The organism is Clostridium sp. UBA1652, assembly GCF_002320975.1.
Classification (GTDB): domain Bacteria; phylum Bacillota; class Clostridia; order Clostridiales; family Clostridiaceae; genus Clostridium_T; species Clostridium_T intestinale.
The window spans coordinates 57,672-115,342 of sequence record NZ_DCLI01000066.1; the positions used below are offsets into that span (position 1 = coordinate 57,672).

Here is a 57,671-nt window from a genome sequence, read left to right on the forward strand (position 1 = left end):
TGATGATTTCATAAATCTAGCATTACTTGCTATAGCCCCTAAACTCAGAGCTAACGAAGGAAGTATGGTGTATTTAAACCCTTGAAAAAAACTTTGAGTTGAGTTATACCATCCTACTGTCGGCAAACCACCCTTTCCTCCAAAATATAAAAGTAAAAGCAAACCCGCTACTAAACCAGGTATTGATATTAGTAATGTTGAGAAGAACATTATCACATGGTCTTGCCATTTATTTCTCTTAAATGCTGCTATTATACCAAAGATTATACCAATTATAGTCGATATGATCATAGATTGTATTCCTAATCTTAAAGATGCTGGAAATTGTTCTTTAATTATTTGAGTAACTTCTTTACCTTTGTATTGTATAGATATGCCCATATCTCCTGTAACAAGACCTGTTATATATTTTTGATACCTAACCATTACAGGTTGATCAAGTCCATATTTCTTTTCAAAAGTTGCTTGTACTTCTGGTGGCAAAGCTTTAGCTGCATTAGCCAATGGTTTACCAGGTATAGCATTAATTAAGAAAAATGTTAATGTTGCTATTATAAAAAGAGTCAAAATCATCATTCCGATTCTTTTTACTATATATTTAGTCAATTCTTGGAACCCTCCTCTTTAAAGCAAACTACAACAGGTGTGCTATACCTGTTGTAGAATTTTTAACAATTAATTATTTCCCTGATATATATACTGGTTTTAAATCATAGTATCCATTAAAGTGAGGTACATAATATCCTTTAAGATACTTTTGAGTGAATGAGTTAACATCCTGATAATAAAGTGGTGCTAAAGCTGGATCTTCTACTACAGCAATTTTTTCTGCTGCTTTGTATAAATCTGTTCTCTTAGCTTGATCCATTTCTCTATCGGCTTGTTTAACTAATTCATCATATTTAGCGTTACTATAGTTACCAGTATTATTACCGCTTCCAGTAGTATATATTCCAAAGAAACTTGAAACATCATCATAGTCTGAACTCCATCCACCAATTACCAAGTCATATTTTCCAGCATTTCTGTCTTTGAAGTATGATGGTCCATCTACTGAGAAATTAAGTTGAACATCTAAACCTAACTTATCTTTCCAATTCTTTTGTAAGTACTCACCAATAAGCTGAGATCTTGCTGTTTTAGGTCCAAATAAAATTTTAACACTTGCTTTTGATGGATCCACATTTATTTCTTTTAAACCTTCTTCATATAAAGCCTTAGGATCTTTAGTTGAATCTGCTAAAGCTTTTAGAGGTTCATCTACTTGATCTCTATATTCCTTGTCATTTATACTTACAGCTTTTGCTACAAGACCTTCAGCTGGTACAAATCTTTTGTAAACAACATCTAAGAATTCTTTTCTGTTTATAGTAAGTGACATTGCTCTTCTTACCTTAGCATTTTTTAATATTTCATTTTTTACATTAAATTGTGTATAGAATACTGATGGTGAATATCCATTTATAACATCAATTTTTCCAGATTTAGCATCTGCGTTTAATTTAACCAAATCATCTCCAGATGCTCCAACTACATCTATTTCTTTGTTCTCAAACATTTTTGTTCCAACAGAAGGTTCTTGATATATTATACCATTAGCTTGTGTTAATTTAACATTATCTTTATCCCAATATTGGTCATTTTTAGTATAAACTATTTTTGAACCTTTTTGATATTCGCTTACTACGAATGGTCCATTATATACCATTGTCTTGTAGTCAGTACCAAATTGATCTCCTTGAGCCTCAACTAGGTCTTTTCTTACTGGTGCTAAGTTAGAGAATGACAATACTTTTTCAAAGTATCCACTTGGCTCGCTTAAAGTAACTTCAAAAGTATATTCATCAACTGCTTTAACTCCTACTCCATCACCAGTCTTATCTGCACCAGTTCTGTACTCTTTAGCACCTTTTACCATATCTATAAAGTCAGAATATGGTGATGCAACCTTAGGATCTAATAATCTTTTCCAAGAATAAACGAATTGATCTGCTGTAACAGGTTTTCCATCTGACCACTTAGCATCTTTTCTTAAATGGAAAGTATACACTGTCCCATCTGCATTCTTATCCATAGACTCTGCAACTGCAGGAACAGATTTTTGAACCCCATTTTCCTCTACTTCTCTATAAAGTCCTTCATAAACGTTTTTTGCCGTTGTAGCACTTTCTGAATCAGTTCCTATGTTTGGGTCAAGTGATGAATAGTCATATCCTATAAGATTAAGGATTTGTGTTGCATCAGCCTTTGCTGATGAGTCATCTGTAGTCTTTTTTGTACCACATGCAGTTAGTAAAACAGTAGCTGCGACTACAGTACTTAAAATTGAAACTAGTCTTTTTTTCATTATTATACCCCCTCAAATTTTTTTCTTGCACCAGTTTATATGAAAGCACTTATTATTCTATATGTAGTTTATTAAGATAAATGAATTTCGTTAAAATTTACTTAAATATAATGAAATATCAATTCTACTATCATCACCCCACAACTAATAGACACATACATATAAATAGGTTAACCAAAAACATTATATACATAATATCTTTGATTAGCCTACATTAAAACATATTTAATCAGTATCTCTCTAATATCATTAATAATTTACTAATTTTAATACAAGCTTTTAAATAATTTAATAAGTATTTTTTTAATTATATTTATTATATTACACAAAACCAAAATGTCAATACACTATCTTAATATTAATTTATAAATATTAATATATTATCAAATTAACAAATGGTTTTTTAACTATTTAATATGTATTTCAAAGGCGTTTGTAATCGTTACACTGATTGTATATGCATGCTTTTCAAACACTTTATCTTATTTTTAGTTTCATATTTTTCAATGGGTAATTTCAATCCATTTGATGATAATTTAATAATAATCAATATAAAATTACTAAGTTTTAATATTTTAGAATAAATATTAAAACTTTCAATGAGAAAATATGATTTATTAGTAACTTTTTATAATTACATATCTAGTATTCCTCATAATTCTATATAAAATACACATAATAATCATTATTTAATTATCATAATCCTTAAGCTACCTTTGCTATTTTTCAAACTAAATACTAATTTTCACATATTAATCAAAAAAAATCTTAAAGCAAAGCTTTAAGATTTTAATTCTAAAATAAAATCTTCTATTATATCCAAAGCTTTAGATAAATTTTCTTTTGAATAGCAATAGCTAATCCTAAAATATTTATCGCCACCTTTGCCGAAAGCATTTCCAGGAACACACGCAACTTTTCTTTCAAAAAGCAACCTTCTACAAAATTCTTGTGAAGATATGTTTAAGCTTTCAATAGATGGGAATATGTAAAAAGCTCCCTTTGGAAGAATAACATCTATATTCATCTCAACAAATCTATTATACACAAAATCTCTTCTCTCAACAAATGTTTTTTTCATAATTTCTAAATTTTTTAAAGCTTCTCTAAAACCATTAAAAACCCCCCATTGAATTATAGAAGGTGCACAAGATACATTATACTGATGAACCTTCATAATCTCTTTCATGAAATTATTAGTTGTACATATATATCCTAGTCTTAATCCCGTCATAGAAAACATCTTTGAGAATCCACTTACATAAATTATATTTTCTTTTATATCTTCTATTTGTGCTATAGAATAATATTCATCATAACTTAATGACCCATATATCTCATCAGTAATAACCACTATGTTGTATTTTCTTATTATATCAGCTAATCTATCTCTGTCTTCTTTAGATAATAATGCTCCAGTGGGATTAGATGGATATGAAAGTACCATTATTTTTATATCATGTTTTATTATTTTATCTTCAATATCAAAAAAATCTAGTGTAAAGTCCTCATTGAGATTATAATTTATAACTTCACCCTCTATTACTGTTACTATACTTTCATAAGCAGGATAGCCTATTGATGGAACTAATACCTTATCCCCCTTATCTACAACAGCAGATAGAACTGAATATAGCCCTTCACTTCCTCCAATAGTTATACATACTTCATCGCTATTATAATTTATTCCTAAAGTCTCTAGATACCTTGTTATTTCTTCTCTTAAAGGTAATATTCCTGCATTAGATGTGTATTCTGTTTTATCTTCCTTTATGGCTTGTATAACTCCATTTTTTATACTTTCTGGAGTTTTAAAATCAGGTTGTCCCAAAGTTAAAGATATTGCATCTGGTACTTCATTTACTAAATTAAAAAACTTTCTTATACCTGATATCTCTATTTTACTTACATTTCTATTCATTAATACTCTATCCCCCTTCTTGCATTTACCCCTTTTGAAAAATAATGTTTAACTTCTTTCATCTCTGTTATTAAATCTGCATAACCCGCAATTTTTTCTGGTACATTTCTTCCCGTTAATATTATTTCAACATGATTTTGTTTTGATTTAATAAGTTCTAAAACATCATCTTCACTTAAAAAATTATTTTTAAGTACTCCCATAACTTCATCCAGGATTAATACATCACATGAATCATTAGCTAATACTTCTTTTGCATAATTATACTCCTCAATTACCTCTTTTTTCAACTCTTCTATCTCATCAGTTTTAAGAGTCCATACAAAACCTCTCTTTGTTTCTAATCTTACAAGTTTGAAATTGTCTCCAAGATTTTTTAATACATTTAACTCTCCAGTTTCATTGCTTTTAAGAAATTGAATCATAACTACCCTTAGCCCGTTACCATAAGCTCTAATACCTTGCCCTATAGCTGCAGTGGTTTTTCCTTTTCCATCACCTGTATATACTTGTATCATTCCTTTATCTAATTTCATATTATTTCTCCTTTATTCTTTAATATTTTAATAAAATCAAATTAAATCCACTTTACCCCTTTAAAGTATGGCTTTTTTTGTTTATAATTATTTATTATACCATGCAAAACATGGTAATATTTTTGAAAGGGTGATAAAATGAGCTATAATTTTACTGATCCATACGAAATAGCTAGATTCATAAAGGAATCTAAGAAGTCTACTCCTGTTAAGGTTTATGTTAATGGAGACCTTAATGGTTGCGATATGGGAAGCATTGAATGGTATGGCACTGGTGAATTCTTTATACTTTTTGGAGAAAGTGATGAGATAACCAAGCTTATTTTAGACAACAAACATAAGATTAAACATTTTAGAGTTGAAAATGATAGAAGAAATTCTGCTATTCCTATGTTAAATCTTTTAGATGTAGATGCTAGAATTGAGCCAGGTGCAATAATAAGAGATAAGGTTACAATAGCTAAAAATGCTGTAATTATGATGGGTGCCGTAATTAATATCGGAGCTGAAATAGGCGAAGGTACTATGGTAGACATGAATGCAGTTGTTGGTGCTAGAGGACAACTTGGTAAAAGAGTACATCTAGGCGCTGGCGCAGTTGTTGCAGGTGTTTTAGAACCGCCTTCAAAAGAGCCATGTGTAATTGAGGATGATGTATTAATAGGGGCTAATGCTGTAATTCTTGAAGGAATTAAAATCGGTAAAGGTTCAGTTGTAGCTGCTGGTTCAGTAGTTGTTGATGATGTTCCTTCTGGTGTTGTTGTAGCAGGTACTCCAGCAAAAATAATAAAATATGTTGATGATAAAACAAAAAATAAGACTCAGTTACTTGATGATCTTAGAAAATAATCTACATAAAAGAAAGGCTAGAAAATCTAGCCTTTTTTTACGCACCAAAAGATGCATCTTTATTTTCTTCTTGTGAGTCATAGGATTCTTCTTTATCAACTTTCTCCATTTTTGATATAGAAACCTCATATGCAACTTTTCTCACGATTTCATTTTCAGATATCTTTTTCTGATATTCTCTGCTTTGAAGCCTTCCCCATATTCTTATGTTATCTCCTACCTCTAAGCTTTGGCAGAATCTCGAATTTCTTCCCCAGGCTATAGTTGGTATATAGTCTGATTTATTATATGCTCTATTAACAGCTAACAACACATCCGCAATTTCTCTACCAAAAGGTGTTGTCCTATAAACTGGTTCCTTACATACATAACCATCTAAAAATATTTCGTTAGGGTTTTTGCTTTTTTCTTCACAAGGAACTATATTTCTTGCAAATACCGTTAATATTAATCTATTAGATCCATCTACAAATTTATTATAACTTCTTAGTTGTCCCTCAACCACTATATCTGCTCCTAGGTTTAACTCTAGGTCTGTTAATAATCTTTCAGAAACTGTTATACTTAAAATATCCACTGAATCAGAAAGTCTTTGAACTTCTAGGTCAAAGCTGTAAAAACCCTCCCCATACATTTCATGAGAAAAATCTAGATTTGAAGCAACCCTGCCTTCTAAACAAATCTTATTATTTAACATTAAATTGTCCATCTTTACCCCTCTCTCCATTAGTTTTTAATATATTTCATCAATAGCCAATAATAGGAAGAAATTATATATATCAATTATAATACAATAGTTTTCAATTTTTCAATAAACAATTGTTAAATTTTATAAATTATTTTTTTGTATACCTTCTCCATTAATGAAATAATCTTTCTCAAACAAAATTTCTTCAATTTTCTTAAATTCATATCCCTGATTTTTTAGATTTTTTATTATTTTATCTAAATTTGCCGGTGTATATTTACCATTATTATGAAATAGAACTATTGAGCCATTTTTTACATTGTTAATTACTCTACTATATTCATATTCTTCTCCAGTTTCTTTCCAATCGAGTGAATCAACATCCCATTGAACTACTTTGTAGCCCATCTCATCAGCAACCTTCAATGTTTCCTCATTATAAGATCCTGAAGGACATCTAAACATCTTCTTATTTTCTATACCATACTTCTTAAATATCTCTTCTGTCTTGTTTATTTCCGACTTCATTCTCTCTTTAGTTATCTTTTGAAAATCAGGATGCTCATAACTGTGATTTTCTATTTCGTGTCCTCCTTCTTTAATTGCAAGAAGTTTATCCGATTTATCCTCAGGATATATAACCCACTTCCCCATAACAAAAAACGTAGCTTTAACATCATTTTTCTTTAATACACTTAATATCTCCTCTAGGTAATCTCTTTCAGCCCAGTTTACATCAAAAGTTAGTGCAACCCATTTCTCCTCCCTATCAACCCTATAAATAGGCATACTATTTACATTTGCTGAAGCTGAGTTACTATTTCTAGAAATTAATATACTAATTAACATCAAGGATAAAAGTATCGTGACTAACAATGTACTTTTTATAATTAATCTTTTCAAATACTCACCACCTATTTATGGATTTTATAAATTATATTACATTTCTTAACCAATCATTACTTACTTCTCCCAATATTTTGTGTTATAATTGAATAAAATCACAATATATCGGAGGGACTAATATGCAGGAAAATTCTTTGGAATTAGCTGAAAACAAGCTTATCCTATTATATATAGTAAAAAATATTAAATATCCAGTAACTAAAACTCAATTAACAGATTTAGTTTTAGAAACAAGCTTTATAAATTATTTTACTCTCCAGCAATATATTGATGATTTAGACACGTCTGGTTTTATAGAATATCAATATATAAATGAAAAACATTTTATCCAATTAACTGATAAAGGGGACAATGTTTTAACCTTTTTTGGAGACAGAATTTCTAAATCAAAAATAGCAATTTTAGATAGTTATATAGTTGAAAAAAGGGAGTCAATAAAAAAGGAGCTAACCATTCATAGTGATTACACACCTGATGATAATAACTCCTTTATAGTAACTCTAAAAGCATTAGAAAATAACTCCTTATTAATTGATCTAAAACTAAGCGTAGGTTCAAAAAAACAGGCCATTGACTTATGCTCTAAATGGAAAGAAAATTCTTCTGAAATTTATACTAAAATAATTAATTCATTAATACAATAGATTATAATAAACCATAGCATTAGGTTCATTTCCTAAAGTTATGGTTTTTTCTAATTTCTTTGTAATACAATCAACAACTATTAGTTTATTTTTGAAATTGTCTGCTATATATAATTTATCTCCATTTAAAAGTATACCTCTTGGCATTCCTCCTAAGCTAATCTTCTCTAATTTTTCAAGCTTTAAATCCACTATACTAACGCTTCCTTCTTCAAAATTAGAAACATATATCTTATCTTCAATTGTAAAAAAATCTACTGGTCCATATCCTACTTTATATTTGTATCCTATACTCTCATTTTCTATATCGTACTTAGTTATACTTCCTGGAACATGCATACCTAAACAACTTTCACAGACAACTATACCTTTTGAATCATCCGTAATTCTACACTTTGTTGGAAATTCGCCAACTGAGATGTCTTTTATCTTTATATCCTTATTACAATCTACTATACTTATTTTATTAGATTGCATGTTTACTATAGCAGCCATGCCACACTTATTTATATCTATACTGTGAGGATATAAATCTAAAGCTATTTCTTTTATTATTTTCTCTTCATTTAAGTCATAAATAGCTAGGCTATTACTTTCTCCGCATACAACATATATTTTGTTTAAATACACTTTTACATCACTAGGATGAGCACCTACATAAATATTCTTTTGTTCTTTCTTATCTCTTATCGAAACAAAAGAAATAGAATTACTGTAGCTATTAGCCGTTACTATAAATTTACTCCATAGACATATTCCATGAGGACCTGAAGGGCATTCTCCTAAAGTAATCGGGCAGGTTCCCACTTTATAATCATTTATGTCTATAAAGGAAAGTGAATTAGATGCAATGTTACAAACACATATACCTTCCAACTTTACACCTCCTACTTATAACCTTTAATATAATATATGAAACGATTATAAAAATGGATAAAAAAATCCTCCTAAAAAGGAGGATAAATTGATAATTATAATAATAACTTAGAAAAATAGTTTTGTATTACTGAAGCCAATAAATTAAATGCTAAAATAAGAGCTCCAGATGATGTAATATTAACAACTAGTTTTCTGTTAACATTAATATTTGATTTTATAGCTTGTATGCTTTTATTTACAAAAAATAAAGCAATCAACCAAGGAATAATATCTTCTCTTGATAGTATAGGGAATATTAATGGTACTATTGATAAAATATATATTTTTTTGTTCATATCATTCACCTAATCCTTATAGTAATTAGCTCTTATAAGCATATCACTTAAATCTATGGCTTTGAGCATCTCTTCCTTCTCTTTCTCATCACCTATAAATTCTCTTGTTGATAACACTACAAAATCCTTTTTAGTATTAAGAAGGTTTCTTCCAATAGTTTTATCTGACTCCTTATCTAAGTTAACGCCAAACAGATATGCTACTGTAGGAAGTGTATCTACTTGTCCACCATTTACACGTAGTGTTTTCTTCTCAATATCTTTATTATATATTATTAAAGGAACTTTTCTATTATTGTCCCTCATCCAATCTTCTAATCCTGATGTAGCTTTAACCTCGTCATCATAGAATTTATGAACTCCTTCATGGTCACCATATACAACAATAACAGTATCTTTTAAAATTCCCTTTTTATCTAAATCCTCTAGGAACTTACCAAAGTATTTGTCTGTATAATTAATACTTTGTAGGTATCCTCCTATTCTAGTATTATTTAAATTGTCTGGAAGCTTTAATTCCTTATCTTTCTCTGGTAAAACCGTAAAAGGAGAATGACTTGTTAATGTAACTGTATAAGCTAAAAAAGGTGATTTTAAACTTCCAAGTTTATCCCCAAACTGCTTAAGATAACTTTGATCACTTATTCCAAGGTTTATTATCTCATCAACATTGTAATCCGTAGAGTCTATTGTTTTTTCGTATCCAATAGACTTAAGTGCAGGCATCCAGTTCCAATATGAACCTTTATCAGGATGAGAAGCTATTGTTTCATATCCTAATCCTTTAAACACGTTAGGTAGTGAGTATTTATATTCATTACTAGGATATCTAAAAAATGTTGCACCTTCTCTTACAGGAAAAACAGAGGTATTAGTTATTAATTCTCCATCAGAACTTGTACCATTATAAGTTTGTTCATAAAAATTATCAAAGTACAAAGAATTATTAAGAATTTTATTCAAGTTAGGAGTTACTTCTTGTCCATTAACCTTTTGCCCTATTACAAAATTCTCAAGAGACTCCCATTGAACTACTAATACATTTTTTCCTTTCATGGCTCCATAATATTCATTGTCTTCTAGGTTTTCCTTTTTGTTTTGAAACCAGTTAGCTGCATTTTCTTTTTCTTCATTATTAAGTACATAAGGTTTCGATTCTTTATAATAATTATAAGAATCAAATATGTGATATCCAATTGGGGTTAAGTTAGACATAGTCTGATTAGGACTCCAACTTTTTGCGAAAATCATTTGATTTGTAAATCCTTTATCATATTTATCTATTTTTATATGTGCATAAGTTAAATACACAATTGATAGTATGAATAAAGCTAAAAAACTATATGTATTTCTTTTAAATTTACTTTTCTTATCCTTAATTTTAAGTAGTATCATCACTGGGATATCTATTATAAATAGAATATCGACAGCTCTTACCATGGAAATTATAGATGACCCCAAATTATCTAAATTACTTGTCATCTTCATCATATGTAATGTCAAAAAAGATGCATTACTTCTAAAGTACCACAAGTCCCCTATTACAAGGACTGTAAATAATATATTCAAGAACAGAAAACAAATATATTGCCCCTTACCCCTAAATAAAAATCCAAAGGATAAAAACAGTGCTATAAAACTAAAATATACTAAAATAGGTGGATAGGAATAAAAAATTCTCATAATATTAACCCCATTTGCTTTATCATCTGAGATCAATATTATAAAGATAATTGATTTTACTAATACAGATATGAAAGATAATTTAAAATATCTATTTTCTTTTATATCCATCATCATTTCACTAGATAATTGACTTAAGCTCTTCTTTTGATTTATATTTACATTTAACATTTCATCAGTCCCTCTTAGCGTTAGTATTCAGTTAATTATAGCACCATTTCCCCCTATTATTAATACAAATTTTCTTATATTATTCTTATTTTAATCTTAATACTTATTAATTTGACTAAATGTAGTTTATATGATAAATATTTAAGTATGATAGTCAAGGAGGACAGCTTATTGAAGATTTTTAAAAAATTCCACTTTAATTTAATACCCATTATTTTGATATCGATTTTAATGCTTAAACTGATTTTAAGTTGGGAAAGCTCACTTATTCCTTTTGGTAGCAAAATACTGTCTATGCTTTCACCTTTTTTTTGGGCTCTTGGATTAGCTTATTTTTTTAATCCATTAATGAAATTGATAGAAAGACGTTTTAATATTAAGAGAGTGCCTTCTCTTATAATTACATATATAATTGTAATTGGTGTAATAGCTTTAGGCGTAGTTATAATATTCCCTACAGTATTTAATAGTTTAGGAGACTTGTTTAGAAACCTTCCTGAGTATGCAGAAAATACTCAAGTTTGGCTTACAGATAAGATAAATGAATTTAATAAAGATTATTATTTAAATCCTCTAATTGTAGATAGACTAGAAGAGACATTAACTAAGAGTTTAAATGACATTAATGTATTTATTAACAGTTTACTTTCTTCTCTTTTTAGTTCAACAATTAAATTTACTACTTCTTTTTTTAAATTTATTTTTGGGTTCATAATATCTATATATATACTTAAAGATAAGGAAAAACTGCTTAATATAAGTAAAAGAATTATATGTCGCTTATTTCCTAACCCTAAACAAGATGAAATACTTGAATTCCTTAGTGAAGCTAATTCAGTTTTCTCTGAATTTATCATAGGTAAATCAATAGATTCATTTATCATAGGTGTTTTATGTTACATTGGTTTACTTTTAATACATGCACCATTTGCTTTACTTATATCAATCATAGTTGGTGTAACTAATATGATTCCTTACTTTGGACCATTTATAGGAATGATTCCGGCTTTTATTTTAACCTTTTTAGCAGACCCTATGAAAGCTTTTATAGTTTTACTTTTCATATTTTTACTACAACAATTTGATGGTTTTTATTTAGGACCTAAAATACTTAGCGAAAAGGTTGGTTTATCACCTCTTTTAGTAATTTTAGCAATTACAATAGGCGGTGGGTTATTTGGAGTTTTAGGAATGTTTTTAAGTGTACCTATCATGGCATTAATTAAAACTTATTCCTTGCATATTATTAACAATACCTCTAATAAAGAGAAAGAGCAGTAAAATTACTGCTCTTTTCTTATTATCTTTCTCATATCTCCAATCATGTATAAAGACCCACTTACAACAAGAATATCTTTTTTACCTAATTTATTATGCGCGTATTTACAAGCTTCTTCATAGTTTTCTAAAGCAATAGTCTTTATTCCAAAACCATCTATCTTATCTTTCAAATCTAAAGCAAGTTCAGCTCTATCAGAATGAGGGGTTACAGCAACTACTTCAGTAGCTTCTAGACAAATTTCTTCAATCATCTCATCTACTTGTTTATCTGCCAAAATCCCTAAAATTAATATCATTTTTTCATACTCAAAATATTTGTGTATATTTTGCTTAAGGGCTTTTATACCATCTATGTTATGAGCTCCATCTATTATAACAAATGGATTCCTTTTAAGAATCTCCATTCTTCCAATCCATTTTACCTTCTTTATTCCTCTTAAGATATGCTCATCTGAAACATTAACATTAAAGTTATCTCTTAATACCTCTATTGTAGTTATAGCTGTATTACAATTAAATATTTGATGTTCACCAAGTAGAGGAAGCTCATATATCCTCTTTTTACTGCCTTCAACTCTTTCAAATATTTGATAACTTTCATGTTCTCCATGAACAAAATCCAATACCTTTACTTGCTCTTTTATTGTGTAAATTATATTGGAGTTTTTTGTTTTAGCAATATCCTCTATAACCTCTGTAACCTGACCCTCTTGAGGATATAAAACTAAAGGAGTTTTTTCTTTTATTATCCCAGCTTTTTCTTTTGCAATATCTCTTATATCATTTCCTAGAATATTCATATGGTCATGACTTATAGAAGTAATTACTGATACTAAAGGATTAATTACATTAGTTGAATCTAATCTCCCTCCAAGTCCTACTTCAATTACACCAAAGTCGATCTTCTTATCATTAAAGTATTTAAACATCACGCAGGTTATAATTTCGAATTCTGTAGGTGAATGAAATCCTTCATCAATTACTTTTGGTATTATCTCTCTGACTTCCATTACAACTTTAACTAAATCTTCTTTAGATATGTTCTCTCTATTGATTTGAATTCTTTCCTCAAACTCTTCTAAAAAAGGTGAAGTATACATACCAACTTTATATCCTGCTTCAATTAAAACACTGGTAATCATTGATGTAGTTGAACCTTTTCCATTAGTTCCTGCTACATGGATTAGTTTTAAATGTTTATGAGGATTTCCAAGAAGCTCTAATATACGTTCTGTTCGTTCAAGCCCAAAATTCATTCCGAATTTACCTAAATCATGTATATACTTCATACATTCTTTATAATCCATTTTTTCCTCCAAAGTTTATGCTTCCTTTAATACTTTTTCTTTTATAACTCTCATTACTCCATCTTCATCATTAGTTTTAGCCAAAAATCTGCTATGTTTTTTTACTCCTTCTGGTGCATTCATCATTGCATAACTGTGATACGCCTCTTGAAGCATCTCAACATCATTAAAATAATCTCCAAACACCATAGTTTCATTTTTATCTATGTTTAATAGCTTTTGAATAACCTTTAAGGAATTACCTTTATTAGCATCTTTATTTATTAGATCAAGCCAATCTTCACCTGATACAGTAACTTTAAATTTCTCACCCCATAATGGGTTCATAACTTTATTAGAGTTTTCAGCAGCTCCAAGACTGTCAAATAAACTAACTTTCACAAAGTCATCTTTAGCTTCAAGTAAACTTTCTACAACTTCATATTTATGATAATATTTTTTAACCTCAGTTAAAAATCTCTCTTCTGTGTTTTCAATATAAGCACCATTTTTACCGCAAAGTACAATATCAACGCCTGGTATTTTTCTTGAAGATTCAATTATTTTTATAACCTCTTCTTTTGAAATAATAGATGAATATAACTCCTTGTTTTTATATACAACATAAGCTCCATTTTCAGCTAAAAACACCATATCATCTTTTATATTACTAAAGGTGTTTTTAAGAGTATAATATTGTCTTCCACTTGCAGCCACTAAAACTACTCCCTTATTTATAAGCTTATCTGCAACTTTATCAAAATCCTCTGGTAAATTTCCTTTTGAGTTTAAAAGTGTACCATCCATATCACTTGCAATTAGTTTTATCATATTATATCTAAACCTCCATAAATTACTTCTTATATTACAGCTTTTAATACATTTAACTTGTCCCCATTATTCTATCACATATAATTAAATGATGGAATGATTTAATCATCCCATCATTTACATACTATTCTAATGCTTTTATTCTTGCTATAACTGATTCAAGCATTTCTTTATATTTTTCACCTTTAGCTTTTTCAGCTTCAACTACATCCGCAGGAGCTTTAGCTGTAAATCTTTCATTTGAAAGTTTTTTATCAACTCTGTCTATTTCTCCTTCAAGTTTAGCTTTTTCTTTGTTTAATCTATCTAATTCCTTTTCTCTGTCAACTAGATCAAGTAGTGGCATAAATAACTCCCCAACTTCAACAACTACAGAAACTGCATTTTCAGGAACTAAAGTTTTCTCTTCTATAAACTCAACTTCTGATGCAGAAGCTAACTTCTCCATATAAGAAATTCCATTTAAGAAAGCATCTTTAGCTTCTTTATTTATATATGCAATTACTTTAGCTTTTCTTGATGGTGGCACATTCATTTCTGCTCTAACATTTCTAAGAGACTTGATTGAATCTATTATATATCCCATTTCTTTTTCAGCTTTAGTATCATGTAACTCTTCTTCATACTCTGGCCAAGTTGAGATAGTTATAGATTCAAACTCGTCACAAAGATGAGTATATATCTCTTCAGTTATAAATGGCATAACTGGATGTAATAACTTAAGTCCAGTTGATAAAACTTTGTAAATTACATTATATGCAATTCCTTTAGCTTTTTCATCTTCTCCATAGAATACAGGTTTAACAAATTCTATATACCAGTCGCAAAGTTCATTCCACATAAAGTCATAAACCTTTTGAAGTGCTATACCAAGTTCAAATTTATCTAAGTTCTCAGTTGCTTCTTTAACTAAAGTAGTACATCTTGATAATATCCACTTGTCAGCAAGTGAGTAATCTTTCTCATCTTTGTACTTGTTCATAAGTTCTTTGTCTAAGTTCATCATTAAGAATCTTGAAGCATTCCAAATCTTGTTTGCAAAGTTTCTAGCTGATTCAACTCTTTCTGGGAAGTATCTTATATCATTTCCTGGAGCGTTTCCTGTAACTAACATGAATCTTAAAGCATCTGCGCCGTAAGTGTCTATTACTTCAAGAGGATCTACTCCATTTCCTAATGACTTACTCATCTTTTTACCTTCTGAATCTCTTATAATTCCATGTATAAGTACATGTTCAAAAGGAGTTTCTCCCATGTTGTGAAGTCCAGAGAAGATCATTCTAGCAACCCAGAAGAATATAATATCATATCCAGTAACTAAAACTGAGTTAGGATAGAAGTAGTTTAAGTCATCTGTCTTATCTGGCCAACCTAAAGTTGAGAATGGCCAAAGTGCAGATGAGAACCAAGTATCAAGTACATCATCTTCTTGTCTTATCTTAGTTGATGAACACTTAGTACAACTCTCAGGTGCATCTTCCTTTACCATCATCTCTCCACAGTCTTCACAGTAGAATACAGGTATTCTATGTCCCCACCAAAGTTGTCTTGATATACACCAATCTTGAATGTTTTCCATCCAGTTGAAATAAGTCTTTTCAAATCTTTCTGGTATAAACTTAGTTTTCTTTTCTTTAACTAAATCTACAGCAGGTTTTGCTAAAGATTCCATCTTAACATACCATTGTTTTGATATTATAGGTTCTATTACAACTCCACATCTATCATGAGTTCCTACATTATGAACATGAGGTTTTATCTTAACTAGAAGTCCTTCTGAATCTAAGTCTTTAACTATAGCTTTTCTTGCTTCATATCTATCAAGTCCAACATACTTTCCACCTAAAGAGTTTATAACTCCTCTGTCATCCATAACTCTGATTTCTTTAAGAGAGTGTCTTTTACCAACTTCATAGTCGTTTGGATCATGTGCTGGAGTTATCTTAACTGCACCAGTTCCAAACTCTATATCAACATAGTCGTCAGCAACTACAGGTATTTCTCTATTAACTAGTGGTAGTATTAAAGTTTTACCTATTAAATGCTTAAATCTCTCATCATTTGGATTTACAGCAACAGCAGTATCTCCCAAAAGCGTTTCTGGTCTAGTTGTTGCTATTTCTAAAAACTCATCTGAGTCTTTAACCGGATACTTTATGTGCCAGAAGCTGCCTTCTTGTTCTTTATATTCAATTTCTGCATCAGATAAAGCAGTTTCACACTTAGGACACCAGTTAGTAATTCTATTTCCTTGGTAGATAAGTCCTTCATTGTACAACTTAACAAACACATGTCTAACAGCTTTGTTTAAGTTCTCATCCATAGTGAAAGCTTCTCTAGTAAAGTCTGCTGAAACCCCCATCTTTTTAAGTTGAGTTCTTATTCTTTCTCTGTACTCATCTGACCATTCCCAAACTTTCTCTAAGAATCCTTCTCTTCCAAGTTCTTTCTTAACTAGACCTTGTTTCAGAAGTTCATTCTCAACTTTAACTTCAGTTGCTATACTTGCATGGTCTTCACCAGGAACCCATAAAGTACAAAAACCTTGCATTCTTTTATATCTTATTAAAATGTCTTGAAGTGTATTATCTAAAGCATGCCCAAGATGAAGTTTACCAGTTATATTTGGTGGTGGCATTACTATAGTATAAGGCTTTTTGCTTTTATCAACCTCTGGGGTAAAGTATTTTTTTTCTTCCCATGTTTTATATATCTTTTCTTCAAATTCTTTTGGATTATAGGTTGTTGAAATATTATTTTCACTCATTTTTTCTTCCTCCTCTTAATTTAGGTACATTTCTTTTAAGCTAAAATATAGCTGTGCTTAAGTATTTTCTTTGCTTTCATCTTTTTGAACTTATATTTATCAATTTTATTCCCCAGGAAATATATGGAATAAAAAAAGAGCCTTCATCCTATAAAAGGACGAAGACTCGCGGTACCACCTTTATTTCTACAATCATAAAAGATTATAGACTCTCATTACTTTAACGACATAGCTGCCGACTTTACCTACTTAAACTTTCAGCAAAGCTGCTCAAAAGCTACCTTCAAAACATCCGATATAGAAAATCTCACAGCCTAAGGATTTTCTTCTCTTAATATCATTACTGTTTTTACTCCTCTTTTTCATTGCATTTGTATATCCATATGAAATTATAAGATATATTCATATATTATAGTATTAAATGTAAAATTGTCAAGAAATTTTACACTTCTTTTTCAAGCCATAATACTTTTTTAGGTGCTTCCTTTTGTTCTAGGTTCTTAAAGGCAACTGACATCATAAGTTTAATTCTATTTAACTGATTAACTTCTGATGCACCTGGATCATAATCTACTGCAACTATGTTTGAAAGAGGATATTTATGCTTTAATGCCTTAATCATACCTTTTCCTGTAACATGGTTAGGCAGGCAAGCAAAAGGCTGCATACAAATTATGTTGTTAACTCCACTTTCTATAAGTTCTATCATTTCTGCTGTTAAAAACCATCCTTCTCCTGTTTGATTCCCTAGAGAAAGTATTTGAGATGCCATATCTCCTAATTCTTTTATATGCTTTGGTGCATGGAATCTGTTACTTTCGTCTAAAGCCTTCTTCATTTCTTTTCTATATAACTCCATAAACCATATAGCAAGCATTGAAATATTTCTGCTCTTTTTGCTTGCAGATAAGAATTTATATTTAAAGTCTGCATCATAAGCTGAGTAGAAGAAGAAGTCTAGAAGATCAGGCATAACTGCTTCTCCACCTTCATTTTCAATAACACTTACTGCATCATTGTTTGCAGTTGGATGGAACTTAACTAAAATCTCACCAACTAGTCCAACTTTAGGTTTCTTTATATCTAAAAGTTCTAGTTCATCAAACTCTTTAATAATATTTCTTATATTCTTTTTATAAGCATTAAAACTTCCACTTCTAACATTTTCTTTAGCTATATTTCTCCACTTATCATAAAGTTCATTTGCACTTCCAACCTCTTTTTCATAAGGTCTTACTTTATATAAAACTCTCATAAATAAATCACCATAAACTAATGACATTAATGCTTTATGAAGGAGTTTTGGTGTTATCTTAAATCCTGACTGTTTCTCAAGTCCAACAGCATTTAAAGATATAACTGGTATATTTTCAAAACCAGCTTCAATTAAAGCTTTTTTAAGGAATCCTATATAGTTTGTTGCTCTACATCCTCCACCTGTTTGAGAAATGATAACTGATGTATTATCTAAATCATACTCACCCGATTTTAAGGCATGTATTAGTTGTCCTATTACTATTATTGAAGGATAACAAGCGTCATTATTAACATATTTTAATCCCTCTTCTACAGCCATCTTATCAGTTGATGGTAAAACTACTAAGTTGTAGCCAGAAGAATTAAAAGCTTCCTGAACTAAATCAAAGTGAATAGGCGACATTTGAGGTGACAATATTGTATGAGTTTTTCTCATTTCCTTTGTAAACTCTTTAGACTTATACTCAATCTTCTGTTTTATAGGAACATAGTTATTTCTAACTCTTTCTTCCATTGCAGCAATTAAGCTTCTGATTCTTATTCTTATAGCACCTAAATTATTTCCTTCATCTATTTTTAAAACAGTATATATTTTCCCAGCTGCACTTAATATCTCTTGAACCTGGTCAGTTGTAACTGCATCTAATCCACATCCAAATGAGTTTAATTGAACTAACTCTAGGTTGTCTTTTTTAGATACATATGTGGCTGCCCTATATAATCTTGAATGGTATGTCCATTGATCAACTATCTTAAGTGGTCTTTGTACCTCTGATAAATGAGCAACTGAATCTTCTGTTAAAACAGCCATTCCAAAGGAGGCTATTATATTAGGTATTCCGTGGTTTATTTCAGGGTCTACATGATATGGTCTTCCACTAAGTACTATACCCTTTTTACCTGTTTCTTCAAGATACTTTATTACTTCTTCCCCTTTGTTTCTTATATCTAAAACGTAGTTTTCTTTTTCTCTCCACGCTAAGTCTAGTGCTTTAGTACATTCTTCTTTACTAATACCAAGTTCTTTAAACTCATGGATAAGTCTAACTAATAACTTATCTTTATCATGAAGTGCAAAGAAAGGATTCATAAACTTAACATCTTGCTCCTTAATAACATCCATATTAGCTCTTATAGCTTCTGGATATGAAGTTACTATAGGACAATTATAGTGATTTCCCGCTGTAGGATCTTCTTTCACTTCATATGGAATACATGGATAGAAAATTGTTTTTACTCCTCTATTTATAAGAGCCATAATATGTCCGTGAACAAGCTTAGCTGGATAACAAGCTGATTCAGATGGTATAGTTTCTATTCCCATTTCGTATATAGCTTTTGAACTTCTAGGAGATAACTCAACTCTAAATCCTAACTCTGTTAAGAAAGTAAACCAAAATGGATAGTTTTCATATTGATTTAAAACTCTAGGTATTCCTATTATTCCTCTTTTAGCTTCTTCTTTCTTTAGTGGTATATATTTAAAAGTTCTTCTATATTTATAGTCATACAAATTAGGAACTTCTTCACTAGATACTCTACCTATAATAGGCCTTTCACATCTATTTCCTGATATAAAAGTTTCTCCATTTGAGAACTTATTTTTAGTTAACAAGCAGTTGTTTCCACAAAGTCCACATCTCTCAAGACTTGTATCAAAAGTAAAACTTTCTAGTTCCTCTAAATGTACTAAAGTAGACTCATAACCTTGTGTATATCTTTCTTTTGAGATTAATGCAGCTCCAAAAGCTCCCATAAGACCAGCAATATCAGGTCTTATTACTTCTCTTTCTGAAACAAGTTCAAAACTTCTAAGTACAGCATCATTATAGAAAGTTCCACCTTGAACTATTATCTTCTTTCCCATTTCTTCTTTTTTTCTTATCTTAATAACTTTAAATAAAGCATTTTTTATAACAGAATAGGAAAGTCCAGCAGATATATCACCTACTGTTGCACCTTCTTTTTGAGATTGCTTAACTCTTGAATTCATAAACACTGTACATCTTGAGCCTAAGTCCACAGGGCTTGATGAGTATAAAGCTTCTTTAGCAAAATCTTTAACTTCCATATTTAAAGAATTAGCAAAGGTTTCTATAAATGATCCACATCCTGAAGAACAAGCTTCATTTAATAATATACTGTCTATAACTCCATTTTTTATTCTTAGACATTTCATGTCTTGTCCACCAATGTCTAAGATAAAATCAACTCCTGGTAAAAAGTTATCAGCAGCTTTATAGTGAGCTATAGTTTCTATTTCTCCAATATCTATGTGAAGGGCAGCTTTAATTAAACTCTCACCATATCCAGTTATAGTAGAATTAACTATCATAGTTTCTTTTGGCATCTTACTGTATATTTCTTTTAATATACCTACTACAGTTAATAAAGGACTTCCTTCATTTGATCCATAATAAGAATAAAGTAATTCTCCTGATTCACCTATTAATGCAGCTTTAGTTGTTGTAGATCCTGCATCAATACCTAAATAGGTATTTCCTTTATATAAACTTAAATCTCCTCTTTTTGCTTTATTGTCCTCATGTCTATTTCTAAATTCTATTAATTCCTCATCATCTTTAAATAAAGGTCTTAAAGTTTCTATTTCTTTATCTTGGAACTTTGATAATTCTTTCACTTTATCAACTATATTTTTAAACAAAACGCTATTTTCACCTTTTGAAGCTAAAGCTGCTCCTAAAGCCACAAATAATTGTGGGTTTTCTGGGAATATGACATCTTCTTCTTTTAACTCTAAAGTTTCTATAAATCTTTGTCTTAATTCTGATAAGAAATAAAGTGGTCCTCCTAAGAAAGCAACCTTTCCTCTAATTGGTTTTCCACAAGCTAATCCACTTATAGTTTGAGTTACAACTGCTTGAAGTACAGAAGCTGCTATATCTTCTTTTTTAGCACCTTCATTTATAAGAGGTTGTACATCAGTTTTCGCAAAAACTCCACATCTAGATGCAATAGGATATATAGTTCCATAACTTTTAGCTAAATCATTTAATCCTGTAGCATCAGTTTTTAGTAGTGAGGCCATCTGATCTATAAAGGCACCAGTACCACCTGCACAAGTTCCATTCATTCTTTGCTCTACTCCACCTTTGAAGTAAGTTATCTTAGCATCTTCTCCACCTAGTTCTATAGCTACATCTGTTTCCGGAACCATTTCCTCTATAGTTTTAGTACATGCTATAACTTCTTGTATAAAAGTAACATCTAGCCACTTTGAAACTGAAAGTCCACCAGAACCTGTAACATTAATTGTTATCTCAATATTTCCGAACTGTTTATAGGCTTCTCTAATAAGGCCAATAATTGTGCTTTTTATGTCAGAGAAGTGTCTCTTATATCTGCTATATACTATTTTATTTGCTGCATTTAAAATTACTAGTTTTACTGTAGTAGACCCTACATCCAACCCTAAATTATACATTTAATCGCTTCCTTTCAATAAAAATAAAAGCCTAATACTTATTATATTATTAAATAAATCCAATTTAAAGTATAGCTATTTAATTGTTAACAATGTTATGTTTTTGAATAATATTGTTATTTTTGTTAATAATGTCAATATGTAAATTATTTATATTATGGAGGATTTATGAGTTATTTTCAAGAGGGTAATAAACTATATAATAGTAAGAACTATCTAGAAGCATTAGATTATTACGAAAAAGCCATAAAACTTAAAGAAAACTTAGCCTGCTCATATTATAATGCAGGGGTATGTTTGATAAAAACTAAAGATTATTTAAATGCAATTACTTATATAAAAAAAGCTATAGATTTATCAGAAGATAGTAAATATTATTTTAATTTGGCTTATTCATATGCCATGCTTAATAATACTAGGAAAGCTTTGTTATACTTTAATAGAGCTTGGGCACTAAATAGCAAGGATGAAGATTGTGAAAAAGCAATAAATCTTCTCCTAAAAAAGGTTACATAGGGATTTCTTAATTTTTAAGAAATCCCTTACCATTCACCTATTACTTTTTCTTTTTTGTGATCTTCAAAAAAGTCCTTTGAATCAAAATAGTTTCCACCTTTATAAAAAGTAGGATCTACATTTATCCATCTATCTTCCTCTTTTAAGTATACTTCGTTCCATGCATGTGCAACCCAAGTCTTTCCATCAAAACCTTGCCCTATTACTACTCTAACCTTTAATGAACTAGCTCTTGCCATTGCAGTAAATAGACATGCATAATCAAAACATATTCCTCTTCTATCTTTAAAAGTTACAATTGCACCTGATTTATTTCTGAAATTATCATTTAAAATCTCGGTTGCCTTATCATAATCATATTCAACATTCGATCCAACCCAGGCATAAATAGCCTTAGCTTTCTCTTTATCCGAGGATCTTTTTCTTGTGATCTCATATGCCATATTATCAATTTCACTATTTGATTTTATTCCCTCTTCTAAAGTAATTCCATTGTAATATACAATCTCATTTACAATCTTATTACTCTCAACACTACCATTTGAGTTTCCTATTTGTTCTTTAACAATCTTAACCTTAATAGAATCACCGATTAAATTAGGCAAAGCTCTTGCAAAATTCGATGTTGATATTGGGTTGAATATCTTGCTATAAAAATATTTATAACTTTTCGAATTATTTACAAGAGTTGATAAGTTATCATTAGGAACAAATGACACAACTCCATGAACTATCATTCCAAACAATAAAGCCATTATTATTCCCTGAGGAATTCTAAATATAGCTCCTATAAATCCCTTTAATAAATTCCCTCCATTATCCCACACATTTTCAACTTTAGTCAATAAAGGCTTAAATATAAGTAGATTTAGTATAAAAAATGGAATGAAACATATCCCATATATTATTATAATACTTATTAACAAGAAAATGTAATAAGAAATTTGCGGATATTTTTCAGTAAAATTACTTAAATTTATAGATATGCTTTGGATAAAGTCAATATCAAAGAAATAACTTCTATTTAAAAAGTTAATTGTTATTATAAATGAGGTAACAAAACATATACTTTCCTCAATACCCCTAATTATTTTCATAAGGTCATTTGCTCTAAATCCTCTTATTACTCCAAATATTATAGGCAACAAAAAACATACTAGAAATAAAAAGTCTATACTATAATCTTTCATAACTCACCCTCATTAATCATTAAAATCAAGTTCTACGATTTTTTTCGTTACTTTCTTACAAGTATCATAGTCATATCCTTTTGTCATTAAAAATCTTATAAGTTTGTTTGATAATTTATACTTATCACTTTCACCTTTTGAAATAACAGCATATTTTTTATACGCTAATTTTTCAGCTACTTCCAGTTCCGAATCTTCATCAACCATATTAAGATTATTTTTTATAAACTCTTCATCTACTCCCTTTCTAATAAGAGAGTACTTTATTTTGTTTTTTCCAGAAAGTTTAATTTTATCTTTAATATACATTTGAGCATATTTCTCGTCATTTATAAAATTATACTCCTTAAGAAACTCAATAGCTTTTTGAATAGACTTTTCACTAAATTCTTTAGTTAATAATTTCTCTCTTACTTCTTTTTCAGTTTTATAGGATCTTTCCATCATCTTTAAAGCAGCACTTTTACATTTTAAGTACTCTTCTTGTTCTATAACTTCCCTAAGTTCTTCAACATTAACGACCTTGCCCTTAGTAAGATTATAATTATACACAAGTTCTCCAAAACAAGCAAATGCAAACTCATCATCTATAAAAACATTAACTCTATCTTTATTTCGTTTCCCAACCTCTATCTTAGTGATTTTATTCAAATAACTTCAACCTTTCTTAACTTCTTAATATAAAATGATTAGACTGAAGCAGCAACCGCTTCTACCGGAGTAAAGTGCACCTATATCCTGTAGGAGTTCGACTTTGGAGAACTCCATTAAATTCCTTACACCTCTGCTCTGTAGAAGCCGCCTCTCAGGCTTCATCAAATCCTTCTCTTATCTAAAAAGTCATATCAAATAATTACTTTAACTTCTTAGGATATGAACCGTAGGCTCCCTCAATATATATTCAGCTGCCTTATATATATCTTCTGGTTTTAAAGAATCTAAATTGTGCATGTCTTTAATAAACTCAAACATGCTTTCACCTTCTAGTATTTGATGCAATACATAGTTTCCTAAATCAGTTGAATCTTCAAGCGTTGATACCACAGCTGTTTTATGAACTTTTTTCATCAAATCAAAAGTTGATTCATCAAAAACTATATCTTTAGATTTAATTTTTTCTATACATTCATTTATAACATTAATTGCTTCTTCAACATTTTCTTCAACAAGGGAAGTAAATATATGAAGGGTTTTTACATTACTGCTTAAATCTAAATGAGTGTATACATCATAGGCAAAACCTCTTTTTTCTCTTAACTCTCTAAATAATATTGAATTAGAACTTTCACCTAATTTGTGATTTAAAATCTTAATAGGTAATTCTAATTCTTTTGGAACATCGTTAAAAGAAAATAAATAAGTTATTGTAGCTTGTTCTATATCATTTTTATGACTTTCAAACACACCAGCAATATTCTTTTCTAAATTAAAGTCCTTATCCCCTATTATCTTGTTGCTCCACTTATCAAAATACTTTTTAACAAGCTCTATAGCTTTATCATGATCATAACTTGATACAAAGGTCAAAACTGTATTTTTAGGCATATAATACTTGTTATAATATTCTACCAAATTTTTCCTTGAAAAAGAAGCAATACTTTTTTCTGTTCCCATAATATCATATTTTAATGGACTTTCATTAAATGCAAAAGTACTAGTTCTTCTAAAACTTAAATCTTCTACATCATCTTTACTTGTCCTTATTTCAGATAATATAACATCTCTTTCTTTTTTCATTTCTTTTATATCAAATGAGGGGTTCACTATCATATCACTTAGAATATCAACAGCGTTTTCAATTTCTTCTTCTAGGCAAGTTATTGAATAAACTGTAGATGTGTAATCTGTATAAGCATTATATTCTCCACCTAAGGCTTCTAGGTCATCATTTAGCTTTTCGTTGTTTCTTGTTTTAGTTCCTTTAAATATCATGTGTTCTATAAAATGAGATATTCCCTTCTCATTTTCTTTTTCATATAGAGCCCCTATCTTAATTCCTAGATTTAAAGATGCTAATTGTGTTTCTCTCTTTATTGTTATTACTTTAAATCCATTATCTAAAACATCCTCTTTAGCATCAAAGTTAAGTCTTACCATTAAAACACTCCTTATAGTTAATTACTTTTAATATACTCTCCACTTATTATATAATATAATCTAAACTAAAACCATTTTATTTAAAAATTCAGATTATCTATATTTTTTATGTATAATAATTATTATATAATTAGACTAGAAAGGAGTTAGACCTATGAAAACTTTATTAATTGTTGAAGATGAACTTAGAATTAGATCTCTTTTAAGAGACTACTTAACTATTGAAAATTATACTATCATAGAAGCTTCAAATGGAAATGAGGGGTTGCACCTATTTAAACAAAACAAAGTAGATTTAATAATTTTAGATATTATGATGCCTGGACTAAATGGTTTAACATTAACTCAAGAAATCAGGAAAGCCTCATCTGTTCCTATAATTTTATTAACTGCTAAAAGTCAAGAAGAGGATAAATTACTCGGCTATGAATTGGGTGCAGATGACTATGTAACAAAACCTTTTTCACCAAAAGTTTTGGTTGCAAAAATCAAAGCGCTTTTAAAAAGAACTTCAAAAGAAACTAATTTAACCGTATTAGAACTTGGAAAACTTTCTTTAAATAAAGATTCCATGGATGTAAGCGTAGAGGATAAACCTATTAACTTAACTCCTAAAGAGTTTGAACTTCTCGTTTTTTTAACTGACAACATAAACATAGTTTTATCAAGAGACACTATGTTAGATGGAGTATGGGGTTTTGATTATTATGGAGATTCAAGAGTAGTTGATACTACAATTAAAAGACTTAGAGAGAAGTTAACTACGGCTTCTGAATATATAGTTACTGTTAGAGGAAGCGGCTACAAGTTTGAGGTAAAAGATGCGTAGTAAAATAGGAAAAAAGATTTTTTTTATTACCTTTATAGCATTAATAATATTAGTTTCTCTTATATTAATTTTTCAAAAACACTTTTTCGAGAAGTTTTATATAAACGAAAAAAACAATTCATTAATCAAATCTGTAGAGGAATTTAGAAATTCTAATTCAGCAGTAGAATATAATCAAGGAGTGGAATTATATAAAAGAGCTCTTTTGCCAGCCATGAATAAATTTGAAACTAATAATAATGCAAAAGTAGGAGTTGTAACTCCAAAAGATTCCCTTATATATATAGCTACTAATGAATATACAGAATCTTCATTTAAGCAAATATATAATAACTTGTATTTACCTAACTCTCAATATATTTCCTCCGGTAAAATCTTTGTCACTATTTCAGATAATTCAAACTTTGATCCAACTATTACTGTAGTTATCTGTAAATTGAATGATGGTTCTATTTTAATGGCAGTATCTTCTGTAGAGCCAATAAGAGAAGCTACTAGCGTTTTAAATAGATTTTTACCATATTTTATAGTTGGAACCCTTATGGTAGCTTTATTTTATTCTATGATTTTATCTAAATACATAGGAGATCCTCTTATAAAACTAAATAAAATAGCTAAAAAAATGAGTAACATGGATTTTTCTGAAAGATATACTCCTTTAGAAGATGATGAAATAAATAATCTTGGAACAACTTTAAACTTTTTATCAGAAAATCTAGAATCTGCTTTAACGGAACTTAAAAGTAAAAATGATATTCTACAAGAAGAAGTTGAACATGAAAGAAAAGTAGAAGAAATGAGAAAAGGCTTTATTGCAGATGTATCTCATGAATTAAAAACTCCTATAGGTATAATAGAAGGTTATGCAGAAGGAATTAGAGATGGCATAGTTCAGGGAGAAGCTAAAAATGATTATTTAAATATCATAATAGATGAAGCTCATAAAATGAATAAACTTGTTATGGATATGCTTGAACTATCAAAACTTCAATCAGGTAATGTTAAACCTAACCTAGAAACTTTTAATATAATTAGAATGATTCAAGGTTCATTAAGAAAGTATAATGTATTAATTAGAGAAAAATCCTTAGAAGTCGTTTTTAATCCTGAATTTGAGTATTTGTATGTTGAAGGTGATACTTTTCAAATAGAACAAGTACTAAGTAATTTCATGACAAATGCTATTAAATACACCCCTTCAAGTGAAAAGATAGTTATATCTATAGAGAAACTTGAAAGTAAAGTCCTAATATCTATTGAAAATCTTGGTGTCCAAATATCTAAAGATGAACTCGATAATATCTGGAACAAGTTCTATAAAATAGATAAGTCTAGAGTAAGAGATAAAAACTCATCAGGTTTAGGATTATCTATAACCAAAGGAATTCTTGATCTTCATAACAGTTCCTACGGAATACAAAACACTTCAAATGGAGTACTATCATACTTCACTTTAAACTTAAGTACAGATGAGAAACTTGAGTAATTGAAATTTTAAAATTGAGAATCAAAATTAAATAGAGAAATTCATGAAATGAATTTCTCTATTTAATTGACTATTCTTCTCTACTAATTGTCAATTAATATACTGGTTCTCAATTGTCAACTTTCCATTCTCGACTAAATAAATCCACCATCAACTGTTATTATTTGTCCAGTTAAATAAGAACTTTCATCACTGCATAAATAAGAAACTACTTCTCCTATTTCTTGAACCTTTCCAAACCTTCCTATAGGGATCTCCATTTCTAAACTTTCTCTATCTTCTTTACTCATCCAACTATTCATTTCTGTATCTATAACTCCTGGAGCTACCCCATTAATTCTAATATTACTAGGGGCCATTTCTTTAGCTAAAGCCTTAGTAAAAGAGTTTATTGCCCCTTTTGTGGAAGAATATACTGCTTCGCAAGAAGCTCCCTGAACTCCCCATATTGATGATATATTAACTATTGAACCTTGTTTTCTTTCTGTCATATGAGGTAAAACAGCATGGCTCATATTTAAAGTTCCCTTCATATTAGTATCTATTAGTTCATATATATCTTCAATACGCATATCCATAAAAAGTCCTACTTTAGATATACCTGCATTATTTATAAGTATATTAATCTTTCCAAAACTATTTATAACTTCCTGAACTAATGTTTTACACTCATCATATATACTTACATCAGCTTTTATTATATGTCCATATCCACCTGCTTCTTTTAAAAGTTCAAGTGTTTTTTCTGCACCAGATTTATTGCTTTTATAGTTTATTACGACTGTTGCTCCTCTTTTTGAAAGCTCTAAAGCAATTCCTCTTCCTATACCAGAAGAAGCTCCTGTAACAATTGCTACTTTTCCTTTTAACCTACTCATTTTTCCTCCTAAGCTAGTACATCCTTTAATACTCTCAATGCATTTTTATAAAATATCTTCTCAATTTCCTCTTCTTTAAATCCATTTTTAAGAAGTTCTTCTGCTAAAATTGGCATTTTTGATGCATTTTTTATTTCAACCTTATTATCAATACCATCAAAGTCACTTCCTAATGCTATTACATCTACTCCACCTACATTTTTTATGTGTTTTAAATGAAGTATCATATCTTGAATTCTAGATATCTTACTTCCACCTAAAAAAGGAGCACAAAAGTTTAATCCCATAACTCCACCTTTTTCAGAAAGAATCTTAATCATATCATCTGTTAAGTTCCTTGAGTGGTTTGTTATAGCTCTGGCATTAGAATGAGTAGCTACAAAAGGTTTTATACTTTCTCTACTTACATCATAGAAACCACCATCAGATAAATGAGAAACATCAACAATAATTCCTAAGTTATTCATTTCTCCTATTAACTCAAATCCAAAGTTTTTAAGTCCCTTGCTTGAACACTCTTTTATACAATTAGGATAACCTATAGAATTCTCAAAGTTCCAGGTTAAAGTTATACCTCTTATACCTTTGTCGTATACTTTATAGAGGTTTTCCATATCTCCTTTTAAAACTTCACCTTCTTCTATTGTATATAAACATCCTATTTTACCTTTATCTTCGATAGCTTTTATATCTTCAAATCTTTTTATAACTTCTATATCCTGTTCATTTAATTTGATCTGATTTTGGAAGTTATGATACATCTCATCAAATTTCTCAAATGAATCTATTTCCTTATTTAGTTCAACAAAATAGGCGAAAAACTGAATCAGAGCATTTCCTGTTTTAAGTTTTTCTATATCTACTGTACCATTACTCTTTTTTAGAGAATTTTCTCTATTATCAAGTATAAATGAAGGTGTGTCACAATGCATATCTATAAATTTCATAATATATTCTCCTTAATAATTTATGATTTTTCTCGTCAATATAATTTTACCATCATCTCCTAAATCTAAATACCATTTTATTAAATTTAATTTTCCTTCTATATATTCAATGGTAGTTATATGATTTGGATACACGCAACAACCGTCATTATAATAATACCCGCTTTCATGATTACCTAATCTTGCTTTATGAGTATGACCTGCTATAACTTTTTTATTGTTTTTAATACTCCAGTTAAGTATTCTTTTATCAACTACTTTTCTTCTAGCTATGTTTTGTGCTGGTAAAGTTGGCGTCTTTATGCCGATGGATTCAACTCTAGCCCATACATTTCTTAATAAGAAACAAGATATTCTCCAAAAGGTGCTATTTATCTTATCTATTTGATGACCATGAAAAACAAAAAATTCATCTTCCCTTATTTTGAACTTTAAAGCCTCATAAAAATCTAAATCTCCATATAAAGCTTTAAGTGTTTTATAAAATTTCTCCTCCTCACTTCTCTCTAAAAGACTAGTAAATTCATGTTTGTATTTTTTTATAATATCATGATTTCCCCAAAACAGATAAAGCCTATGCTCCTTCTTAAACCTTAATAAAATTTTAAATATCTCTTCATAATAATAACCTATATATCTGTAATCTTTATTTCTCCATAAATCATCACCATCACCTACCTCTACAAGCTTAAAATTATTTCTCAAATAATATTTAAGTGCTCCTTTATAGGTATTGTAATTATTCATCAATGGATCTTTATAACTTCCATCTCCTCTATGACAATCACTTATAAATACTACTTTATCCTTATCTTCTAAAGTTATAGTTTCAGCTTTTTTATATAATTCATCTATTATCTTAGTATACATAAAACCTTTTTAATTTATTGCTATACATTAATCTTATGTTTTTTTAAGAAAAAAATCACCATATAAAATATGATGATTTTTTATTCTTAATATAGTGGATGTTTTTCACATAGAGTTTTAACTCTTTGTTTAGCTTCCTCTAAATTGCCTTCTTTATTTTCTATTACGTAGTTTATGATACTTGCAACTTCTTTCATATCTTCTTGATTAAATCCTCTAGTAGTTACAGCCGCTGTACCTATTCTTATTCCTGAAGTTACAAATGGACTTCTTGTTTCGTTAGGAACAGTATTTTTATTTACTGTTATACCTACTGAATCTAATAGATTTTCAGCTTCTTTACCTGTTATATCTTTATTGTTTAAATCTAAAAGTATAAGGTGATTATCTGTACCATTTGATACTATCTTAAATCCAAACTTAACTAATTCTTCTGAAAGTACTGAACAGTTCTCAACTACGCTTTTACCATACTCTTTAAAAGATGGATCTAATGCTTCTTTAAAACATACTGCTTTTGCTGCAATTATGTGCATCAATGGACCACCTTGAATTCCAGGGAAGATATTCTTATTTAAGTCTTTTGCATACTTCTCTCTACAAAGTATAAGTCCTCCTCTAGGTCCTCTTAGAGTTTTATGAGTTGTTGAAGTTACAAACTCAGCATATGGTACTGGATTTGGATGAACTCCAGCAGCAACTAAACCTGCTATATGAGCCATATCTACCATAAATAAAGCTCCAACTTCATCACATATTTCTCTAAATTTCTTAAAATCTATAGTTCTAGAATAAGCAGAAGCTCCAGCCACTATTAACTTTGGCTTACACTCTAATGCTATTCTTCTAACTTCTTCATAGTTTATTTCTTCTGTTTCTTTATCTACTCCATAAGAAACAAAGTTAAATAACTTACCTGAAAAGTTTACTGGTGAACCATGAGTTAAATGTCCTCCATGGCTTAAATCCATACCTAAAACTGTATCTCCTGGATTTAAAACAGTAAAATAAACTGCCATATTAGCTTGTGAACCAGAGTGTGGTTGAACATTTGCGTGTTCAGCACCAAATAATTCTTTAGCTCTTTCTATAGCTAGTTCTTCAACTTCATCAACTACGTGACATCCTCCATAATATCTTTTTGCTGGATATCCTTCAGCATATTTGTTAGTAAGATATGATCCCATAGCTTCCATAACTGCCTTAGAAGTAAAGTTTTCTGATGCAATTAATTCAATTCCATATTGTTGTCTTTCTAACTCTTTTTCAGTTAGTTTTGCTATTTCTGGATCAACTTTTTGTAGATTTGTAAAATCCATTTTAACACCCCAATTTCTATAATTTCGTAGACTAAACATGATTTGACATCATATATGGTATTGTATCATATATGACTTTAAAAATAAAACAACTTTCTCTATTCTTTTTTGAAATTACTATGCTATAATACATTCAGAATATCTTAAATCGAGGGGATTTTTATGGACATAAATAAGATACTATACGTAGCTACTTTTGCTGGCAGAATAATACTAGAAAGTGGTGGAGAAACTTATAGGGTTGAAGAAACCATAAATAGAATATGTACATCCTTTGGAATGGATGATGCAGATAGTTTTGTTACTCCAACTGGAATAATGGTATCAGCTTTTCACAAAGATAAAGGAACAGTTTCATTAATTAAAAGAGTTAAATATAGAACGGTTAACCTTGAAAAGGTTCATATGGTTAACGACTTATCAAGAAGTATAGGTCAGCAACATATGACTGTAGCCGAAGTTAATAAAGCTTTAAAAGAAATAGATAAAAGTTCAAGATATGGAACTAAAACAACTTTGTTTTTTTCTGCTTTAGGAGCTGCTGGATTTTCTGCTTTATTTGGTGGAGATATCAAAGACTTCTTTTCAGCATTTTTTATAGGTTTAATAATAAAAGCATTTTCTATATTAAGCAGTAATTTATTAATTAATGACTTTTTTATAAATAGTATAGGTGGAGCTATTGCAGCCTTATTAGCACTAGTTTGTGTTAACTTAGGACTCGCATCTAATTTAGATATGACTATTATAGGTTCAATTATGCTTCTGGTTCCAGGTCTTGCTATTACAAATGCCATAAGAGATACCATGGCAGGTGATTTAGTAGCTGGGCTTACTAGATCTGCAGAAGCTTTTTTAATAGCTTTAGCTATAGCAATTGGAACAGGTGTGGTTTTAAGTTTTTGGTTTAATTTATATGGAGGAATATAGGATGTTAAAAGAAATCTTAGTTTCATTAATAGCAACCTTTGGATTTGGAATAATCTTTAATATACATGGAAAAAATCTTATATTTGCATCTTTAGGTGGAGGTTTAGGCTGGATTGTTTATAAAACTGCCCTTAACGATGGTTTATCTTTATCCTTATCTCTGTTTTTAGCTTCAACTATTTTTTCAAGTTATTCAGAGATATGTGCTAGAATATTAAAAACCCCTGTTACAACCTTTGTAATATGTGCTTTAATACCTTTAGTTCCTGGCGGAGGAATGTATTACACAATGTATGAAGTTGTACAAGGCAACATAGATAAAGCTCTTAGCCTAGGTTTAGAAACATTAGCTTCAGCTGGCGCTTTAGCACTTGGAATAATCTTCGTGTCTACCTTAACTAGGCTAATGAGAAATTATCCTTTAAGACAAAAATAGAATTGACACCGTCAATTCTATTTTTTTATTTTACAAAACTATTTAAGGTTTTTATTAAATTTTCTAATCCCTCTTCGTTATCGCTGCCTTCTTCTATACCTATGCAATTTCTAGCATAGTCTTCTAGAATAAGTCCTCCTACTTTGTTTATAGCAGCCCTTATAGCTGATATTTGGACTAAAACATCTGAACAGCATACGTTTTTATCTATCATTCCTTGAATACCTTTAACTTGGCCTTCAATTCGCTTTAATCGTGTTAATATATTCTTCTTCAAAGCTTCATCATTTTCCATAAAATCATCTCCTTTATATAATGTCTCGCTATTATAAATTTACTATCTATATAACAGGAGCCGCTATACCCATACCTGGTATATAACTAGTATATATTATAATCATTATTTTATGCAATAATAGATTAGGTCTATATATCTATAAAAATAAACCTTAGAACACAAATCTAATGTATTCTAAGGTTTTATTAATTATTTTTTAAATATTCCAAATGGTTTTCCAACTGGTAAAAATACTTTACCAAAGTGTGGATTAAGAACTGCTGCTGCAGAACCATAAAAAGAAAATAATGCTATTAACAGTTCTGAGTAGGCTGCTAAGTTATGTGTAAACTCTGTAGCTATTTCAAAAGATGAAAGAGTTAATCCTACAAATAAGAAATCAATTAAAACAAATATTATAAATAAAACCTTATGTGTTTCCATTGCTCCTACTGTCATAAAAATTGAGAATATTAAATATCCTAAATATGCAAATCCAAGTTGTTTAGGATCTACGCTTGAAGCTAAAGCAGCTCCAAATACTCCATTTTTTATCATCCAAGATGTTCCTACTGCAAGCCAAAAGAAACCAAAGGCTCCAAAAGCCGTTGTTCCAAAAACATTTTGTCTTTTTGAATCATTAAAGCAAGCAAATAATTGTGCAAATCCTCCTAAGAAAATTGCCCAAGGTAAAACAAAAGATACTCCATCTGTTAAACCAAGTTTTTGTGAAGAAGCTACGATCGTTACCATAGCAAGTCCAAATAGTCCTAATGCTGACGGATCTGCATTTAGGATTTTTACATTTTGTGTTTGATTGTTCATGGTTACCCCCACTATTTTATTTATTAAATCCAGAGTATAATTTATCAAAATTTGTCGAACTTGTCAAAGGTTATATTTTCATTTTTTCATTATATAGGGTTAAAATTTTAAACCTTGAAGATTTTAAATATATAAGCAAAAAAATCCAGCCTCATAAGAGACTGGATTTTCATTAATTATTCAACATTTATCTTAGCTATACCTAGTTCTGATAATTGTTTTTCATCTACAACATTAGGTGCTTCTGTCATTGGGCAGAAAGCATTTTGGTTTTTAGGGAAGGCAATAACATCTTTTATGTTATCTGTTCCAGCTAAGAACATTATCATTCTGTCAAGTCCAAAAGCTAATCCTCCATGTGGTGGTGGACCATACTTAAATGCTTCAAGTAAGAAACCGAATTTCTCCCAAGCACTTTCTTTCGTAAATCCTAAAACTTCGAACATCTTAGCTTGAAGAGAACTATCGTGAATTCTTATAGAACCTCCACCAAGTTCTTCACCATTTAAAACTAAGTCATAAGCCTTAGCTCTAACTCTACCAGGTTCTGACTCTAAGAACTCAATATCTTCATCCATAGGTGATGTAAATGGATGGTGAGCTGCAAAGTATCTGCCTTCTTCTTCATCATATTCAAATAATGGGAACTCAGTTATCCAGCAGAAATTAAATTCATTTTTATTCTTAATTAAGTCAAACTTCTTAGCAAGTTCTAATCTTAACTGACCGAGTCCTTGGAATACTACAGAGTTTTTATCTGCTAGTATTAATATCATATCTCCTTTTTCTGCTTTCATCTTACCAATTACAGCATTCATTTCTTCTTCTTTTAAGAATTTTGATATAGGCGATTTTATTTCATCTTCTTTTAATTGAATCCAAGCTAATCCCTTAGCCTTAAATGTCTTAACGAATTCACCTAATCTGTCAATATCTTTTCTTCCCATGGAAGCTCCACCTTTTAAGCATAAAGCTCTAACTGAACCTCCATTTTCAATTGCATCTTTAAACACTTTAAAATCGCAAGCTTTAACTTCATCAGTTAAATCAGTGATTTCCATTCCAAATCTTAAGTCAGGTTTATCTGAACCGTATTTCTCCATAGCTTCTTTATAAACCATTCTTCTTATAGGAAGTTTAACATCTGCTCCTATAACGTCTTTAAATACTTTTTGAATTAAACCTTCATTAACAGCTATAACATCATCTTGCTCAACGAAACTCATCTCTAAGTCTATTTGAGTAAATTCTGGTTGTCTGTTTGCTCTTAAATCTTCATCTCTAAAACATTTAACTATTTGGAAGTACTTATCGAATCCTGACACCATAAGTAATTGTTTAAATAATTGTGGTGATTGAGGAAGTGCATAAAACATTCCTGGATAGTTTCTTGAAGGAACTAAGTAGTCTCTAGCACCTTCTGGTGTACTTTTTGTAAGCATAGGAGTTTCTACCTCTAAGAATCCATTGTCGTTTAGATAGTTTCTAACAGAGTTAGTTGCTTTACTTCTAATCATGAAGATTTTTTGCATATCTCCTCTTCTTAAATCTAGATATCTATATTTAAGTCTTATATTTTCAGCTGCATCTAAATTATCCTTTATGTATATAGGAGGAGTTTCAGATTCTGATAATATCTTAATAGATTCTCCTTTAAGTTCTACCATACCTGTTGGCATATTAGTGTTTGGAGATTCTCTTCTAATAACTTCTCCAGATACAGCTATACAATATTCTGGTCTTACTTTGTCAGCCTTCTCAAAAGCTTCTTTATTTATCTCTTCACCAAAAACTACTTGTAAAATTCCAGTTCTATCTCTTAAATCAAGGAATTCTAATCCACCTAGATTTCTATTTCTTTGAACCCATCCCATAACAGTAACTTTACTGCCTATATGTTCTTCTCTAAGTTCACCACACATAATGGTTCTTTTTAATCCATTTAAGGCTTCACCCATGCTTTTATCCTCCTAATTACTTTACTATAATATTCTTAATTTCCTCTAAGGAATCTAATTTAACTTCGAATATTTCTCCATCGCTCATTCTCTTAAGCTTTGCAGTTTTGTTGGTTATCTCATCTTCACCTAATATCATTGAATATGATGCGTTTATTCTATTACTATGTTTCATCTGAGCTTTTACGCTCTTTTTCATGTGATCACATTCACACTTAACTCCAAGTTTTCTAAGTTCATAAGTTAATGAGAAAGCTTCTAATCTTGCCTCATCTCCAATTGAACCTATAAAAATGTCCATGTAGTTTGGCTCAGGAATTTCTATTCCCTCTTCTTCTAAAGTTAAAAGAAGTCTTTCAAGTCCTAACCCAAACCCTATAGCTGGAGTTTCAGGACCACCCATTTCGCTTATTAGGTAGTCATATCTTCCACCACCACAAACAGTAATATCTTTATTTATAATTTCAAAAACGGTTTTAGAATAGTAATCTAAGCCTCTAACTATTTTTGAATCTATTTGATAGTTAATGTGCATAACTTCAAGATACTTCTTTAAATCATCAAAGTGATCATTACATTCATCACATAAAAAGTCTAAGATTACAGGGGCATTTTTAGTGATTTCCTTACACTTCTTTTCTTTGCAGTCTAAAATTCTCATAGGATTTTTTTCAAATCTACCCTTGCAAGTTTCACAAAGACCGTCATAGTTTGCTTCTAAAAACTCTCTTAATGCCTTATTAAAATTAGGTCTGCATTTAGGGCATCCAAGACTATTTATGTTTAAAGTTAAGCCTTTTATTCCAAACTCATCTAAAGCTCTCATAGCTAAAGATATAACCTCTGCATCTACAGAAGCTTCTTTTGCTCCAAAAACCTCAATCCCATATTGATGGAACTGTCTAAGTCTTCCCTTTTGCATTTTCTCATATCTAAAACAAGGTGTAAAATAACAAAGTTTTGTTGGCTGTGGATCTGCATAAATAGAATTTTCTATAAATGCTCTTACAGCTGGAGCTGTTCCCTCTGGCTTAAGAGTTATACTTCTTTCTCCCTTATCTAAAAAAGTATACATCTCTTTTTGAACTACATCAGTAGTTTCTCCAACTCCTCTTAAGAAAAGTTCTGTATGCTCAAAAATAGGAGTTCTTATCTCCTTAATTCCATACTCTTCAGATAATTTTTTTAATTTCTCTTCTACAAAATGCCACTTGTACCCATCCTTAGGCAACATGTCTTTAGTACCTTTTGGCGCTTGAATCTTCTCCATTAAATATCCTCCCTACTTATATAAGGTATTAAGTAAACTAATTTTATTCTCTATCATCTCATCTATTCTGTTAATGTACTCATTAACATCTTTAACATTTGCAGTTCTCTCTATTCGATTTTCATCTTTAAAAACAACTTTAGATACTGCATCTGCTCCTAACGCTATTATAGTTTCTATGTCTTCAATCATAACTATGTTATAAATGCATTCACTACCCTCTTTAGAATAACCTATATTCTCCATATTTCCAACCATATTTTTCTGTCTATACATATAGTAAGAGTTCATTCCTAGTTCTTCTGATAGCTCTCTTGTTTTATCGTACATCTCTTTTAGTTCTTCTTGTTTAGGTCTATAAAGTTTTCTTCCTAAAACTAATTCTTCATGTAACCTTGATGCACGTTTTATAGACATACCATGAACTGTTAAAGAATCCGGTTTTAAGTCCATTATTTCTTCATAAGAGTTATTAACTTCTTGTATTCCTTCTCCTGGAAGTCCTACTATTATATCCATGTTTATATTTTCAAAACCTAACTTTCTAGCTAAGTTAAATTTCTCAACTACAGCTTCTTTTGTATGACCTCTACCTATAGTACGAAGAGTTTCATTGTTCATACTCTGAGGGTTTATACTTATTCTAGATACTTCATAATTTTTCATAGTTATAAGTTTCTCTTCAGTTATAGAATCTGGTCTTCCACACTCTACTGTAAACTCTAAAGGTTTAAAAGGAGTTATGATCTTTTCATATATAACATTCATCAAATCCTCAAAATCTTCATTGTTTACGGAAGTAGGAGTACCTCCTCCAAAATAAACAGTGTTAACTTTAATCGACTTACTTAAGATATATTCATTTATAGCATTAATTTCTTTCTTCAAGGCTTCCAAATAAGTTGGTACTTGTTTCTTACAAGCAGAGATTGGATTAGACGCAAAAGAACAGTAAAGACACCTAGTTGGGCAGAAAGGCATTCCTACATAAATGCTAACTTGGTCTTTACTACTCTTTAAAAACTTCTCTTCTCTTTTAGCAACTTCAATACACAACTTGCTTTTTTCAGCTGAAGCTAGATATGACTCTTTGTAAGTAGCTACAATCTCATCTTCACTTTTTCCATCTTTAAGTAGAGATGATGCTATTTTGCTTGGTCTTATACCAACCATTGTTCCCCAAGGATGTTCTTCTCCTGTAACCTCAGTTAAGAATTTAAACACACCTCTTTTTATGGACTCTTTTTTATTTTCCTTAAGCTCATAAGCTTTTTCATGGTTCTTATGACTTAAGGTCATCTTATCTGATTCAATAAAAACCTTAAAGTCATTAGCCTCTGACTTATTTATCAAAACATCTTCAAGTAGATAAAATATATTAAATATTAAAAATACGTCGTATCTAAAGTTTTCATCATTAAGTTCTATATTAATTGCCATCATTTCTCTCCTAACGGACAAACGGATTGTTCTTTTTTTCAAATCCTATGGAGGATTTAGGACCATGTCCTGGATATACAACTACATTGTCATCAAGTACAAATAACTTTTCCTTTATACTTTTTGTAAGAGTTCTTGAATCTCCACCATCAAAGTCTGTTCTTCCAACACCTAGTTGGAACAAAGTATCTCCTGAAAAAAGATGGACATTATCTACAAGAAAACTAATTCCTCCTGGTGAATGTCCTGGTGTATGAATACACTTTATTTCAAAACCTGCTAGGTTTAAAAGATCTCCATCTTTGATTAATTTATCTGCTTTAGGAAGCTTACCAAAAACATAAGCTCCATCCATATAAATTATCTCATCTTCGCAAATATAAAAAGGAGCTCCAGTTAGGTTTTTCATGTCAACTACTCCACCTACATGATCAAAGTGCCCATGAGTTAAAAGTATTGCTTCTATTTTAGCTCCTAAAGAGTTTATTATATTGTTTATATACTCCGCATCTCCACCTGGATCTATTATAAAGCCTTTTTTTGTTTCTTCATTTACTATGATGTAACAATTAGCTCCAAGTTGACCAGCTTCAACTCCTTTTATAAGCATAGTTCATTCCTCCTAAAAATTCTTTTTACTATCTAGAAGTAAGGTAACAGGTCCATCGTTTATTATCTCAACTTCCATATCAGCTCCAAACTCTCCAGTTTGAATTTTAAGTCCCTCTGTTTTACAAAGCTCTATAAAATCATTATATAGTTTTACAGCTTCTTCTCCACCTAAGGCTTCTATAAAACTTGGTCTTCTTCCTTTTCTTGCATCTCCATACAAAGTAAATTGGGATATTATAAGAAGTTCTCCCTTAATATCCTTTACAGAAAGATTCATCTTATCATTTTCATCAGAGAAGATTCTTAAATTAAAAATCTTCTCTTTAATATATTTAAGATCTTCTAGATTATCGTCTTTAGTTATACCAACTAGCACATTGATGCCTTTTGATATCTCACCTATTGTCTCTCCATTAACTTTAACGCTACTTCTCTTAACTCTTTGTACTACCGCTCTCAAACTCTTAGCACTTCCTTTAGTTATTCATTCTATAAACATCAAGAACACCTTTAAGTTTTCTTAACTTTTTCATTAAATCTTTTAGTTGATCTATACTATCTATTTTGATTTTTATGTTAGTAACAGTTAGGTTTCCTTTTAGGGTTTTAGCATTTACTGCATTCACACTGATCTTTGCTTCACTTAAAATCAGCATAACTTCTGCAAGTAGACCCATTCTATCTTCTGCCTCTACTTGAAGTTCAGCAGTATAAGCTGTTCCTTTAGAAACTCCCCAACTTACTTCAACTATTCTTGTTTCTTCGTTATCTTCAAGTTCTTTAACATTTAAGCAATCTTTTCTATGAACTGAAACACCTCTACCTTTAGTTATGTATCCAATAATGTCATCCCCAGGTACAGGATTACAACATTTTGCAAATCTTATCATTATATTACTTAAGCCTTTAACGGTTATTCCATAAGACTTATTAATATTTTTCATTTTTTGTGCTTTAGCAGCATTTTCTTCAATTGTTTTATTTATATTTTCTAAAACCTGTTTATCATCTGGAGCTACTTCTTCTTTAAGTCTTCCTAAAACCATAGAAGCTGATACTACTCCAGTTCCTACTGCTGCATATATGTCTTCTTGATTGTGGAGATTATATCTCTTTAAGAACTTTTCGTATAACTCTCCTTTAGTGAGTTCAGAAAAAGTTACAGCCTGTCTTTTAGCTTCTTTTTCAATTAACTCTTTTCCTTTATATATATGCTCATCTCTTTGAGCTCTTTTAAACCATTGTTTTATCTTGCTTTTTGCTTGATTACTCTTAACAATACTTACCCAATCTATATTAGGCCCCTTAGCTGTGCTACTTGTCATAATCTCTACAATCTGACCAGTTTTTAAGTTATAATCAAGTGGAACCATCTTTCCATTAACTTTAGCACCTACACATCTATTTCCAACATCAGTATGTATCTTATAAGCAAAATCAATAGGCGTAGATTCTGATGGAAGGTTTATTACAACTCCTTTAGGAGTAAAAACAAATATCTCATCGGAAAACAAATCTATCTTAAAACCTTCAATGAATTCTTCTGCATCTGAGGTCTCTTTACCCCATTCAAGCATATCTCTAAGCCAAGTTAACTTTTGTTCAAAAGTTTCTCCCTTAGAGTTATCCCCTTCTTTATACTTCCAGTGAGCTGCTATACCATACTCAGCTGTTTTATGCATTTCAAAGGTTCTAATCTGAATCTCAAAGGTTTTCCCTTGTGGTCCTATAACTGTTGTATGTAGTGATTGATACATATTAGGTTTAGGCATAGCTATATAGTCTTTAAATCTGCCTGGAATAGGTTTGTATATAGTGTGTACAATTCCTAAAGATGCATAACAGTCTTTAACAGAATTAACTAAAATTCTAATGGCAGTTAAATCAAAAATCTGCTCTATGCTTTTGTTTTTGTTAACCATCTTTTTATAAATACTATAAAAATGTTTTGGTCTTCCTTCTATGTCCGATTCAATTCCAGATTGAGATAGCTTATCCTTCATTTCTTGAATTATATCATCAATAAAAGCTTCTCTTTCTTTTCTTTTTTCTGCTATCTGATGAACAAGATCGTAATATTCTTGTTGATGCATATATCTAAAAGCTAAATCTTCTAGCTCCCATTTAATCTTTGATATACCTAATCTATGAGCTAAAGGAGCGTAGATATCCAAAGTTTCTTTCGCCTTTTGTTTTTGCTTTTCCTCGCTCATGTATTTGAGAGTCCTCATATTATGAAGTCTATCTGCAAGCTTTATAATTATAACTCTAATATCCTTAGCCATTGCTAAAAGCATTTTTCGTACATTATCAGCCTGCTGTTCTTCTTTAGACTTATATTTTATCTGTCCAAGCTTAGTTACCCCTTCAACTAAGTCTGCAACTTCTTTATTAAAAAGCCTTTCTAGATCAGCATGACTATATTCGGTGTCCTCAATTACGTCATGAAGTAATCCAGCTACAATAGTATTCGTATCCATCCCAAGTTCAGCTAAAATGCCTGCAACATCTAATGGATGAATTATGTACGGTTCTCCAGACTCTCTCTTTTGAGTTGAATGTGCTTCATTAGCCAAATTATATGCTTTCTCTACTAGAGAACAATCTATGTTATTGCAATTTATATTGATTTTTTTCATTAAGTTATCAAGCATATGGATTACTCTCCCCTAAAATAATATAATTAAATGCAAAGGCTGGTATTTATACCAGCCATATTTAACTTATATTATATATCAACAGATATTGTTTTTCAAGAAATTTAAATATCATACTTAAGCAAAGTCATTATATCATGACCTACTAATTTATCTCTGCCTTTTAACTCTTCTAATTCAATAACAAAGTTTAGAGAAACAACTTCTCCACCAACTTTTTCAACGAGTTTAGTAACCGCTTCTATAGTTCCACCTGTAGCTAAAAGATCATCAACTATAGCTACTCTTTGTCCAGGTTTAATAGCATCTTCGTGAATCTCTAATGCATCAGTACCATACTCTAAAGCATATTCTATTCTTGTTGTTTTATAAGGAAGTTTACCGGGCTTTCTAACTGGTACAAAACCTATTCCTAAAGCATAAGCTACAGGAACTCCAAATATAAAGCCTCTTGCTTCTGGTCCAACTATTAAATCTACATTTTTATCTTTTAAATAACTTACCATTTGGTCGATAGAATATCTAAACGCTTCCCCATCTCCAATTAAAGTACTTATGTCTTTAAAGCTTATACCAGCTTTAGGAAAGTCCTCTATTATTCTAACTTTTTCTTTTAAATCCATTTTATGAATCCCCCTAATTAATTGTAGATAATTTTTTTTTCTCAAAATTAAGATATTTAACAATCTGCTCAGCTCTATCTTTATCAGAAGTTGTTAAAAGCTCAACTACTATTTTTGCAGTATCCATTTTGCTAACTGAGCTACTTTTAGGCTTAAGTAATTCTAAAATACTAACTATGTTATGTTTTTCTATGGCTTCTATATTTAAATACTCAAGAATTGAGCTTAATCCATAGTTATCTGTTTGCTTTAAATATGTAAGTCCTTCCTTTAAAAAAACCTTATTCTCACCAGTTTCTTCACTTGCGTTATAAACGCTGCCTAAGAAAATCAGATCTAAGTACCTATTTATACTTTTCATATTATAGTATATTGCTATAGCCTGCATAAGTTTAAAGGTTAAAGCAGAAATTGATAAATTTTTATATCTGTATGAACATCCTATTTGATTTGGATTTATGTAAATTGTGTTATATACTTTCTTAGGTTTTATGTTTTCTAATACAATTGTCTCTATATTCAAAGATTCACAGAGTTCTAACTCCTTTGTACTCTTAAAGGTACATCCAACAGTAATCAGTAAATCTGCTCCTAAAAAGTGTATTCTATTTTTTATATCCTCTTCTTTTATAATATGCTCAGAATTTGAGGTTTCCTCGATACAATATTCTACATCACCATTTAAATATTTAAGTATGAGAATTAGAGAAGATAAAGCACAAATACCATCTACATCACATCGTCCATAAACTACAATCTTTTTCCTAGAGTTTATAGCGTCTACTAGTTTCTCTATGGCTTTATTCATATTTTTTATTATAAAGGGATTATATCCTGATATATAATTCGGGCGATAAATCTGCTCCCATTGTTTGCTCATCTCTAAACTCCTCCATATTTATCTAAGGCTAGATGCTATTAATATAACATTTTATCTAATATTTGAATTATTTTCATTTGATTAGTTTGTCTATTATAGCACTAAGCTTATGGTTAAGTTTAACCATAATTCCATGGATTACAATCCACCAAAATTAAGCTTCACCTGATAGAAAACATCTATATTATAAATGAATTTAACCTATTTTACAAATACTTTTCATAGAAATAGTTAACCTCCAGTAAAAAATACTGGAGGTTTTTGTAAAATAAGTATTTTTAAGCTTATTATTTTCTATTTTTTAGCATTACCCACACTGGACTTGCTATAAATATAGATGAATATGCCCCACATGCAATTCCTATAATTAATGGAACTGTAAACTCTCTAACAGATGGAACAAGTACATTAACTGCTGTTATAGTTATTAATGTAGTTAAAGATGTAATTATAGATCTAAAGTAAGTTTGAGTTATACTTACATTAGCTACTTCAGCATGAGAAACTCTACGCATCTTTTTCTGATTTTCTCTTATTCTATCAAATATAACTATAGTATCATTAATTGAATATCCTATTATAGTTAATATAGCAACTATAAATGGTGTATTAAGAGGAATATTAAATATTGCATATACTGTAACAGTTATTACAATATCATGTAATAGTGCAACAATTGCTGCTACTCCAAAGTTAAACTCAAATCTTATAGCTATATATATAAGCATTGCAACTGCTGCAATTCCAAGTGAAATTAGTGCGTTTCTAGTTAAATCAGCACTAACAGAAGCTCCAATCTCTTGTTGGCTTAATAGAGCATCGTCCTTAAGTGAATACTTTTCTTTTAATTCTTTCATAAGTTCTGAAACCTTATTTGAATCAAATTCTTTAGCCTTAACTTCTAACTGAGTATCATTTAAAGTATTAGTAACCGCATCATCTGCATATTTTTTTACTATTTCATCAACTTCTGTTTTATTAAATTCAGCACCCATATCTATAGTCATTTTAGTTCCGCCTTGAAAATCAAGTCCAAGATTAAGGCCACCTCTATAAACCATAGCACCTATGCCTATGGCTATAACTAAAATTGAAATACCAAACCACAATTTAGTTTTTTCTATTATTTTTAGCATGTCCTTACCCCCTTTTAACCCTGAAGCTCCAAAGTTTACTTAAAAGCCCCATCTTAGCAGCTAAATTCATAAGCGTTCTTGTTACAACTATTGCTGTAAACATTGATACTACAACCCCTATTAAAAGAGTAGTAGCAAATCCTTTAACTGCTCCGGTACCAACAAAGTACAATACTAAAGCTGCAATTATTGTAGTTAAGTTTGAATCAACTATTGATGACATAGCATTATCAAAACCTTCTTTAACGGAACTTAAAGGTGATTTACCTTTTTTAATTTCTTCTCTTATTCTTTCAAATATAAGTACATTTGCATCAACTGCCATTCCTATAGTTAATAAGAAACCTGCAATTCCTGATAAGGTTAATGCTGCTTTAATAGATGCAAAAATAGTAAGTACTAATGTAGTATAAAGAAGTAACGCAATCGATGCTAAAGCTCCTGGAACTCTATATAAAACTATCATAAGTAAGAATATTAATCCTATTCCTATAATTCCAGCTTTCACTGCATTAGGAAGAGCTGTTGCACCAAGTTGAGCTCCAACAGTTTCAACTGAAGCTACTTTAACTGGTACTGGAAGCGCACCTGCATTTATTACTCCAGCTAAGTTCTTAGTTTCTTGTAAACTACTATTCCCTGTAATTGTAGCTACTCCGTTGCTTATAACACTGTTAACTGTAGGAGATGTTAATAATTCATCATCCATATAGATAGAGATTTGTTGTCCTACATACTTTGCTGTTGCATCTGCAAACTTTTTAGTTCCTTCATCTGTTAATTCTAAACTAACAACTGGCTTACCTGTTTGCTGATCAACTTGAGAACTTGCTTTTTTAACATCTTGCCCTTTTAATATTACATCTTTTGCTTCATTTGGAGCCACAAAGGTTAATTCCCCAGTTTTATTTAAACTATCAACTATTTCTTTAGAGTCAAATTTTCCTGGGATATCAATTCTGATTCTATTATCTCCTTCGGTATTTACTATAGTTTCAGAAACTCCAACTTTATTTACTCTTAAAGAAAGTAACTCTTTAGTTTTGTCTAAATCATCCTTTGATACATTATCAGAGGTAATTTCCATAAGTACTGAAACTCCTCCTTGAAGATCAAGACCCTTAGTTATAGCTTTGTCGATATTTTTATATTCGTACCCAAATAGCTCAGCTCCAAAAAAAGTTACATAGGTAAAAAGGAATATAAAACCACAGATTAATAAAAATAATATAGTGCTTTTGCCTTTTCCTTTTGTTCTCATTTTTATCCCCCTTGGTTATTTATTTTTTAATAGGAAAGTATCCTATTTAATCTACCATAGTTTGTGCTTTAAGTCCTATAGCGCATTCAATTCTCTTTTTCTGCATTTCACATCCAACTTCATAAGGAACATGGATATCATTATTAAAATTAAAGTTATTCGCTTGGCATCCTCCACTACAGTAGAATCTAGCCCAGCAGTCTTTACATTTAGGTTTATTGTATATATGAGCTTTTTTAAATGTTTTAGATAGGTCACTATCTATCTCCCCATCATTTATGTTTCCAAGTAAGAATTCCTTGTTACCAACAAATTGATGGCATGGATATATTTCACCATCTGGAGTTATAGCTACATATTCAAAACCAGCTCCGCAACCTGATATTCTCTTATAAACACACGGCCCACCATTTAAATCTATATTAAAGTGATAGAACTTGAAGGAATCACCTTCCTTGTGTCTTCTAAGCATTTCATTATATAAAGAATCATATTGTTCAAAAATCTTTGGAAGATCTTCTTTTCTAAGTGCTAGTTCGTTATCCTCAGGTAATACCACTGGTTCAACAGAGATTTCTCTAAAACCTTCATTAACTAAAGACATAACATCTTCATAAAAGTCTGTGTTGTTTCTAGTAAAGGTTCCTCTTACATAGTACTGTTTAGATTTATCTCTTTTATCAACCATTGATTTGATTTTAGGTAATATTCTGTCATAGCTTCCTGATCCATCTCTTCTGATTCTTACTGCATCATTAACAGACTTTCTACCATCTATGGATAATATTATGTTTCCCATATTTTTATCCATATATTCCATTATTTCATCATTTAAAAGAGTTGCATTAGTAGTCATGGTAAATCTTATGTTTTTCTTGTGTATCTTTTCTTGTTCTCTAGCATAATCTACTATCTCTTTTATTGTATCAAAAACCATTAAAGGTTCTCCACCAAAAAGGTCAACTTCTATATTTTTTCTTGGGCCAGACTTCTCTATAACAAAGTCTATAGCTCTTTTACCAGTTTCTGCACTCATAGGTTTTCTACAACCTTTGTATTCACCTTCTTCTGCAAAACAGTATTTGCACTTAAGGTTACAGTCATGTACTACATTTAAGCAAAGCGCTTTTATATAGTCCCTATCTTCATCATTTTGGGCAATTTCTTCATAGTAATCTTTTGAATATAAAGCCTCTTCATTAACTAATTCAACTAAATCCTCATAGGCTTCATTGATTTCTTGTTCTGAATATACACCCTTATATCTTTCAACCACTTCATTAACTGGTGCTAATCTATCATTATCTATTAGTAAATCAAATATAAGCTTGTCAACTAAATGAATACTTCCTGAATTAACATCTATAACATAATAATTATCTTCAAGTTTAAACTTATGAATTAAACTCATTTTTTTCCTCCTAACTACAATTGTGGCAGTAACATAAGTTACTGCCACTTTCTCATACCTACACTTAAATTAGTTTTCACATGCTAAGTTAGCAACTGTACAAGATGTTTTACATGCTGATTGGCATGAGTTTGCACATTCCTTACAGCCTGGCTTACAAAGACTATTTTTTAGGCTTGACTTATTAATAGTTTTAATATGCTTCACGTCATACTCCTCCATTCTGATACAATTCCATTAAGATTATAGCATAGTTTTTTCTTAAGATAAAGAAGTTTATTCTTCAATTGGGTTTTCGAACCATACTATATTGTTAATAGTTTTTAAACACACTTAATTTTTCTATAGATTTATTCCAAGCATTCCAGAAAGCAGTCCTATAGCTACTGCAAATATGAATCTGTAAAAGTCAAATAATCCAAGTGCCATAGATCCAGTTGCTATTGAAGATATGATTCCGATAAGAATATAATATAGAATTCCTACTAATAATCCTACTAACCATCCTTTAGAACCATTTCTTTTTGCTGAATAAATGGAACCAAACACTATACTTATACAAGTTACAACAACATATCCTACATATAGTGACTTGGTTGAAAGATCCATAAAGCTCATTATCATAGCTAATACCAACATCATAACTATAGTTGATATAAATGAGACAAATACCCCTTTCCCTGAATTTTTGATTAAATCAACTCCCAAAATTAAACACCCCCTTACATTCACTATAATTATATGAACATAAGGGGGGAAGTTATTACATATTACTCTCTTCTGTTAATAAAGATGATATTCCTTGTTTACTAAATGTAAGTCTGACATTGTCAGGCTCAACCTCTATTACTACATTATCCTTTTGTATAATCACTACTTTCCCTATTAACCCACTTCTAGTAATTATTCTGTCGTTAACTTTTAGTTCTGACAACATATTGTTGTAAGCTTTTTTTCTTTTCTTCTCAGGAATAATCAATACTCCATAAAATACTACAAGAATACCTACTAATATCAATATTTGTAATTGACCACCACTCATATTTCTTTACCCTTTCTTAAGCTCTTCCACCCCAAGCTTCAAGCTTTTCTCTCTTAAACTCATCAAAATAGTCTCCATCTATAGCTTTTCTTATATCTTCCATAAGTTTATTGTAGAAATACAGGTTATGTAATACACAAAGTCTCATAGCTAACATTTCTTTTGCCTTAAATAAATGTCTTATGTATGCTCTAGTGTAGTTCTTACAAGTTGGGCATTCACAGCCTTCATCTATAGGAGCTGAATCTAACTCAAACTTAGCATTCATTAAATTTATCTTTCCACTCTTTGTAAATACATGACCATGTCTTCCGTTTCTAGCAGGAAGTACGCAGTCAAAGAAATCTACTCCTCTTTCAACTGCTTCTAATATATTACTTGGAAGACCTACTCCCATTAAATATATAGGTTTATCTTCCGGAAGATGAGGAACTACTGCATCTATTACTCTATACATCTCTTCATGAGTTTCTCCAACTGCTAAACCTCCTATAGCATATCCATCTAGGTCCATCTTTGCTATAGTTTTAGCATGTTCTTCTCTTATATCATCATAAACTCCACCTTGATTTATTCCAAAAAGCATCTGCTCTTTATTTATAGTGTCAGGTAGTGAGTTTAATCTATCCATTTCAACTTTACATCTTTCAAGCCATCTTGTAGTTCTAGCTACAGACTTCTCTACATACTCTCTAGTTGATGGATTAGATACACATTCATCAAAAGCCATAGCTATAGTTGAAGCTAAGTTGCTTTGAATCTGCATACTTTCTTCTGGTCCCATGAAGATTTTCTTTCCATCTATGTGAGAGTTAAAGTAAACTCCCTCTTCTTTTATCTTTCTCATAGCTGAAAGTGAAAACACTTGGAATCCACCTGAGTCTGTAAGTATAGGTCTATCCCAGTTCATGAACTTGTGAAGTCCACCTAAGTTACTAACAACTTTATCACTTGGTCTTAAGTGTAAGTGATATGTATTAGATAACTCAACTTGACAACCTATTTCCTTTAAATCCATAGATGAAACTCCACCTTTTATAGCAGCTAAAGTTCCAACATTCATAAAAACTGGAGTTTCTATAGTTCCATGAGGAGTTTCAAATCTCCCTCTTCTTGCTTTTCCGTTTTTCTTTAAAAGTGTATATTTCTTAGACAAAATCTATTCTCCTAACTATTAGTATTTAATTTATAAACTAGTTTCTTCAACTTTAACTAAGTTTAGCAATCTTTGATAGACTTTTGCAGACTTTAATAATCTTTAACAATCTTTAATGATATCTTGCTGACTTTGCAAAGTTAACTGAATAAGTTTAATGAAGTTCGTACCTCATTGTCAACTCTCAACCATCAACACTAAACTATTTAATAAACATAGCATCTCCAAAGGAGAAGAATCTATATTTCTCTTCTACAGCTGTTTTGTAAGCTTTCATTACATTATCCTGCCCAGCTAAAGTTGAAACTAACATGATCAAAGTTGATTCAGGTAAGTGAAAGTTAGTTATCAAGTTGTCAACTACTTTAAACTTATAACCTGGGTAGATGAATATGTTAGTCCAACCTGAAGCTTCTTTAACTTCTCCATTTTCATCTCCTACAGTTTCTAAAGTTCTTGTTGAAGTTGTTCCAACTGAAATGACTTTGTTGCCTCTCTTTTTAGTTTCGTTTATTACCTTAGCAGTTTCTTCTGATAATACATAAAACTCTGAATGCATATCATGTTCTTCTATGTTCTCAACTTTAACTGGTCTAAAAGTTCCAAGTCCTACATGCAAAGTTAGATAAACTACATTTACACCTTTTGCTTTAATCTTTTCTAAAAGCTCTTCTGTAAAATGAAGTCCAGCTGTTGGAGCAGCTGCAGAACCTTTCTCTTTTGAATATACAGTTTGATATCTTTCTTTATCATCTAAAGCCTCATGTATATATGGAGGAAGAGGCATCTCTCCTAAATCATCTAATACATTTTCAAAAAGTCCTTCATAATAGAACTTAACTATTCTATTACCATTATCTAAAACTTCCTTAACTTCAGCCGTTAGTTTGCCGCTTCCAAAAGTAAATCTAGCTTTAGGTTTAGCTTTTTTACCTGGTTTAGATAAACATTCCCATAAATCTTCTCCAACTTTTTTAAGAAGTAGAAACTCTATCCTTCCACCTGTACCTTCTTTTTCTCCAATAAGTCTTGCAGGCAATACTCTTGTATTATTTAAAACCAAGGTATCTCCTTCGTTAAAATACTCTATTACATCATAAAAATGTTTATGAGAAACTTCACCTGTTTCTTTATCTAATACCATAAGTCTTGAACTTGTTCTATCCTCTAAGGGATGTTGAGCTATAAGTTCCTCTGGCAAATCAAAGTAAAAATCTTCAACTTTCATATCTAGCACCTTCTCTAATCAAATAATGTAGTTTGACTTTCATCCTTATTTTCAATCTTAATTCTTCCCAAATGTTTATAAGCCTTCTTAGTTGCCATTCTTCCTCTAGGCGTTCTTATGATGAACCCTCTTTGAAGAAGATAAGGTTCATAAACATCCTCTATTGTACCAAGTTCCTCTCCAACAAAATATGAAAGAGTTTCTATACCAACTGGACCTCCGTTGAAGTTATCTATAATAGCTTCTAATATCTTGTTGTCAACTCTATCGAAACCTTCTTCATCAACCTCTAAAAGTTCTAAAGACTCTTTTGCATCTTTGATATCTATAAAGTCATGTTCTTTAACTTCTGAATAATCTCTAACTCTCTTTAGAAGTCTGTTAGCTATTCTTGGAGTTCCTCTTGATCTTCTTGCAACTTCATAAGCACCTTCAGGTGTAATACTGCAACCTAAGATATCTGCACTTCTTACTATGATTTCTCTAAGTTCTTCATTTGTGTAGTACTCCATAGATGAAAGAATTCCAAACCTATCTCTTAAAGGAGCAGTAAGCATACCAACTCTAGTTGTTGCCCCTATTAAAGTAAACTTAGGTAACTCAAGTCTTATAGATTTTGCAGATGCTCCTTTTCCTATAATGATATCTAATGCATAGTCTTCCATAGCAGGATAAAGTATTTCCTCAACACTTCTGTTTAATCTATGTATTTCATCAATAAACAAAACATCAAATTCATTTAAAGAAGTCAAAATAGCAGCTAAATCTCCTGCTCTTTCTATTGCAGGTCCAGAAGTAACCTTTAAATCTCCACCCATCTCCTTAGCTATAATATTAGCCAAAGTTGTCTTTCCTAAACCTGGAGGCCCATATAAAAGTACATGGTCTAAAGCTTCTCTTCTTTTTTTAGTTGCTTTTATAAAAATATTAAGTTTTTCCTTTACCTTCTGTTGTCCTATATACTCGCTGATTTTCTGAGGTCTTAAACTTAATTCGCCTTGGGAATCTTCTAGAATTTCTTCTCCTGTAGTCATTCTATCATCCATTTCCCCACCCCTATCTCATAAGCATTTTTAAACACTCTTTTATTATATCTTCAACTGACTTATCAACATCAGCATTAGAAAGAGCCTTCTGAGCTTCTTTCTCAGTATATCCTAAGGCCATTAATGCACTTAAAGCTTCATTAATATTGTTCGCATAAATATTATTCATATCAATATCAATTGAAGCATCTTTATTATCTAAAAGCTCATCTGCTTTAAACTTATCTTTAAGCTCTAATATAACTCTCTGAGCAGTCTTCTTACCTATTCCAGGTGCTCTTACTACATGTTTTTCGTCACCTATCATTATAGCATACTTAAGATTATCAACCGTGCTTATAGATAAAAGCGATAAAGCAGCCTTAGCTCCAACTCCATTAATAGTTAAAAGTATATTAAACATATCAAGTTCTTCTTTAGATAAAAATCCATATAAACCTATAAAGTCCTCCCTAACTATCTGTTGAATATAGATAGTTATTTCTTCATCAAGCTTTGGGAGTTTAGCTAAAGTAGAGCCAGACGTGAAAATTTTATATCCAATTCCATTATTCTCGACTACTATATAATCCTTATTTATCCCTTTATGTAAACCTCTAATATATTCGTACATATTCTCACCTCAACCTTTAAAAACCTACATAATACTTTAGCATTTATGGAGTATTTTATCAATAAGAATGCGAAAATTTGTTTGGAGGGTAGAAAAGAAAAAAACACCTATGATTATTTACACAAGCGCTTTCTTTAAATTATACCTTAATCATTTAATATAAGTTCTGATTTAAATACTATTACAGCATTTCCAGATATTTTTACTTCTTTAGGTTCTTCATCTCCTATGCCTACCTCTACTTCTATAGTACCTGGCCTTTTCATAGCTTCACCTTGCTTTGCTTTAAACTTAAAGGAAGAGTTATCGTGTTTAACAAGATTATGATGGACTAAATATGCCCCTAAAGGCCCATTTGCATTTCCTGTAACAGGATCTTCATTAATTTCTATACTAGGTGCAAACATTCTTCCATGAACTAAAATATCACTGTCCTCTGAATCAACCGTAAAAACATAATATCCATTGCAATTTATAATACTACTTAACCTAGATAGACCAAAATAGTCTGGATTTAAGTTATTTAAAACAACCTTATCTTTAATCCCAATCATGACTTTAGAGTGTCCCGTAGATACAATTTGAATTTTATATTCTTCAAGTAAATCATCCTCTTTTATATGTAAAGCTTCTAGAAGACTTTCTTTGTTTTTATCTTCAATAACATCGCCAAATTCAATCTCTCCTTGAGTCATGACAATTCTATAATCTTCATCTTCCCTTATTATATCAACAGGTAAAACTCCAGCTCCAGTTTTGTGGTATATTCTCGTGCTATCTAAATTATTTTCAACTGCTCTTACATAGTGAGCTGCAATAGTTGCATGTCCACAGATTGGAACTTCATTTTTAGGAGTAAAAAAACGTACATGTACATCATAGTCATTGTTATTTTTTGAAAATATAAATGCAGTTTCTGAATTATTTAGCTCTCTAGCAATTTTTTGCATCTCATCATCTTTTAATCCATCTGCATTAGTTATAACACCTGCAGGATTTCCAGAAAGCTTTTCTTTAGTAAATGAGTCAACTTGATATAAACTATATTTTCTCATCTTTTTCCTCCATAATATATTCACTTTTACTAAGTCTATAATAAAAATATTCTTTACCTTTAATTTCAATCTTATCTATTAATCTAAATCCACATTTTCTTATGACATTATTTGAAGCTAAATTATATGTTAATGCCGTTGCATTTAATATCTCTGTATTGGTATTCTCAAATAGATATTTTATTAAGCCTTGAGCAGCTTGAGTTCCATACCCATTACCTGTATATTCATTAGAAATAGCATACCCTATTTCCCTATTTGGTGGAGGTAATTCCTCTTTTAAACCTGAATTTATCCACCCTATAAGTTTATTACTCTTTTTCAATATAATCCCTAATCTAAAAGCACGTCCTTTAACCTTAGAAATATCAGGAACAGCATCTAAAAACTCTCTATTCTCTTTAAATTTCATATTTAATTAACCATTCTCTACGCGTCTCCTTAGTTGCTATCCAATCAGGTAAAAACTCCGCTATTTCTGCTTGTAAGGTAATATTATATATATCCTCCAGATCCTCCATTTGGAATTCTCTTAGTATAATATCCTTACAGTTTATAGTAAAAATATTTGCTGAATTTTCATTATCAAAGTTTGTACAATTAGTGACCATTATAATCTTCCTCTCTTTCAGTTTCTAAGCAAACCCTCTCATTTAACCCATATTTGTTTAAAATATCTTTTATTTCATGCATATGTTAATTTAACATACCCTTTCATAATAACATCAAAGTTTTTATTGAAACAACCTAATGATTAACTCCTAAATAAACTTGCACTTGTAAAATAATGTTTTTGTAGATTAATTTAGAATAGATAAGTACTAAACTTATGATTATTCTAAAGTATCCTCGATTTCTTCTATTGTTGGTAATGTTCCCTTTAATTCCTCTGGTATTTTTTCTAACAGCTTATATTCACTAACACCTATTGGTTTTGTCATGTCTTTAAGGGAGTATTCTGCTACAAGTCTATTCTTCTCTTTACAAAGTATTATACCTATTGACGGATTATCTATTTCAGTTTTTAATATATCATCTACAGCCGAGAGATAAAAATTCAACTTACCTGCATATTCGGGCTTAAACTTGCCAGTTTTTAATTCTATTACCACATAACATCTTAATTTCAAATTATAAAACAGAAGATCTAAGTAGTAATCATCTCCACCAACTTGCAGCTTATATTGATTGCCAATAAAAGCAAATCCTGATCCTAACTCTAATAAAAATTTAGTAACTTTCTTTACTAATTGATTTTCTATGTCTCTTTCGTTCATTTCTTCTGTCATTGTAATAAAGTCAAATATATATGGATCTTTTAAAGCTTCTATAGCCAACTTATTATTAGGAGCTTTTAGTTTTTCCATAAAATTTGTTGTTTTTAAATCATTGTTTTGTCTCTCAAACAGCTTGCTTTCAATTTGGTGGACTAAAGTATTTCTGCTCCATCCATTTTCTACGATTTTCTCAATATACCATAATCTTTGCTTCATATCACTAACTCTATCCATTAAAATTACATTGTGTGACCATGGAATTTGTGCAACCACTTGTTGCACAAATTGAATATCCACATATTCAGATGAAAATTTTCTCATATACTTTAGATTTCTTGGAGAAAATCCCTTTAACTCTGGAAATTCCGACTTAATTTCTTTTGCTATATTATCTATAACCTTAGCTCCCCAACCTTCTTTTTCTTGATATTCTAAAATAGTTCTTCCTATGTTCCAATATAAAATTAATAACTCCTTATTTACAGCTAATAAAGCCTTTTGTCTTGAGGTTTTTATTTGATTCTTTATGCCACTTATCAAATTTTTATATTCACTAGATTTTTCTATGCTCATATTAAAAGTTACCCTACTTTCTTTAATCTTTTTTATTAAATATTTCGCTCTCATTTTCTCAGTTCATCATTCTAATATTATATCACATTACATATTTGTATTAATATATACCCTACTCATTCATCATCAACTTCTCACTATATTTAATCATAATCTTTACAGAATTATTTATTGATTTGAATCCACCTTTGGTCCATGATACACTTTCACTTGTAGAAATAATATTTTGCAGATTAATCGGAACAGAGAGGTAATAATTTTATGAATACTTTTATTAAAAAATATGAATATAACTACATAAAGAGATGTTTAAAAGATTTAAAAAATTCTTTTAAAGGTTGTGTGGATAATGATATAATTGCTGCTAGTAAAATTTATATACAAGATAAGATATTTAACGTATTTTCATCATTGTCCGAAGATGAGAGGGCTCTTTTAGATATTACAAACTTAACTAAGTCCACTGAAGTTGATGAATATCTAGTTAAATTAGAAGAGTATGTTTATGGAATGCAAAAAATTACAGATGCTCAGTTAAAGAAACTCTTTAAGAAAGAAAAAAAACTTAAACTTCCAAACCAGGAGTATCAAGATTCAAAAAATGTGTATTTAGGTTGGGTTGATGAGTCAGTCAGAAAGTTATTTATAGCTTATAAGTTAAATGATAATATTGTTGGTATGTCTTGTAGAATATCAAATCCAGATCCAAATTCACATATATGTGTGCTTTGTAATAGAATTGGTAAAGAAAGCGAAGTAGCTTTTGTATCCCCTATATGCAAGACATCAAACTCCTTTGATGGAGCTTATAAATCTATAGGTTTTGATATTTGTTTGGATAGCAGTAAATGTAACGATAGAATAGAATCAGTAGAAAAGCTTGAGAAAATATTAAAAGAAGTTAATGATATAAAATAATATTTTTACACTAAAGGACTTACCATTTAAGGGTGAGTCCTTTAAATTTAAAATCATTGAATTTTATTGTTAAGTATATCCTCTAAATTTAAAACAATACTTTTTAAACTTACACCATTATTTTCATTATAAATAAAAAACTTAAGTTCAATTATATTACCAGTATTTCGAGCTTTATTAAAGTCTTCCTGAGTTATATCAAAATATTCATAGATAGGTGACTTTAGATATTTTGTACTTCTTTTTGAATGAAAGGAATATTGATTATTTTTTAATGTAGATTTTAAATACATTCTAAAAGTTTCCTTATCAATTTCACCTTTATCGTAGTTATTAAGTATTGATATAAGCTCTGCTGTAGCCATATATCCACTGACTAAATCATATCTAAAGTCCTTATTATGATCTCCTTTAGTGTTTTTATCTCCCACTAAATTTTTTCTAGCAAATCTAAGCCAAGTCTCAGATGCTCCACGAAAACGCCTATACCTTATTTTTGTATCTTTAAATATTTTGTTATCTAGATTGAAAGTGGTCACAACTGCTTTAATCTCAGGATTATACTCCTTACCCATATGACTTATAGCTATCCTTTTAGCCCATATTATTGCCTGTTCTTTAATGTTTGTAGTATAAAATCCAGTACCAAAGTCAGCAGAAGTTCTACTTTTTTTGTAATCAACTGTAGTTACTGCTATATCAGAACCATGATACAAGTACATATAACTCCTCCATAATTTTTTCCATATTATATTTATCCATTAATTATAGTATTTTAGAAAATTGAAAATGTTAATGTACTTATTCATTTAAAGTTTAGAGCTTTCTTTAAGACCTGCTTATAGTGGTGAATACTTTAAGAAGCCGTCTTCCATAATTAGTTTGATTTTTTCTATATCATTTAAGTACTCTATGTAAGATTTAAGCATTCTTTCAACGGTGTAATATTTATATATACTTCCTACCTTGATGTTTAGATTTTCAAGTACAACTTTCATGATACATTCAAAGGTCATGGGCCTATCTATAAGTTCATATATAGCCATGGCCCTACTCTCATAGAAATCAATATTATCATCTATTAGTTTT

Annotated in this window: 55 protein-coding genes and 1 other annotated feature (2 of these 56 cut by a window edge); of the genes, 9 read left to right on the plus strand and 46 right to left on the minus strand. The window is 30.2% G+C overall.

Annotation, left to right across the window (positions count from 1 at the left end; genetic code table 11):
• From B3N22_RS13030 to B3N22_RS13045, 4 genes are all read right to left on the minus strand, one after another.
• Positions 1–606, minus strand: the 5' portion of a protein-coding gene (locus B3N22_RS13030; RefSeq protein WP_286907752.1) for an ABC transporter permease. The gene continues 348 nt to the left of window position 1, outside the view; the window shows 606 of its 954 coding nt (coding positions 1–606); the start codon lies at positions 604–606; the stop codon falls past the left edge of the window.
• A 73-nt stretch (positions 607–679) separates the two neighbouring features.
• Positions 680–2,347, minus strand: coding sequence for a peptide ABC transporter substrate-binding protein (locus B3N22_RS13035; RefSeq protein ID WP_286907754.1), 1,668 nt, complete (start codon positions 2,345–2,347; stop codon positions 680–682).
• Positions 2,348–3,128: 781 nt separating this feature from the next.
• A complete protein-coding gene (locus B3N22_RS13040) occupies positions 3,129–4,268 on the minus strand; it encodes a pyridoxal phosphate-dependent aminotransferase (protein ID WP_286907756.1) in 1,140 nt (379 codons plus the stop codon).
• On the minus strand, positions 4,268–4,804 hold the full coding sequence (locus tag B3N22_RS13045) for a cob(I)yrinic acid a,c-diamide adenosyltransferase (RefSeq protein ID WP_286907759.1): 537 nt from the start codon (positions 4,802–4,804) through the stop codon (positions 4,268–4,270). Before B3N22_RS13045 ends, B3N22_RS13040 begins: the two co-directional genes overlap by 1 nt.
• Positions 4,805–4,942: 138 nt before the next feature.
• Here B3N22_RS13045 and dapD point away from each other — a divergent pair, with 138 nt between their 5' ends.
• Positions 4,943–5,653: a 2,3,4,5-tetrahydropyridine-2,6-dicarboxylate N-acetyltransferase gene (gene dapD, locus B3N22_RS13050; protein ID WP_073019872.1), complete on the plus strand. Its 711-nt coding sequence runs from the start codon at positions 4,943–4,945 to the stop codon at positions 5,651–5,653.
• Between the two features lie 37 nt (positions 5,654–5,690).
• Here the strand turns inward: dapD and B3N22_RS13055 are convergent, their stop codons facing one another.
• Positions 5,691–6,362, minus strand: a complete 672-nt coding sequence (locus B3N22_RS13055; protein ID WP_073019873.1) for a single-stranded DNA-binding protein — start codon at positions 6,360–6,362, stop codon at positions 5,691–5,693.
• Positions 6,363–6,482: 120 nt separating this feature from the next.
• The gene (pdaB, locus tag B3N22_RS13060; protein ID WP_286907920.1) at positions 6,483–7,190 is read right to left on the minus strand and encodes a polysaccharide deacetylase family sporulation protein PdaB; all 708 of its coding nucleotides are present in this window, start codon (positions 7,188–7,190) and stop codon (positions 6,483–6,485) included.
• Between the two features lie 176 nt (positions 7,191–7,366).
• On the opposite strand from pdaB, the gene B3N22_RS13065 reads away from it, so the two are divergent.
• Positions 7,367–7,891 carry a DUF4364 family protein gene (locus B3N22_RS13065; RefSeq protein WP_073019874.1) on the plus strand — a complete coding sequence of 175 codons (525 nt, stop codon included), beginning with the start codon at positions 7,367–7,369 and terminating at the stop codon, positions 7,889–7,891.
• On the opposite strand, the gene B3N22_RS13070 is transcribed toward B3N22_RS13065, so the two are convergent.
• From B3N22_RS13070 to B3N22_RS13080, 3 genes are all read right to left on the minus strand, one after another.
• Positions 7,880–8,767 carry a YncE family protein gene (locus tag B3N22_RS13070; RefSeq protein WP_286907763.1) on the minus strand — a complete coding sequence of 296 codons (888 nt, stop codon included), beginning with the start codon at positions 8,765–8,767 and terminating at the stop codon, positions 7,880–7,882. The two genes, B3N22_RS13065 and B3N22_RS13070, sit on opposite strands and share 12 nt — an antisense overlap.
• Positions 8,768–8,862: 95 nt before the next feature.
• Positions 8,863–9,105, minus strand: a complete 243-nt coding sequence (locus tag B3N22_RS13075) for a hypothetical protein (RefSeq protein ID WP_286907765.1) — start codon at positions 9,103–9,105, stop codon at positions 8,863–8,865.
• A gap of 9 nt (positions 9,106–9,114) precedes the next feature.
• Positions 9,115–10,959, minus strand: coding sequence for an LTA synthase family protein (locus tag B3N22_RS13080; protein WP_286907766.1), 1,845 nt, complete (start codon positions 10,957–10,959; stop codon positions 9,115–9,117).
• 171 nt (positions 10,960–11,130) lie between these two features.
• Between B3N22_RS13080 and B3N22_RS13085 the strand changes: the two genes are divergently transcribed.
• Complete coding sequence (locus tag B3N22_RS13085; RefSeq protein WP_286907768.1) at positions 11,131–12,240, plus strand: AI-2E family transporter; 1,110 nt, start codon at positions 11,131–11,133, stop codon at positions 12,238–12,240.
• 2 nt (positions 12,241–12,242) lie between these two features.
• Here the strand turns inward: B3N22_RS13085 and B3N22_RS13090 are convergent, their stop codons facing one another.
• The 4 genes from B3N22_RS13090 to B3N22_RS13105 all read right to left on the minus strand — a co-directional run bounded on the left by B3N22_RS13090 (position 12,243) and on the right by B3N22_RS13105 (position 21,826).
• A complete protein-coding gene (locus B3N22_RS13090; protein ID WP_286907770.1) occupies positions 12,243–13,547 on the minus strand; it encodes a bifunctional folylpolyglutamate synthase/dihydrofolate synthase in 1,305 nt (434 codons plus the stop codon).
• 15 nt (positions 13,548–13,562) lie between these two features.
• Positions 13,563–14,357 carry a Cof-type HAD-IIB family hydrolase gene (locus B3N22_RS13095; RefSeq protein ID WP_021801365.1) on the minus strand — a complete coding sequence of 265 codons (795 nt, stop codon included), beginning with the start codon at positions 14,355–14,357 and terminating at the stop codon, positions 13,563–13,565.
• A gap of 124 nt (positions 14,358–14,481) precedes the next feature.
• Positions 14,482–17,124 (minus strand): valine--tRNA ligase, encoded by a 2,643-nt coding sequence (locus tag B3N22_RS13100; protein ID WP_286907774.1) that lies wholly within the window; start codon positions 17,122–17,124, stop codon positions 14,482–14,484.
• 151 nt (positions 17,125–17,275) lie between these two features.
• Positions 17,276–17,499: a binding site (T-box leader), on the minus strand.
• 67 nt (positions 17,500–17,566) lie between these two features.
• Entirely contained in the window at positions 17,567–21,826 is a 4,260-nt protein-coding gene (locus tag B3N22_RS13105) for a 2-hydroxyacyl-CoA dehydratase (RefSeq protein WP_286907776.1), read from the minus strand.
• 168 nt (positions 21,827–21,994) lie between these two features.
• On the opposite strand from B3N22_RS13105, the gene B3N22_RS13110 reads away from it, so the two are divergent.
• Positions 21,995–22,342 carry a tetratricopeptide repeat protein gene (locus B3N22_RS13110; protein WP_073019889.1) on the plus strand — a complete coding sequence of 116 codons (348 nt, stop codon included), beginning with the start codon at positions 21,995–21,997 and terminating at the stop codon, positions 22,340–22,342.
• A gap of 26 nt (positions 22,343–22,368) precedes the next feature.
• On the opposite strand, the gene B3N22_RS13115 is transcribed toward B3N22_RS13110, so the two are convergent.
• From B3N22_RS13115 to B3N22_RS13125, 3 genes are all read right to left on the minus strand, one after another.
• Positions 22,369–23,532, minus strand: coding sequence for a transglutaminase-like domain-containing protein (locus B3N22_RS13115; protein WP_238902315.1), 1,164 nt, complete (start codon positions 23,530–23,532; stop codon positions 22,369–22,371).
• A gap of 12 nt (positions 23,533–23,544) precedes the next feature.
• Positions 23,545–24,183, minus strand: a complete 639-nt coding sequence (recX, locus tag B3N22_RS13120; protein ID WP_286907779.1) for a recombination regulator RecX — start codon at positions 24,181–24,183, stop codon at positions 23,545–23,547.
• Positions 24,184–24,390: 207 nt separating this feature from the next.
• The gene (locus B3N22_RS13125; RefSeq protein WP_286907781.1) at positions 24,391–25,629 is read right to left on the minus strand and encodes a M16 family metallopeptidase; all 1,239 of its coding nucleotides are present in this window, start codon (positions 25,627–25,629) and stop codon (positions 24,391–24,393) included.
• A 154-nt stretch (positions 25,630–25,783) separates the two neighbouring features.
• Here B3N22_RS13125 and B3N22_RS13130 point away from each other — a divergent pair, with 154 nt between their 5' ends.
• Positions 25,784–26,458, plus strand: a complete 675-nt coding sequence (locus B3N22_RS13130; RefSeq protein WP_073019897.1) for a response regulator transcription factor — start codon at positions 25,784–25,786, stop codon at positions 26,456–26,458.
• Entirely contained in the window at positions 26,451–27,944 is a 1,494-nt protein-coding gene (locus B3N22_RS13135) for a sensor histidine kinase (protein WP_238902318.1), read from the plus strand. The genes B3N22_RS13130 and B3N22_RS13135 overlap by 8 nt, the downstream gene beginning before the upstream one ends.
• A 134-nt stretch (positions 27,945–28,078) precedes the next feature.
• On the opposite strand, the gene ymfI is transcribed toward B3N22_RS13135, so the two are convergent.
• The 4 genes from ymfI to glyA all read right to left on the minus strand — a co-directional run bounded on the left by ymfI (position 28,079) and on the right by glyA (position 31,958).
• Entirely contained in the window at positions 28,079–28,822 is a 744-nt protein-coding gene (gene ymfI / locus B3N22_RS13140; RefSeq protein ID WP_286907785.1) for an elongation factor P 5-aminopentanone reductase, read from the minus strand.
• A gap of 8 nt (positions 28,823–28,830) precedes the next feature.
• On the minus strand, positions 28,831–29,769 hold the full coding sequence (locus B3N22_RS13145; RefSeq protein WP_286907787.1) for a dipeptidase: 939 nt from the start codon (positions 29,767–29,769) through the stop codon (positions 28,831–28,833).
• A gap of 12 nt (positions 29,770–29,781) precedes the next feature.
• Entirely contained in the window at positions 29,782–30,639 is an 858-nt protein-coding gene (locus B3N22_RS13150) for a metallophosphoesterase (protein ID WP_286907789.1), read from the minus strand.
• A gap of 86 nt (positions 30,640–30,725) precedes the next feature.
• A complete protein-coding gene (glyA, locus tag B3N22_RS13155; RefSeq protein ID WP_286907791.1) occupies positions 30,726–31,958 on the minus strand; it encodes a serine hydroxymethyltransferase in 1,233 nt (410 codons plus the stop codon).
• A 162-nt stretch (positions 31,959–32,120) separates the two neighbouring features.
• On the opposite strand from glyA, the gene B3N22_RS13160 reads away from it, so the two are divergent.
• Together B3N22_RS13160 and B3N22_RS13165 are read left to right on the plus strand one after the other, a co-directional pair.
• Positions 32,121–32,888, plus strand: a complete 768-nt coding sequence (locus B3N22_RS13160; protein ID WP_021801352.1) for a threonine/serine exporter family protein — start codon at positions 32,121–32,123, stop codon at positions 32,886–32,888.
• 1 nt (position 32,889) lies between these two features.
• Entirely contained in the window at positions 32,890–33,324 is a 435-nt protein-coding gene (locus B3N22_RS13165; protein WP_073019913.1) for a threonine/serine exporter family protein, read from the plus strand.
• Between the two features lie 25 nt (positions 33,325–33,349).
• Here the strand turns inward: B3N22_RS13165 and B3N22_RS13170 are convergent, their stop codons facing one another.
• The 24 genes from B3N22_RS13170 to B3N22_RS13285 all read right to left on the minus strand — a co-directional run bounded on the left by B3N22_RS13170 (position 33,350) and on the right by B3N22_RS13285 (position 55,664).
• Positions 33,350–33,619 carry a metal-sensitive transcriptional regulator gene (locus B3N22_RS13170; protein WP_021801350.1) on the minus strand — a complete coding sequence of 90 codons (270 nt, stop codon included), beginning with the start codon at positions 33,617–33,619 and terminating at the stop codon, positions 33,350–33,352.
• A gap of 192 nt (positions 33,620–33,811) precedes the next feature.
• On the minus strand, positions 33,812–34,426 hold the full coding sequence (locus B3N22_RS13175; RefSeq protein WP_181600775.1) for an acetate uptake transporter: 615 nt from the start codon (positions 34,424–34,426) through the stop codon (positions 33,812–33,814).
• Positions 34,427–34,602: 176 nt separating this feature from the next.
• A complete protein-coding gene (aspS, locus tag B3N22_RS13180; RefSeq protein ID WP_286907796.1) occupies positions 34,603–36,384 on the minus strand; it encodes an aspartate--tRNA ligase in 1,782 nt (593 codons plus the stop codon).
• Between the two features lie 16 nt (positions 36,385–36,400).
• A complete protein-coding gene (gene hisS / locus B3N22_RS13185) occupies positions 36,401–37,654 on the minus strand; it encodes a histidine--tRNA ligase (protein ID WP_286907799.1) in 1,254 nt (417 codons plus the stop codon).
• A gap of 12 nt (positions 37,655–37,666) precedes the next feature.
• The gene (locus B3N22_RS13190) at positions 37,667–39,094 is read right to left on the minus strand and encodes a coproporphyrinogen III oxidase (protein WP_286907801.1); all 1,428 of its coding nucleotides are present in this window, start codon (positions 39,092–39,094) and stop codon (positions 37,667–37,669) included.
• Between the two features lie 10 nt (positions 39,095–39,104).
• The gene (locus B3N22_RS13195) at positions 39,105–39,704 is read right to left on the minus strand and encodes an MBL fold metallo-hydrolase (protein WP_286907803.1); all 600 of its coding nucleotides are present in this window, start codon (positions 39,702–39,704) and stop codon (positions 39,105–39,107) included.
• 12 nt (positions 39,705–39,716) lie between these two features.
• Positions 39,717–40,166 (minus strand): D-aminoacyl-tRNA deacylase, encoded by a 450-nt coding sequence (gene dtd, locus B3N22_RS13200; protein WP_286907805.1) that lies wholly within the window; start codon positions 40,164–40,166, stop codon positions 39,717–39,719.
• Between the two features lie 16 nt (positions 40,167–40,182).
• On the minus strand, positions 40,183–42,360 hold the full coding sequence (locus tag B3N22_RS13205) for a RelA/SpoT family protein (protein ID WP_286907807.1): 2,178 nt from the start codon (positions 42,358–42,360) through the stop codon (positions 40,183–40,185).
• A 107-nt stretch (positions 42,361–42,467) separates the two neighbouring features.
• Entirely contained in the window at positions 42,468–42,986 is a 519-nt protein-coding gene (locus B3N22_RS13210) for an adenine phosphoribosyltransferase (protein WP_286907809.1), read from the minus strand.
• Positions 42,987–42,999: 13 nt separating this feature from the next.
• The gene (locus tag B3N22_RS13215) at positions 43,000–43,866 is read right to left on the minus strand and encodes a DHH family phosphoesterase (RefSeq protein ID WP_286907811.1); all 867 of its coding nucleotides are present in this window, start codon (positions 43,864–43,866) and stop codon (positions 43,000–43,002) included.
• 287 nt (positions 43,867–44,153) lie between these two features.
• Entirely contained in the window at positions 44,154–45,002 is an 849-nt protein-coding gene (secF, locus tag B3N22_RS13220) for a protein translocase subunit SecF (RefSeq protein ID WP_286907813.1), read from the minus strand.
• A 4-nt stretch (positions 45,003–45,006) separates the two neighbouring features.
• The gene (secD, locus tag B3N22_RS13225) at positions 45,007–46,263 is read right to left on the minus strand and encodes a protein translocase subunit SecD (RefSeq protein WP_286907816.1); all 1,257 of its coding nucleotides are present in this window, start codon (positions 46,261–46,263) and stop codon (positions 45,007–45,009) included.
• 46 nt (positions 46,264–46,309) lie between these two features.
• Positions 46,310–47,674, minus strand: coding sequence for a thioether cross-link-forming SCIFF peptide maturase (scfB, locus tag B3N22_RS13230; RefSeq protein WP_286907818.1), 1,365 nt, complete (start codon positions 47,672–47,674; stop codon positions 46,310–46,312).
• A 69-nt stretch (positions 47,675–47,743) separates the two neighbouring features.
• Entirely contained in the window at positions 47,744–47,881 is a 138-nt protein-coding gene (gene scfA / locus B3N22_RS13235) for a six-cysteine ranthipeptide SCIFF (protein WP_021801337.1), read from the minus strand.
• Between the two features lie 135 nt (positions 47,882–48,016).
• Positions 48,017–48,382, minus strand: coding sequence for a TIGR04086 family membrane protein (locus tag B3N22_RS13240; protein WP_286907822.1), 366 nt, complete (start codon positions 48,380–48,382; stop codon positions 48,017–48,019).
• Between the two features lie 55 nt (positions 48,383–48,437).
• Positions 48,438–48,716, minus strand: coding sequence for a preprotein translocase subunit YajC (gene yajC / locus B3N22_RS13245; protein WP_073019939.1), 279 nt, complete (start codon positions 48,714–48,716; stop codon positions 48,438–48,440).
• 16 nt (positions 48,717–48,732) lie between these two features.
• A complete protein-coding gene (tgt, locus tag B3N22_RS13250; RefSeq protein WP_286907922.1) occupies positions 48,733–49,875 on the minus strand; it encodes a tRNA guanosine(34) transglycosylase Tgt in 1,143 nt (380 codons plus the stop codon).
• Positions 49,876–50,074: 199 nt separating this feature from the next.
• Complete coding sequence (gene queA, locus B3N22_RS13255) at positions 50,075–51,100, minus strand: tRNA preQ1(34) S-adenosylmethionine ribosyltransferase-isomerase QueA (protein WP_286907825.1); 1,026 nt, start codon at positions 51,098–51,100, stop codon at positions 50,075–50,077.
• Between the two features lie 14 nt (positions 51,101–51,114).
• Complete coding sequence (gene ruvB, locus B3N22_RS13260; RefSeq protein WP_073019946.1) at positions 51,115–52,146, minus strand: Holliday junction branch migration DNA helicase RuvB; 1,032 nt, start codon at positions 52,144–52,146, stop codon at positions 51,115–51,117.
• A gap of 10 nt (positions 52,147–52,156) precedes the next feature.
• A complete protein-coding gene (ruvA, locus tag B3N22_RS13265) occupies positions 52,157–52,759 on the minus strand; it encodes a Holliday junction branch migration protein RuvA (RefSeq protein ID WP_286907827.1) in 603 nt (200 codons plus the stop codon).
• Between the two features lie 146 nt (positions 52,760–52,905).
• Entirely contained in the window at positions 52,906–53,814 is a 909-nt protein-coding gene (locus B3N22_RS13270; RefSeq protein ID WP_286907828.1) for a PhzF family isomerase, read from the minus strand.
• Positions 53,801–54,226 (minus strand): GNAT family N-acetyltransferase, encoded by a 426-nt coding sequence (locus tag B3N22_RS13275; protein ID WP_286907831.1) that lies wholly within the window; start codon positions 54,224–54,226, stop codon positions 53,801–53,803. The genes B3N22_RS13270 and B3N22_RS13275 overlap by 14 nt, the downstream gene beginning before the upstream one ends.
• Complete coding sequence (locus tag B3N22_RS13280) at positions 54,216–54,425, minus strand: GNAT family N-acetyltransferase (protein WP_286907834.1); 210 nt, start codon at positions 54,423–54,425, stop codon at positions 54,216–54,218. Before B3N22_RS13280 ends, B3N22_RS13275 begins: the two co-directional genes overlap by 11 nt.
• Before the next feature lie 222 nt (positions 54,426–54,647).
• Positions 54,648–55,664, minus strand: a complete 1,017-nt coding sequence (locus tag B3N22_RS13285) for a PDDEXK nuclease domain-containing protein (protein WP_286907837.1) — start codon at positions 55,662–55,664, stop codon at positions 54,648–54,650.
• A gap of 261 nt (positions 55,665–55,925) precedes the next feature.
• Here B3N22_RS13285 and B3N22_RS13290 point away from each other — a divergent pair, with 261 nt between their 5' ends.
• A complete protein-coding gene (locus B3N22_RS13290) occupies positions 55,926–56,582 on the plus strand; it encodes an FBP domain-containing protein (RefSeq protein ID WP_286907840.1) in 657 nt (218 codons plus the stop codon).
• A 53-nt stretch (positions 56,583–56,635) separates the two neighbouring features.
• Here the strand turns inward: B3N22_RS13290 and B3N22_RS13295 are convergent, their stop codons facing one another.
• A complete protein-coding gene (locus B3N22_RS13295; RefSeq protein WP_286907842.1) occupies positions 56,636–57,304 on the minus strand; it encodes a DUF3990 domain-containing protein in 669 nt (222 codons plus the stop codon).
• Between the two features lie 117 nt (positions 57,305–57,421).
• A protein-coding gene (locus B3N22_RS13300) for an MBL fold metallo-hydrolase (protein ID WP_286907844.1) crosses the window boundary here: on the minus strand, positions 57,422–57,671 show its 3' portion. 644 nt of this gene lie beyond the right edge of the window; the window shows 250 of its 894 coding nt (coding positions 645–894); its start codon lies beyond the right edge, outside the window; it ends in the stop codon at positions 57,422–57,424.

Bases quoted from the DNA above. Each gene is read 5' to 3' on its own strand.
- B3N22_RS13035 (WP_286907754.1), bottom strand. From the start codon at position 2,347: ATGAAAAAAAGACTAGTTTCAATTTTAAGTACTGTAGTCGCAGCTACT.
- B3N22_RS13040 (WP_286907756.1), bottom strand. From the start codon at position 4,268: ATGAATAGAAATGTAAGTAAAATAGAGATATCAGGTATAAGAAAGTTT.
- B3N22_RS13045 (WP_286907759.1), bottom strand. From the start codon at position 4,804: ATGAAATTAGATAAAGGAATGATACAAGTATATACAGGTGATGGAAAA.
- dapD (WP_073019872.1), top strand. From the start codon at position 4,943: ATGAGCTATAATTTTACTGATCCATACGAAATAGCTAGATTCATAAAG.
- B3N22_RS13055 (WP_073019873.1), bottom strand. From the start codon at position 6,362: ATGGACAATTTAATGTTAAATAATAAGATTTGTTTAGAAGGCAGGGTT.
- pdaB (WP_286907920.1), bottom strand. From the start codon at position 7,190: ATGTTAATTAGTATATTAATTTCTAGAAATAGTAACTCAGCTTCAGCA.
- B3N22_RS13065 (WP_073019874.1), top strand. From the start codon at position 7,367: ATGCAGGAAAATTCTTTGGAATTAGCTGAAAACAAGCTTATCCTATTA.
- B3N22_RS13075 (WP_286907765.1), bottom strand. From the start codon at position 9,105: ATGAACAAAAAAATATATATTTTATCAATAGTACCATTAATATTCCCT.
- B3N22_RS13080 (WP_286907766.1), bottom strand. From the start codon at position 10,959: ATGTTAAATGTAAATATAAATCAAAAGAAGAGCTTAAGTCAATTATCT.
- B3N22_RS13090 (WP_286907770.1), bottom strand. From the start codon at position 13,547: ATGGATTATAAAGAATGTATGAAGTATATACATGATTTAGGTAAATTC.
- B3N22_RS13095 (WP_021801365.1), bottom strand. From the start codon at position 14,357: ATGATAAAACTAATTGCAAGTGATATGGATGGTACACTTTTAAACTCA.
- B3N22_RS13100 (WP_286907774.1), bottom strand. From the start codon at position 17,124: ATGAGTGAAAATAATATTTCAACAACCTATAATCCAAAAGAATTTGAA.
- B3N22_RS13105 (WP_286907776.1), bottom strand. From the start codon at position 21,826: ATGTATAATTTAGGGTTGGATGTAGGGTCTACTACAGTAAAACTAGTA.
- B3N22_RS13110 (WP_073019889.1), top strand. From the start codon at position 21,995: ATGAGTTATTTTCAAGAGGGTAATAAACTATATAATAGTAAGAACTAT.
- B3N22_RS13115 (WP_238902315.1), bottom strand. From the start codon at position 23,532: ATGAAAGATTATAGTATAGACTTTTTATTTCTAGTATGTTTTTTGTTG.
- B3N22_RS13125 (WP_286907781.1), bottom strand. From the start codon at position 25,629: ATGGTAAGACTTAACTTTGATGCTAAAGAGGATGTTTTAGATAATGGA.
- B3N22_RS13130 (WP_073019897.1), top strand. From the start codon at position 25,784: ATGAAAACTTTATTAATTGTTGAAGATGAACTTAGAATTAGATCTCTT.
- B3N22_RS13135 (WP_238902318.1), top strand. From the start codon at position 26,451: ATGCGTAGTAAAATAGGAAAAAAGATTTTTTTTATTACCTTTATAGCA.
- ymfI (WP_286907785.1), bottom strand. From the start codon at position 28,822: ATGAGTAGGTTAAAAGGAAAAGTAGCAATTGTTACAGGAGCTTCTTCT.
- B3N22_RS13145 (WP_286907787.1), bottom strand. From the start codon at position 29,769: ATGAAATTTATAGATATGCATTGTGACACACCTTCATTTATACTTGAT.
- B3N22_RS13150 (WP_286907789.1), bottom strand. From the start codon at position 30,639: ATGTATACTAAGATAATAGATGAATTATATAAAAAAGCTGAAACTATA.
- glyA (WP_286907791.1), bottom strand. From the start codon at position 31,958: ATGGATTTTACAAATCTACAAAAAGTTGATCCAGAAATAGCAAAACTA.
- B3N22_RS13160 (WP_021801352.1), top strand. From the start codon at position 32,121: ATGGACATAAATAAGATACTATACGTAGCTACTTTTGCTGGCAGAATA.
- B3N22_RS13165 (WP_073019913.1), top strand. From the start codon at position 32,890: ATGTTAAAAGAAATCTTAGTTTCATTAATAGCAACCTTTGGATTTGGA.
- B3N22_RS13170 (WP_021801350.1), bottom strand. From the start codon at position 33,619: ATGGAAAATGATGAAGCTTTGAAGAAGAATATATTAACACGATTAAAG.
- B3N22_RS13175 (WP_181600775.1), bottom strand. From the start codon at position 34,426: ATGAACAATCAAACACAAAATGTAAAAATCCTAAATGCAGATCCGTCA.
- aspS (WP_286907796.1), bottom strand. From the start codon at position 36,384: ATGGGTGAAGCCTTAAATGGATTAAAAAGAACCATTATGTGTGGTGAA.
- hisS (WP_286907799.1), bottom strand. From the start codon at position 37,654: ATGGAGAAGATTCAAGCGCCAAAAGGTACTAAAGACATGTTGCCTAAG.
- B3N22_RS13190 (WP_286907801.1), bottom strand. From the start codon at position 39,094: ATGGCAATTAATATAGAACTTAATGATGAAAACTTTAGATACGACGTA.
- B3N22_RS13195 (WP_286907803.1), bottom strand. From the start codon at position 39,704: ATGCTTATAAAAGGAGTTGAAGCTGGTCAACTTGGAGCTAATTGTTAC.
- B3N22_RS13205 (WP_286907807.1), bottom strand. From the start codon at position 42,360: ATGCTTGATAACTTAATGAAAAAAATCAATATAAATTGCAATAACATA.
- B3N22_RS13210 (WP_286907809.1), bottom strand. From the start codon at position 42,986: ATGGATTTAAAAGAAAAAGTTAGAATAATAGAGGACTTTCCTAAAGCT.
- B3N22_RS13215 (WP_286907811.1), bottom strand. From the start codon at position 43,866: ATGAGCAAACAATGGGAGCAGATTTATCGCCCGAATTATATATCAGGA.
- secF (WP_286907813.1), bottom strand. From the start codon at position 45,002: ATGCTAAAAATAATAGAAAAAACTAAATTGTGGTTTGGTATTTCAATT.
- secD (WP_286907816.1), bottom strand. From the start codon at position 46,263: ATGAGAACAAAAGGAAAAGGCAAAAGCACTATATTATTTTTATTAATC.
- scfB (WP_286907818.1), bottom strand. From the start codon at position 47,674: ATGAGTTTAATTCATAAGTTTAAACTTGAAGATAATTATTATGTTATA.
- yajC (WP_073019939.1), bottom strand. From the start codon at position 48,716: ATGAGTGGTGGTCAATTACAAATATTGATATTAGTAGGTATTCTTGTA.
- queA (WP_286907825.1), bottom strand. From the start codon at position 51,100: ATGAAAGTTGAAGATTTTTACTTTGATTTGCCAGAGGAACTTATAGCT.
- ruvB (WP_073019946.1), bottom strand. From the start codon at position 52,146: ATGGATGATAGAATGACTACAGGAGAAGAAATTCTAGAAGATTCCCAA.
- ruvA (WP_286907827.1), bottom strand. From the start codon at position 52,759: ATGTACGAATATATTAGAGGTTTACATAAAGGGATAAATAAGGATTAT.
- B3N22_RS13270 (WP_286907828.1), bottom strand. From the start codon at position 53,814: ATGAGAAAATATAGTTTATATCAAGTTGACTCATTTACTAAAGAAAAG.
- B3N22_RS13275 (WP_286907831.1), bottom strand. From the start codon at position 54,226: ATGAAATTTAAAGAGAATAGAGAGTTTTTAGATGCTGTTCCTGATATT.
- B3N22_RS13280 (WP_286907834.1), bottom strand. From the start codon at position 54,425: ATGGTCACTAATTGTACAAACTTTGATAATGAAAATTCAGCAAATATT.
- B3N22_RS13285 (WP_286907837.1), bottom strand. From the start codon at position 55,664: ATGAGCATAGAAAAATCTAGTGAATATAAAAATTTGATAAGTGGCATA.
- B3N22_RS13290 (WP_286907840.1), top strand. From the start codon at position 55,926: ATGAATACTTTTATTAAAAAATATGAATATAACTACATAAAGAGATGT.
- B3N22_RS13295 (WP_286907842.1), bottom strand. From the start codon at position 57,304: ATGTACTTGTATCATGGTTCTGATATAGCAGTAACTACAGTTGATTAC.